Origin of the sequence: Selenomonas sp. GACV-9 (assembly GCA_900116485.1) — a bacterium.
GTDB lineage: Bacteria > Bacillota > Negativicutes > Selenomonadales > Selenomonadaceae > Selenomonas_A > Selenomonas_A ruminantium_G.
In genome coordinates this window covers 1-55719 of record FPAX01000014.1, presented here as the reverse complement: position 1 = coordinate 55719, position 55719 = coordinate 1, and the positions used below count along the sequence as shown (strand labels likewise).

48 protein-coding genes and 1 tRNA gene are annotated in these 55719 nt (G+C 54.7%); 42 read left to right on the top strand and 7 right to left on the bottom strand.

Annotated features, from left to right (window positions below; genetic code table 11):
• Positions 1–468 precede the first annotated feature (468 nt).
• On the top strand, positions 469–870 hold the full coding sequence (locus tag BM322_RS10600; protein WP_075430297.1) for a hypothetical protein: 402 nt from the start codon (positions 469–471) through the stop codon (positions 868–870).
• A gap of 66 nt (positions 871–936) precedes the next feature.
• On the opposite strand, the gene BM322_RS10595 is transcribed toward BM322_RS10600, so the two are convergent.
• The 3 genes from BM322_RS10595 to BM322_RS10585 are packed head-to-tail and all read right to left on the bottom strand — an operon-like array spanning position 937 to position 5613.
• Positions 937–3459 (bottom strand): ATP-binding protein, encoded by a 2523-nt coding sequence (locus BM322_RS10595; protein ID WP_075430296.1) that lies wholly within the window; start codon positions 3457–3459, stop codon positions 937–939.
• Complete coding sequence (locus BM322_RS10590; RefSeq protein WP_075430295.1) at positions 3452–4570, bottom strand: BMP family ABC transporter substrate-binding protein; 1119 nt, start codon at positions 4568–4570, stop codon at positions 3452–3454. The genes BM322_RS10595 and BM322_RS10590 overlap by 8 nt, the downstream gene beginning before the upstream one ends.
• On the bottom strand, positions 4567–5613 hold the full coding sequence (locus BM322_RS10585; RefSeq protein WP_075430294.1) for an HD-GYP domain-containing protein: 1047 nt from the start codon (positions 5611–5613) through the stop codon (positions 4567–4569). Before BM322_RS10585 ends, BM322_RS10590 begins: the two co-directional genes overlap by 4 nt.
• A 183-nt stretch (positions 5614–5796) precedes the next feature.
• Here BM322_RS10585 and BM322_RS10580 point away from each other — a divergent pair, with 183 nt between their 5' ends.
• A complete protein-coding gene (locus BM322_RS10580; RefSeq protein ID WP_075430293.1) occupies positions 5797–6525 on the top strand; it encodes a LytTR family DNA-binding domain-containing protein in 729 nt (242 codons plus the stop codon).
• 3 nt (positions 6526–6528) lie between these two features.
• Positions 6529–7854, top strand: coding sequence for a GHKL domain-containing protein (locus BM322_RS10575; protein ID WP_075430291.1), 1326 nt, complete (start codon positions 6529–6531; stop codon positions 7852–7854).
• 80 nt (positions 7855–7934) lie between these two features.
• Here BM322_RS10575 and BM322_RS10570 read toward each other — a convergent pair whose 3' ends face one another.
• Positions 7935–8891: an L-lactate dehydrogenase gene (locus BM322_RS10570; protein WP_075430289.1), complete on the bottom strand. Its 957-nt coding sequence runs from the start codon at positions 8889–8891 to the stop codon at positions 7935–7937.
• Positions 8892–9253: 362 nt separating this feature from the next.
• Here BM322_RS10570 and BM322_RS10565 point away from each other — a divergent pair, with 362 nt between their 5' ends.
• The 21 genes from BM322_RS10565 to BM322_RS10465 all read left to right on the top strand — a co-directional run bounded on the left by BM322_RS10565 (position 9254) and on the right by BM322_RS10465 (position 33109).
• Entirely contained in the window at positions 9254–10276 is a 1023-nt protein-coding gene (locus BM322_RS10565; protein WP_075430288.1) for a rod shape-determining protein, read from the top strand.
• A gap of 116 nt (positions 10277–10392) precedes the next feature.
• The gene (locus BM322_RS10560; protein ID WP_075430286.1) at positions 10393–11193 is read left to right on the top strand and encodes a flagellar hook-basal body protein; all 801 of its coding nucleotides are present in this window, start codon (positions 10393–10395) and stop codon (positions 11191–11193) included.
• Between the two features lie 93 nt (positions 11194–11286).
• Positions 11287–12078 (top strand): flagellar basal-body rod protein FlgG, encoded by a 792-nt coding sequence (gene flgG / locus BM322_RS10555; RefSeq protein ID WP_075430285.1) that lies wholly within the window; start codon positions 11287–11289, stop codon positions 12076–12078.
• A 5-nt stretch (positions 12079–12083) separates the two neighbouring features.
• Positions 12084–12842: a flagellar basal body P-ring formation chaperone FlgA gene (gene flgA / locus BM322_RS10550; protein WP_075430283.1), complete on the top strand. Its 759-nt coding sequence runs from the start codon at positions 12084–12086 to the stop codon at positions 12840–12842.
• Positions 12843–12865: 23 nt separating this feature from the next.
• Positions 12866–13459 (top strand): flagellar basal body L-ring protein FlgH, encoded by a 594-nt coding sequence (locus tag BM322_RS10545; protein ID WP_075430301.1) that lies wholly within the window; start codon positions 12866–12868, stop codon positions 13457–13459.
• A gap of 26 nt (positions 13460–13485) precedes the next feature.
• Positions 13486–14598 (top strand): flagellar basal body P-ring protein FlgI, encoded by a 1113-nt coding sequence (locus BM322_RS10540; RefSeq protein ID WP_075430281.1) that lies wholly within the window; start codon positions 13486–13488, stop codon positions 14596–14598.
• 24 nt (positions 14599–14622) lie between these two features.
• Positions 14623–15063, top strand: a complete 441-nt coding sequence (locus tag BM322_RS10535; RefSeq protein ID WP_075430279.1) for a rod-binding protein — start codon at positions 14623–14625, stop codon at positions 15061–15063.
• Between the two features lie 69 nt (positions 15064–15132).
• Positions 15133–16611: a phosphodiester glycosidase family protein gene (locus tag BM322_RS10530; RefSeq protein ID WP_075430278.1), complete on the top strand. Its 1479-nt coding sequence runs from the start codon at positions 15133–15135 to the stop codon at positions 16609–16611.
• Positions 16612–16692: 81 nt separating this feature from the next.
• Positions 16693–18720 (top strand): SpoIVB peptidase S55 domain-containing protein, encoded by a 2028-nt coding sequence (locus BM322_RS10525; protein ID WP_075430276.1) that lies wholly within the window; start codon positions 16693–16695, stop codon positions 18718–18720.
• Between the two features lie 89 nt (positions 18721–18809).
• On the top strand, positions 18810–20075 hold the full coding sequence (murA, locus tag BM322_RS10520; protein WP_075430274.1) for a UDP-N-acetylglucosamine 1-carboxyvinyltransferase: 1266 nt from the start codon (positions 18810–18812) through the stop codon (positions 20073–20075).
• Between the two features lie 111 nt (positions 20076–20186).
• The gene (locus BM322_RS10515) at positions 20187–21293 is read left to right on the top strand and encodes an NADH:flavin oxidoreductase (RefSeq protein ID WP_075430272.1); all 1107 of its coding nucleotides are present in this window, start codon (positions 20187–20189) and stop codon (positions 21291–21293) included.
• Positions 21294–21521: 228 nt separating this feature from the next.
• On the top strand, positions 21522–23201 hold the full coding sequence (locus BM322_RS10510; RefSeq protein WP_075430270.1) for a carbon starvation protein A: 1680 nt from the start codon (positions 21522–21524) through the stop codon (positions 23199–23201).
• Between the two features lie 193 nt (positions 23202–23394).
• Positions 23395–24627 carry a ProQ/FINO family protein gene (locus BM322_RS10505; protein ID WP_082334463.1) on the top strand — a complete coding sequence of 411 codons (1233 nt, stop codon included), beginning with the start codon at positions 23395–23397 and terminating at the stop codon, positions 24625–24627.
• Positions 24628–24683: 56 nt separating this feature from the next.
• Positions 24684–24760: transfer RNA gene (locus BM322_RS10500), tRNA-Arg, on the top strand.
• 235 nt (positions 24761–24995) lie between these two features.
• Positions 24996–27038: a proton-conducting transporter membrane subunit gene (locus BM322_RS10495; protein ID WP_075430266.1), complete on the top strand. Its 2043-nt coding sequence runs from the start codon at positions 24996–24998 to the stop codon at positions 27036–27038.
• Between the two features lies 1 nt (position 27039).
• A complete protein-coding gene (locus tag BM322_RS10490; protein WP_318254595.1) occupies positions 27040–27945 on the top strand; it encodes a respiratory chain complex I subunit 1 family protein in 906 nt (301 codons plus the stop codon).
• 14 nt (positions 27946–27959) lie between these two features.
• Positions 27960–28589, top strand: a complete 630-nt coding sequence (locus BM322_RS10485) for a hydrogenase (RefSeq protein WP_075430264.1) — start codon at positions 27960–27962, stop codon at positions 28587–28589.
• Positions 28590–28598: 9 nt separating this feature from the next.
• Complete coding sequence (locus BM322_RS10480) at positions 28599–30107, top strand: proton-conducting transporter membrane subunit (protein WP_082334462.1); 1509 nt, start codon at positions 28599–28601, stop codon at positions 30105–30107.
• Entirely contained in the window at positions 30107–31624 is a 1518-nt protein-coding gene (locus BM322_RS10475) for an NADH-quinone oxidoreductase subunit C (protein ID WP_075430262.1), read from the top strand. Before BM322_RS10480 ends, BM322_RS10475 begins: the two co-directional genes overlap by 1 nt.
• Before the next feature lie 11 nt (positions 31625–31635).
• Entirely contained in the window at positions 31636–32376 is a 741-nt protein-coding gene (gene nuoB / locus BM322_RS10470; protein ID WP_075430260.1) for an NADH-quinone oxidoreductase subunit NuoB, read from the top strand.
• A gap of 145 nt (positions 32377–32521) precedes the next feature.
• A complete protein-coding gene (locus tag BM322_RS10465) occupies positions 32522–33109 on the top strand; it encodes a peptidoglycan-binding protein (protein WP_075430258.1) in 588 nt (195 codons plus the stop codon).
• A 53-nt stretch (positions 33110–33162) separates the two neighbouring features.
• Here the strand turns inward: BM322_RS10465 and BM322_RS10460 are convergent, their stop codons facing one another.
• Positions 33163–33822 carry a metallophosphoesterase family protein gene (locus tag BM322_RS10460; protein WP_177220869.1) on the bottom strand — a complete coding sequence of 220 codons (660 nt, stop codon included), beginning with the start codon at positions 33820–33822 and terminating at the stop codon, positions 33163–33165.
• A gap of 185 nt (positions 33823–34007) precedes the next feature.
• On the opposite strand from BM322_RS10460, the gene BM322_RS10455 reads away from it, so the two are divergent.
• The 11 genes from BM322_RS10455 (at position 34008) to BM322_RS10405 (ending at position 45162) form a co-directional block, all read left to right on the top strand.
• A complete protein-coding gene (locus BM322_RS10455; protein WP_075430256.1) occupies positions 34008–34868 on the top strand; it encodes a tetratricopeptide repeat protein in 861 nt (286 codons plus the stop codon).
• A gap of 20 nt (positions 34869–34888) precedes the next feature.
• Complete coding sequence (locus BM322_RS10450; protein ID WP_082334460.1) at positions 34889–36166, top strand: WYL domain-containing protein; 1278 nt, start codon at positions 34889–34891, stop codon at positions 36164–36166.
• A gap of 71 nt (positions 36167–36237) precedes the next feature.
• Positions 36238–37635: an SEL1-like repeat protein gene (locus BM322_RS10445; RefSeq protein ID WP_075430251.1), complete on the top strand. Its 1398-nt coding sequence runs from the start codon at positions 36238–36240 to the stop codon at positions 37633–37635.
• Between the two features lie 13 nt (positions 37636–37648).
• A complete protein-coding gene (locus tag BM322_RS10440) occupies positions 37649–37861 on the top strand; it encodes a hypothetical protein (protein ID WP_075430249.1) in 213 nt (70 codons plus the stop codon).
• Between the two features lie 139 nt (positions 37862–38000).
• Positions 38001–39347, top strand: coding sequence for an AAA family ATPase (locus tag BM322_RS10435; protein WP_075430247.1), 1347 nt, complete (start codon positions 38001–38003; stop codon positions 39345–39347).
• 26 nt (positions 39348–39373) lie between these two features.
• The gene (locus BM322_RS10430; protein ID WP_075430245.1) at positions 39374–40618 is read left to right on the top strand and encodes a hypothetical protein; all 1245 of its coding nucleotides are present in this window, start codon (positions 39374–39376) and stop codon (positions 40616–40618) included.
• Positions 40619–40635: 17 nt separating this feature from the next.
• Positions 40636–41400 (top strand): hypothetical protein, encoded by a 765-nt coding sequence (locus BM322_RS10425; protein ID WP_075430243.1) that lies wholly within the window; start codon positions 40636–40638, stop codon positions 41398–41400.
• Positions 41387–42748 (top strand): sel1 repeat family protein, encoded by a 1362-nt coding sequence (locus BM322_RS10420; protein WP_075430241.1) that lies wholly within the window; start codon positions 41387–41389, stop codon positions 42746–42748. Before BM322_RS10425 ends, BM322_RS10420 begins: the two co-directional genes overlap by 14 nt.
• A 156-nt stretch (positions 42749–42904) precedes the next feature.
• Positions 42905–44161, top strand: coding sequence for a [FeFe] hydrogenase, group A (locus BM322_RS10415; RefSeq protein ID WP_075430238.1), 1257 nt, complete (start codon positions 42905–42907; stop codon positions 44159–44161).
• A gap of 13 nt (positions 44162–44174) precedes the next feature.
• On the top strand, positions 44175–44480 hold the full coding sequence (locus BM322_RS10410) for an iron hydrogenase small subunit (RefSeq protein WP_075430236.1): 306 nt from the start codon (positions 44175–44177) through the stop codon (positions 44478–44480).
• A 16-nt stretch (positions 44481–44496) separates the two neighbouring features.
• On the top strand, positions 44497–45162 hold the full coding sequence (locus tag BM322_RS10405) for a cytochrome b/b6 domain-containing protein (RefSeq protein ID WP_075430234.1): 666 nt from the start codon (positions 44497–44499) through the stop codon (positions 45160–45162).
• A 77-nt stretch (positions 45163–45239) separates the two neighbouring features.
• Here BM322_RS10405 and hydG read toward each other — a convergent pair whose 3' ends face one another.
• Positions 45240–46655, bottom strand: coding sequence for a [FeFe] hydrogenase H-cluster radical SAM maturase HydG (hydG, locus tag BM322_RS10400; RefSeq protein WP_075430232.1), 1416 nt, complete (start codon positions 46653–46655; stop codon positions 45240–45242).
• A complete protein-coding gene (gene hydE, locus BM322_RS10395; RefSeq protein ID WP_075430230.1) occupies positions 46648–47724 on the bottom strand; it encodes a [FeFe] hydrogenase H-cluster radical SAM maturase HydE in 1077 nt (358 codons plus the stop codon). The genes hydG and hydE overlap by 8 nt, the downstream gene beginning before the upstream one ends.
• Before the next feature lie 383 nt (positions 47725–48107).
• On the opposite strand from hydE, the gene BM322_RS10390 reads away from it, so the two are divergent.
• The 7 genes from BM322_RS10390 (at position 48108) to BM322_RS10360 (ending at position 55263) form a co-directional block, all read left to right on the top strand.
• Entirely contained in the window at positions 48108–49418 is a 1311-nt protein-coding gene (locus tag BM322_RS10390) for an MATE family efflux transporter (RefSeq protein ID WP_318254598.1), read from the top strand.
• An 84-nt stretch (positions 49419–49502) separates the two neighbouring features.
• The gene (locus BM322_RS10385) at positions 49503–50444 is read left to right on the top strand and encodes an ABC transporter permease (RefSeq protein WP_075430226.1); all 942 of its coding nucleotides are present in this window, start codon (positions 49503–49505) and stop codon (positions 50442–50444) included.
• A complete protein-coding gene (gene nikC, locus BM322_RS10380) occupies positions 50441–51289 on the top strand; it encodes a nickel transporter permease (RefSeq protein WP_075430224.1) in 849 nt (282 codons plus the stop codon). Before BM322_RS10385 ends, nikC begins: the two co-directional genes overlap by 4 nt.
• Before the next feature lie 2 nt (positions 51290–51291).
• Positions 51292–52071: an ABC transporter ATP-binding protein gene (locus tag BM322_RS10375; protein ID WP_075430222.1), complete on the top strand. Its 780-nt coding sequence runs from the start codon at positions 51292–51294 to the stop codon at positions 52069–52071.
• Positions 52072–52075: 4 nt separating this feature from the next.
• Complete coding sequence (locus BM322_RS10370; RefSeq protein WP_075430220.1) at positions 52076–52834, top strand: ABC transporter ATP-binding protein; 759 nt, start codon at positions 52076–52078, stop codon at positions 52832–52834.
• 45 nt (positions 52835–52879) lie between these two features.
• Positions 52880–54433 carry an ABC transporter substrate-binding protein gene (locus tag BM322_RS10365; protein WP_143102230.1) on the top strand — a complete coding sequence of 518 codons (1554 nt, stop codon included), beginning with the start codon at positions 52880–52882 and terminating at the stop codon, positions 54431–54433.
• 80 nt (positions 54434–54513) lie between these two features.
• On the top strand, positions 54514–55263 hold the full coding sequence (locus tag BM322_RS10360) for a class I SAM-dependent methyltransferase (protein WP_075430216.1): 750 nt from the start codon (positions 54514–54516) through the stop codon (positions 55261–55263).
• Positions 55264–55719 lie beyond the last annotated feature (456 nt).

Genomic DNA, 55719 nt, shown 5'->3' with positions numbered 1-55719 from the left:
CCCCGTTCGCCCCTTTGGTAACGGAAGGTTGAATTTGTACGAACCGTTGCTCTCGTAACAAGCACATCGATGTAATTCGTGGCCTTTAGCCGAGACAGAGCAAGATTATTCAAACGTAACAGAGGGCGAGGGTGGGTACACTTTCTTCGTAGACGGAGCGATTGCCCGAACGCAGTGAGGGATGGCACGCGGTAGGTACCAGCTAGAACGTCAAGATGTATTGGCGCGCCGCCGGCCTGCCCGGCGCATGTAACTAAATACGTACTTATACACCAGCGCGGGTCATTTAGCGGAGCGGAGAAAAAGTGCACCCACCCTCACCCCAGCTGAGCTGTATCAAGCTTATTGTAATCTCGCACTAACAGACAAACTGTAATTATTCTGGACTTTTAAGGCGCATTTAAGGGTATGGTGGTTCAATACTATTGGTATGTATATTTAGCGCGATTCATCAAGGGAGGCTTTCTTATGCGCATCTTCAAGTCCACACTATTGGCGTTCCTGGCTATTTTCGTCTTGGGCAGTATGTTTTGCCTGCAGGGAGCGGAGGCACGGCCGCATATCACGTTCCATGTAGAGCATGTCAAGCTCATGGCGCCTGGTAGAGCGGCGGTCATTGGTTATTTTGACAACACTGGCGATCGGACGGCGTATGCCAAGTCAATCCAATACGACCTCACGGTTACGAGACCAAGCGGTGGCGTCATCTATCAGAATTCCAGCCTGCATAACAATACGAATGTGAAGGTAGCGCCGCATCAGAAGGTAAGACATACCTTCCAGATCAGGGACAGCCATATCCCGAAGTATACGCAGCGTTATCATTGGCATATCGGCAATGTACGCACGCATTGGCATACAAATAAATGAGTCTTGTTCAGCTAGGATAACGCAAATAGGCTGCTGCACGCGATTGTGACGTGCAGCAGCCTATTCTTATGCTTGAGCTGCAGCCAGCTCAGCGACTTGCTGATAGAGTTTCATGATGTCGGCATGATGCTGTTTAATATAGGCGGCAGCCTGTTCCTGCTGGTCGGGGGTTGCATCGTCGGCCAGGTAGTCCTTGGCGGCCTGTTCCTGGGTTTTGGCGGCTTCGTTAAGCGAACGGCAGCCAATGGTCAGGGCTGTTGACTTCAGCGCATGGATATTGATGCGGTAGTCCTGCCAGTTGGCCTCGGAAAGGTCCTGATCGAGTTGCGCGATCTTTTCCTTCGACTGCTCGCTGAACATGGCCAATACCTTGTCGTAGAGCACTTGCATGTTGTTGCAGTATTTCAGGCCCACTTCGCGGTCGATGAGTGGCTGGGATCTGGCAGCAGGTGTTGGGGCCGTTTGGCTGTCACTGGCCATCGGGACCGGCACTGGCTGCGGCTCGGCGCATGGCGGCTCCTGGAGCAGCTTTGGCGGCAGATAGCGGCGCATCATGGCCGTCAGGTCATCGCCAGTCATGGGTTTGCTCAGATAATTGTCAAAGCCTTCACTGAGGAATTTTTCCCGTGAACCCGAGATGGCCGTGGCTGTCAAGGCGATAAAGCGGGTGGTGCTTTCGCCTAACAGCTCTTTGGCTTTATGCAGGGTTTCGACGCCATCCATGCCCGGCATCATGTAGTCGAGCAATACCACATCGAAATGTTGCTGCTTGAGGGCGCTCAGGGCCTCGGCACCGCTGTGGGCGATGGTGGTCTGCACCTGCGTTTCCTGGAGCAGGCTGTTGGCGACAAAGCAGTTCATCTCGTTGTCATCGACGATGAGCACATGGGCCTCAGGGGCGATAAAGCTGACTTGGTGCATTTCGCTAGCGTCAAGGTCCTGAGGCGCAGCCAGGCTGAACGCGCCGACTGGGTCAAAGGAGTGGACGGCCTGTGGCAATTCAATCGTAAAGGTACTGCCTTCGCCGTAGATGCTGCTGACGTTTATCGTGCCCTCCATCATGGTCAGCAGGCGGTGGGTGATGGCAAGGCCGAGGCCTGTGCCTTCAATCTTGCAGTTGCGCTTGATATCGAGGCGCTCGAAGACATGGAACAAGCGGTCCTTGTCCTCCTCACGGATGCCGATGCCTGTGTCGGTTATGGCAGCCCGCAGATAGAGGGTGCTTTCGTGGCGATGCCCGCTGATATCGAGGGTGACTGAGCCTGCGGGGGTGTATTTGATAGCGTTGTTGAGGATGTTTATGAGAATCTGGCGCAGGCGGCCGCCATCTCCATAGAGACCGTTGGGTAGATAGGGATCCACATGGATCTTGAACTGCAGGTCTTTGGCCTGGGCGCGCACGCCCACCAGCGTGCAGACTTCGCGCAGCAGCTCAGTCAGTTTGTAGTCGGCAGGCACGATTTCCATATGGCCGGACTCGATTTTTGAGAAGTCGAGGATCTCGTTGATAAGGCTCAGCAGAGCTGTGGATGCCGATTTGATGTTATAGGCGTACTGCTGGATCTCGCCCGGCGGTGCCTGGCGGAGGATCATTTCGTTCATGCCGCTGATAGCGTTGAGTGGTGTGCGGATCTCGTGACTCATGTTGGCAAGGAACTGGCTTTTGGCCTGATTGGCCTCGTCAGCTGCAGCCCGGGCCTTGCGCAGCTCCTCGTTTTCGGCCACACGCGTCTGAGCCATGAGCAGATAGATGCTCAGGCAGGCGAAGAGCACGAGCATCAGCGTGAAGAGGAAGAATACGCGCTGGTAGACGCTCATGATCTGTCCGGCAACGGCTGACCAGGGCATAAAGCCGATCATCGAGAAGTCGGTCTGGGGCAGGTCGGCACCGAAGACGAAGAATTTTCCCTCAGCCCCTTCGGTGTAGACGGCAGCTGCCTTGCTGTGCAGGAGCCGCTGGTGGACTTCCTGCATGCCCTGTTGGATGGCATCGTCGGCCCAGAACCGCGCGTCCTCGGTGGTGTAGTTTTCGTAGGGAACGGCCAGGCTGCCATCGCGGTATTGGATGATGACATGGGTAAAGGCATCGTAGTCGGAGAGGGCAAACAGGCCGGTCAGAGCATCGGTGGGATATATCTGATAGAGGACATAGCGGACATTGTCGCCGTAGGATACTGGTGTGGCGAGCAGGATGCCGATGTCGGGGTTGTAGTCGATGACCGTGTTGCCATGGAAGGCCATCTGCAGGCGCGGGAATGAGTCGCTCGATACAGGGCGGCCCAGGGTGTGACGCTCAAAGTCGATAAGGCCGGCCTGGCCTTCGGGCGTCTGCAGGGACAGCATATGGAGTACGTCCTGCTTGTCTTCTTCATGGGTGCTAAGGTGCATGGCTGCAGTCTGCAGCGGGGTCAGGAAACGGCGGAAACGCTCGCCAGCTAGCAGCGAGATATCCTCGGTCTGCCGGGCTACGGAGTGTTCGGCCGCGTTGTTGAGCAAGGTGACGATCTTTTGCTGGATGAAGATGCCTGAGAGCACGAGCAGGAACAGCATCATCGCAATAGTCAAAAGCATTTTTCTGCGGTTATTCAAGGACGTCTACCCCCTTTACCAGCCAGTCCATATGTTGGAGCAGACGGTCGTCGCGGATGGATTCATCGGGACGGCAGCGCAGCTTGCCCTGCCGGTCGTAGATTTCACCCGCAAAGACGAAGTGACCGGCGAGCATCGCTTGTTTGATTTGCTCCAGCCGTTCCTTTTCGGCGGCTGTGACAGCTGCCGAGAAGTCACAGAGCTCGACGAATCCAGCCTCCATACCGACCCATTGCTTATCGACGTAGTTGAGCTCGCCTTTGAGATAGCGGCGGATAATGTCTTCGTAGTAGCGATCCCAATTGCAGATTACAGAAGTCAGTGCATGGTCAGAACGCCAGGGGTGCTTGCCTAAGTCCTCGTAATAGCCGATGTAGTCGATGCCGAGCTCCTCGGCGACGTTGGCGGCAGCTGGCTCGTCCTGATGATAGGTCAGGATGTCAGCGCCGGCCTCGGTTATCAGGCGGCGGGCTTCGGCAGCCTCTTTTTCTTCATCCTGCCAGCTGCCTGTCCACATGACGACGACACGGGCGTCAGGATTGGTCTGCTGGACACCGAGCGTAAAGGCATTGATGCCGCGGTTGACTTCGGAGTTCTGCATGGCGGCAACATAGCCGATGACATTGCTCTTGGTGCGCATGCCGGCAAGGGCCCCGGCCAGATAGCGGCCTTGATACATGCGGATGAAATAGGAGGTCATATTGCGGGCATGGCATTCTGCGGAGTTGGTGCCAAAAGCTATCTGCGGATATTCGCGCACGAATTTTTGGGCCTCCTCGGAGTAAGAATAGCTGGCCAGAAAAATCATGCCGGCACCGTCGCGGGTCAGCTCCTGGACGGCCTGGGTGCAGGCACCGGGGCCGATGATGCGTTCTTTGGTCAAGAGCTCGATGTGCATGTTGTCGCAGGCCCTGCGGATGCCTCGGTACTGTGGGGCGTTCCAGCCCTCTTCGTCAATGCCGCCGAGCAGGACAATGCCAGCCTTGGGCTTAGGCTGATCGAAGGTGCTGGTGGAAAAGATCCAGCAGGCGGCGCCGAGGACAATCAGGATAAAGCTGATGATCAGCAGTGTGCCCCATTGGGACAGACTGCGCTGTGATTCGTGATTCATTTGGCTCCCTCCCGCATTTTGTAGCTGCTGTCTTCATCGATCATCTGCAGCATGATGTCCACAAAATCGGGATCAAGCTGTGTGCCGCGGGCTTTTTCCATTTCCTGCCGGACGACAGCCTGGGGCAAGACGTCGCGGTAACTGCGCTTGGAGGCCATGGCATCATAAGTATCGGCCACGGCGATGATGCGGACCTTTTCGGGGATAGCAGTGCCGGCAAGGCCGTCGGGATAGCCAGTGCCGTCGTAGCGTTCATGATGGCTGCGGGAGGCGCCGGCCAGTTCAGGCATTTCACCTACATGGGCCAGGATGTCGCTGCCAATCACGGTATGCTGCTGGATGGCGGCGTACTCTTCATCGGTCAGCTGGCTTTTTTTGTTGATAAGGCTCGATGGGATGCCAATCTTGCCGATATCATGGAGCTGCGCCATATAGTAGACGGTGCGCTGATATTCGGCTGACTTACCTGCCCGGCGGGCGATTTCCTGCGCGTAATCCGCTACGCGGTGGGAATGACCGTTGGTGTAAGTGTCCTTGGCATCGATCGTGTCGGCTAGCGTCTCGATCATCTCGCGGAACAGCCGTTGCGTGGAGGCCAGCTGGGCCTGGGCAATCGCTGTCTGGCGGTCGATTTCCTGCTGCATGTGGTGTTGCAGGGCCTTGAGCTCGAGGGTCCTTTCGATGCGGCGCAGGATAAGCGTGGGAATGAATGGCTTATGGACAAAGTCGAAGGCGCCGGCCTGGATGCCTTTGACTTCGGTTTCCTGATCGAGGTCTCCCGTCAGCATGATTACGGGAATCTCTTGTGTCTTCTCGTCCTGTTGTAAGGCAGACAGTACGGCAAAGCCATCCATCTCGGGCATGTTGATGTCGAGCAGGATGAGGTCGGCAGCCTGGTTCGCCAGCATGGCCAGAGCCTCGGGGCCGCCTGTGGCGGCTGCAAAGTCGTAGTCGGTGCTCAGGATGGCGTCGAGCATCATGCGGTTCATGGCATCGTCATCGACAGCTAATATGCGACGGCGCTTGACCGGTGGAACATTCATGGTAAGGCCTCCTTTATTATGACAGTATTAATCCCACTTAAATTTTAGCTAAATTTTTCCTTAAATTCCACGGGCGGGTCAAAAGTGGTCGCAATATGCCAGAAGTGGTAAATCTTTCTATTTAGCAAAAATCATGTATAATGGTAATAGGAGTAATTTTCTGGATTTTAGTAGGGGAAAGTTATGAAAATCGCTATTGTCGATGATGAGGCCAAGGCCCGCGAAGAGCTGCAGCAGGCGCTGCGTTCCTGTGAGCTGGCGGCTGTGGCGCAGGCAGAGCTGCGGCTGTTTTCCAGTGGGGAGGAATTCCTGGCAGATTTCCAGCCCGATGCTATTGATTTGATATTTCTCGATATCCGCATGGGGAATCTGGATGGCATTGAGACAGCACAGGCAATCCGCAGGCAGGCGGAAAGACTGCCGATCGTTTTCCTGACGAGCAGTGCCGATTATGCGCTGGCTGGCTATCAGGTTTTTCCAGCAGGGTATCTGTTGAAGCCCATCAGCCGGGAACTGCCGCAGCTGCTGGATATCCTGCGGCGCTGTCTGCCGGGAATCGTGGCCAGGGAGCTTGCTGTGCAGGTCAATGGCCGTGAAATCAAGATACCCTATGGGAGCATTGCCTATGTGGATGTCAAGGGCAGTCATCGGACTGGCGGGCGCCGCGGCTCGGTCATCCATCTGCTGGCAGGTGAGACTTTGCCTGTCGATACGTCCTACACCGATGTCGTGACAATGTTGAGCACAGCTGATTTTGCCGAGTGTTATAACCATCTGCTCGTCAATCTGGCGGCGGTGGCAGCTTTGCAGGAAGATGGCTTTGCACTGAAGAATGGGGAGCAGCTGCCCATAAGCCGCCGGCTCTATCGCGAGACGGCCCATAGCTATATGGATTATCTGCTCAGGAAGTGAGGAATGACGATGATACTGCTCTTGGCATTGGCTTTGGTTTTGTTGCAGATTACGGGGGTATGGCTCCGCTATCTGCCCTTTGCGAAAACCGTCCTGGACGAGCAGCGGCGCAAACTGCAGCTGCTCGTCGCTGGCTGGGGAATTGTCGCATTTTTGCTCTATGCAGCGGTACTGACGGTCTATGATGGGGATGTCCTGCGGTTCAAGCTGCTCGTGGCCTTTGGTTGGATACCGTTTTTCCTGATTGCCTATTACTGCATTCCCCGCGGTTTTGTGCAGCATCTGTTTGTCCTGGGCATGCACAGCTTGTTTTCGCTGCTGATGCATACCATCAGCGGCTTTATCGTCGGCATGACGCTGCCGGCCGATTACGGCGAACTCATGCATATGCTCGTACTGATAAGCTGTTATCTCGTATTGTTCTTGCTGCTGATCCCGCTGGAACGGCGTTTGTTCAGCCGGCTGGTACCCACCCAGCGGTTTTTCCAGTACCGGCCGCTTGGCCTCTATATCGCGCTGATGCCCTTGATCGTACTGTTTGCCTATGCCCTGCCGATGCTTGATGGGCAGCTTTATCATAGCATTCCTGAGCGTGTGGGGCGATTGGCGCTGCCGATCTTCTTCTTCTTGATGTTCCGCCTGGTGCTCATGGCAGGCCATCAGATGTCTGAGCATACGGCGGAGGTCAATCGCAACAACCTGCTGGCTCAGCAGCTCTATTCCCTGCGGGAATACACACGCCTTACCGAAGAAAAACGCCAAGCACTGCGCATCATCCGCCATGACTTGCGCCACTACAACCGGCTGCTCGGAACGCTGCTTGACAGCGGGCGCATCGAGGAGGCCCGCCAACTGATCGACAAGCAGGAGGCTGAGCTTGAGCATACGGCTTTGCAGGAGTTCTGCGCCAATGACCTTATCAATGCGACGCTGTCGATATATGTCTATCATCTGGGCAACCTGGAGATTCCTCTGCAGCAGAAGATAAACTTGCCGCGGGATATGATTGGCATGGATACGGATGTGGCAATCCTGCTGTCCAATCTGCTGGAAAATGCCCTGCATGCAAGCATGCAGCAGCCAGTCACGGACCGTGCCGTCAAGGTAACGGCCCAATACGATGCCGGCCAGTTCGTGCTATCGGTAGCCAATCGCTTTGCACAGCCGTTGCTGCTCGATAGTGATGGCTGGCCTTACAGTGAGGATCCTGGGCATGGCACGGGCATGATGTCACTGCGGTCCTTCATCCATAAGTACAAGGCGCAATGCGATTTCCGGCAGCAGGATGGCTGGGTTACAGTCATGCTTTATTGGCAGGGAGAAGCGTAAAGATAAGATTGCATATGAAAAAGGAGGCTTCCAGGCGGAAGCCTCCTTTGTTTTCAGCTTTATGCTTAGCGTGCAAGCAATTATTTGATGCCAGCACCATCGAGCGCGCTGCGGACGCTCTGAGCAGCTTTGTGCATCTTCTCGAGCTCATCATCCGTGAGATGGATCTCGAAGGAACGCATGATACCATCAGCGCAGACCATACGCGGAATGGACAGAGCAACGTCTTTGAGACCATACTCGCCCTCGAGAACTGCGGAGCACGGGAGAATCGTGTGCTCATCGTACAGGACGGATTTGATGAAGCGGCAAGCAGCCATAGCGATACCCGTGTTCGTGAAGCCTTTACGGTTGATAACGTCGTAAGCAACCTGAACGAGCTCGTTCTCAACAGCCTCGTGGCTGAGTTTGTCCGTCTTGTGGAAGTACTCGTCGAGGTCATCAATCGGGAAGCCTGCGCAGCCCGTCGTGGACCAAGCAACGAATGCAGCGTTGCCGTGCTCACCGAGAACATAACCGTTGATGTTTTTCGGATCAACCTGGTACTTGTCAGCCAGGATGCGACGGAAACGATACGTCTCGAGCATCGTACCAGTACCGAGGATGAGGTTGCGCGGATAATCGAACTGGGTGGAAACAACATAGGTAGCAACATCGAGCGGGTTCGTGATCATGATGATCATAGCGGATTTCGTGCGTTTTACGATCTCGCCGAAGACAGACTGCATGATCTTGGCGTTCGTGCCAGCCAGTTTCAGGCGATCCGGCGTCTCACCCGGGCGGATGGACGGACCAGCCGTGATGACGATGATGTTAGCGTCTTTGCAGTCATCGTAGTCACCGAGGTGGAACTTGATGTTCGTGCTGTAAACGCAGGAAGTAGCATGGCTGGAGTCTTTAGCCTCGCCCCAAGCTTTGTCCTCGTTCAGGTCGATCAGAGCGACTTCCGTTGCGAGCTGGAAGTCAGCGATCTTGTTAGCAACGGCAGAGCCGACGTTGCTGGCACCGATGACGACGATTTTTCTTCTGTTGTTCATGTTGTAAAAACCCCCTGTTTTTCATGAAAGATATTAATGTGAAAAATATCCCTAAGTCAAGCTAATCGTATCATTCTGTATGGGGCTTGTCAATGCGTTGGAAAAAGAAATAAAAGCGAAAGTTTTCATAAAATTAGGCTAATTGTCGAAAATGACGTGAAAATGAATTAATTTAAGGGAAATGCTTTAGAAATGGCGCGGAGCTGTTGTATTTCACGTTTTTTTATTATATATTATAAGATGTGATTTTTGGAAGGGGTCAGAAAGGCTCTTGCTCCATAAAGTTTTCAGCGTGATTTGTATAATAGATATCAGATTCGTATGCTGATATAGCAATAGTTTGGAAGGGGACCGCGAATAACATGTTTGGCATGTCTATGGATATTGGTATTGACCTGGGTACGGCGAACGTACTCGTTTATGTGAAAGGCAAAGGTATCGTACTGCGTGAGCCGTCGGTCGTGGCTGTAGATCGTGACTCGAACCGCGTGCTGGCCATTGGCGAGGAGGCCCGTCAGATGATTGGCCGCACGCCGGGCAACATCGTGGCCATTCGCCCACTGCGCGAAGGTGTCATTGCTGACTACGACATCACGGAGAGCATGCTGCGCCATTTCATCGAGAAGGTGGTAGGCCGCAGCTTTGTCTTCCGTCCGCGTATCATGATCTGCATCCCGTCGGGTGTCACGATGGTGGAGCAGCGTGCTGTGCAGGAAGCCGCTGAACAGGCTGGTGCTCGCCATACGCAGCTTATCGAGGAACCGCTGGCAGCTGCTCTTGGCGCTGGTCTTGACATCGTTGAGCCTTGCGGCTCGATGGTTGTCGATATCGGCGGCGGCACGACGGATATCGCTGTCATCTCGTTGGGCGGTATTGTCAATAGTGCATCGCTGCGCATCGCTGGCGATAAGTTCGATGAGGACATCATCGCCTATGTGAAACGGGAGTTCAACATCATGATCGGTGAGCGCACGGCGGAGGATATCAAGATCCGTGTCGGCGCTGCCTTTGCAGATGCCCGCAATGAGGTCATGGATATCCGTGGCCGTGACATGCTCTCTGGCCTGCCGAAAAATGTGGAAATCAATACGCGTCAGGCTGCTGAGGCAATGCATCAGTCGGTTACGCGCATTGTCGACTGCGTCAAGAAGGTCCTTGAGGATACGCCGCCAGAGCTGTCGGCCGATATCATGGACCGCGGCATCGTGCTGACGGGTGGCGGTGCTATGCTGTACGGCCTCGACGAGCTCATTCGCCGTGAGACGTTCATCCCTACGGCACTGGCTGAGGATGCGCTTTCTTGCGTTGCGCTGGGCTGCGGCAAGGCGCTCGATACGTTCTCGAAGTTCGATGGCAAGGCCATGAACCTCAAGACGGGAAAATAAAATTTGTGGAAAGGCGAAACCCTAAAAGGAGTTTCGCTTTTTTTCGCGAAATAAAGACGTAAGGGATAGTATGGCCTTTCTTGGGAGAGAGGCTTGATATAAGGGAGTGAAGATACATGTGGCGTGGACTTTACACGGCGGGTGCCGGCATGATTACCGAGACGAAGCGTACGGATACGATTGCCAACAATCTGGCCAACGCCAATACGACGGGATTCAAGCGTGATGACGCTATCAGCCGCGAGTTTGAGCCGATGCTCATCAAGCGCATCAATGATGGCAAGGATCATAACAATGTGACCTCGTTCAAGGGGTTCAGTGTCGGCGACAGTGCGCCGACGGTTGGCGTCCTCGGCCTGGGCTCGCGCATCGATGAGATTGCGACTGACCATACCCAGGGCGGTTTCCAGACGACGGGCAATCCGCTCGATGTGGCCATCTCGGGCGATGGGTATTTTGCCATCCAGACTCCGCAGGGCGTGCGTTATACGCGTGATGGTAACTTCTATCGCTCCTCTCGTGGACAGCTGCAGACGGTAAGAGGGCAGGCTGTACTGGGGACAAACAATCAGCCGATAACGATCCCGGGCGATGTGTCCAGAGTGACGATTGGTGCCAAGGGCGAGATCATGGCTGATGGTCAGCGTGTCGGACAGCTGCAGCTTACGAGCTTCGGCCCAGACCGCCGTGCTGTACTCAAGCAGGGGGATAATCTCTATTATCCGCAGCAGGGGGCACAGCCCCAGGTAGCAACCGGGGAAATCTTCCAGGGCATGCTCGAGAACTCCAATACGAATGTCGTATCGGAGATGGTCAACCTCATCAACAACTACCGCATCTACGAGGCTGGTTCGAAGGCTGTGACGACACAGGATACGCTGCTCGACAAGTCGGTCAATGAGGTTGGCAGAGTTTAATTTAAGGAAAAGACGGTTTTGACCGATAAGACTATGAAGAGGAAAACAGATACGCCTCAATATCTGTGAAAGGGAAAGGGAGGAATCCTAACTATGATGAGAGCACTTTGGTCTGCTGCGTCCGGCATGAAGGGACAGCAGACGAATATGGATGTTATCTCCAACAACATCGCTAATGTCAACACGTATGGCGGCAAGAAGGTCCGGGCAGAGTTCCAGGATCTCGTCTATCAGACTATCCGCGATGCCGGTGCGCAGAGCGGTGCAGACTCGCAGTATCCGACGGGCATGCAGATCGGCCTTGGCACGCGTGTTGCAGCTACGAACCGCGTGTTCACGCAGGGTTCGCTGCAGACGACGGATAATCCGACCGATATCGGTATCCAGGGCGAGGGCTTTTTCCGCATCACGCTGCCGGACGGCACGATCGGCTATACGCGTGATGGTTCGTTCAAGCTCGATTCCCAGCGCCGCATGGTAACATCTGATGGCTATCCGCTTGCTGATGATATCACCATCGATCAGACGGCGCCGAGTGATTCCATCGTCATCGCTGGCGATGGTCAGGTTTCCTGCAAGCCGGCTGGTGGTGAGCAGACGAATGTCGGTCAGATCACGCTGGCCCGTTTTGTCAATCCGGCTGGTCTTACGGCTATCGGCAAGAACCTGTTCATTGTTTCTGAGGCTTCGGGTGAGGCCATCCAGGGCAATCCGGGTGAGGAAGGCGCAGGTACGCTGACCCAGGGAACCCTCGAGATGAGCAATGTCCAGATCGTCGAGGAAATGGTCAACATGATCATCTCGCAGCGTGCGTATGAGTCCAACTCCAAGGCAGTCACCACTTCCGACTCCATGCTGGAGATTGCCAACGGCCTCAAGCGCTGATTTAAATGAAGAAGTTTGCTTTAGCCATTCTATGCTTGTTATGGAGTGGCTTCTTCTGTCTCTTTGCGCTGCTGGTCGTGCCGCCTGCCGCACAGGCACAGGGAGCTCCAGCTTTTACCCAGGTCATCCATCCGGAGAAGTTTGCGGAAATCGCCCAGCAGAAGATCGAAAGCACGCTTTTGGCAGCTGGCGAGACGCGGCGGCATGAGCTGCAGCTCATTCGCGCGCCACAGCTTATGGAGCTGCCTCCGGGGGAAGTGGTCTGTGAGGCTGAACTGCCGCAGAAGATCCGCTATGGCGGGACAAATCCTGTGCATCTGCGCGTCTTCGTGAATGGGCAGTTCTATCGGCGTGCCATCTGCTATTATCGTGTAAGTGTCTATGATAAGGTGCTGGTGGCGGCCCATGACTTGCGCATCGATAAGGCAATAACTGCTGCGGACGTGCGGCTGGAAGAGCGCCGCGTCCTAGGCGGCGCTGGGCGTTACCTGACAAAAGTGACAGAAGTCGCGGGACGGGTCCCGGCCCGGGTCATCAAGGAAGGCACTGCAGTGGAGTCGGTCATGCTGCAGCAGCCAATCGTGATCGATGTGGGTGCACCGGTGACGCTGCGCGTGAAATATCATGGCATCGAAGTCTCAGCGAATGGCATAGCCATGCAGCGAGGACGGCTTGGTGCTAAGATCCGGGTGCGCAATGTGGCCTCGGGGAAAATCCTCCGGGGAACGGTTGTCGATGCAGCGACCGTTGAAATCGTGAATTGAAAGCAGGTGAACCTATGAAGAAAATGGGGAAACGATATAAGAAGCTGGCGGCAGTGCTCGCTCTGAGCCTGGCCGCCTCGGGACTTTCCCTGCCGGCGGCCTCGGCACAGTCGCTTTGGGCTGACTCATCCTACAATGTGTTTGCGGACCGCAAGGCGCGCAATGTCGGCGATATCCTGACCATTGTCATCAGCGAGTCGACGAGCCTGACGGCGACGAAGGGCAGCTCGAACAGCAAGAGCGGCAGCACGAGCCTGTCGGCAGGTGTCGGCATCTTCGACTTCCTGAAGGCCGCTTCGGCCAGCGGTTCGGATTCGTTCAAGGCCAACGGGCAGGCAACGTCGAAGAATACGACCACCGGCAACGTGACGGTCACGGTAGTCGACGTGCAGCCGAATGGCAATATGACGGTCGAGGGCACGCAGTCCATCTGGCAGAACCGCAATGAGCATAAGATTACCTTCCGTGGGGTCTGCCGTCAGGATGATGTGACGGCCAACAATACGATTCCCTCGACCAAGGTAGCCAATGCGACGGTCAGGTTTGACGGCAAGGGCCCGCTCAATGCGAAACAGCGCCAGGGCATACTGACGCAGATTTTCAACTTCCTGTTCTAAGGCGACGGCGGAGGAAAGGATACGATATGAAGAAATTAGTGGCTTTGTTGATGGCGGGCGTATTTGCCGTAAGCCTGCTGCCGGGAACGGTGGCGGCCGAGAGTGCGGCGACCCGCATCAAGGATATATCGAAGGTTCAGGGCGTGCGCTCGAACCAGCTCATGGGCTATGGCCTTGTCGTCGGCCTCAATGGTACGGGCGATGGCAATAAGTCGACGGAGACAATCCAGTCGATCGTCAATATGCTCAAGAGCTTTGGCGTGGCCATCGACCAGTCGACGCTCAAGACGAAGAACGTCGCAGCCGTAGTCGTGACGGCTACGCTGCCGCCGTTCGTCCGTGAGGGCGATACCATCGATATCACGACCTCGTCCATCGGCGATGCTAAGAGCATCCAAGGCGGTACATTGCTGCAGACACCGCTGCGGGCTGGCAATGGCACGGTCTATGCTGTGGCGCAGGGGCCAATCTCGACGGGCGGCTTTGCGGCTGGCAACGGCGGCAATACGGCGACGAAGAATTTCCCGACGGTGGGCACCACGCCGAACGGCGCCATCGTGGAGCGCAGTGTCGAAGATGAGATCGGCAGCTCGGGCAGGATATCGCTGTCGCTGCGTGAGCCAGACTTCACGACGGCAGCGCGCATTGCCAATGCCATCAATTCCCAGTATGGCAGCATCGCGCAGGCATCCAATCCTGGCCGTATCGATATCACGATTCCGGCCTACTTCCGCAACAATGTGGTCGGCTTTGTCTCGACCATCGAGGAATTGCCGGTCATGCCGGATAATGCAGCCAAAGTGGTCGTGAATGAGCGCACGGGCACCATCGTCATGGGCGGTGATGTATCGGTGGATGAGATTGCCATCACTCAGGGCGGCCTTTCCATCAAGGTCAAGAAGAATGAGAATGCGAACCAGCCGGATCCGTTCAGCTATGGCACGACAATCACGACCCGCAATGCCGATGTCAATGTGCAAGAGGACAAGGCCAGCACGATAGTCCTGCCGGCAACGGCCAATGTCAGTGACATCGTTGGTGCCCTCAATGCCGTGGGCGCGACGCCGCGTGACACGATCTCGATCCTGCAGGCAATCAAGGCCGCTGGTGCCTTGCATGCGGAACTGCAGATCATGTGATAACAGGATAAAGGAGGAGACAGCATGCAGATTGCTCCTTTGACAGCCATGGGGCTGAATACCTCGTTGGCGACGGATAATTCCACTTACGATTCGGCCAAGACAGCAGCTGAGTCGGCCAAGTTCTCGGAGATGCTCCGCGATGTCCAGCGCAAGGCTGAAATAGCAGCGCGTTCCGAGCATGTGGTCAATGAGGCCGCACTTTCCAAGCGCGATAAGGAACTCAAGGAGGCCTGCAAAGGCTTTGAGGCGATGTTCCTGTCGATGATGTACAAGCAGATGCGGGCGACTGTTCCCGAAAACAAGCTGTTTGGTGAGTCCAACGGTCAGAAAATTTTCATGGATATGCGCGATAATGAATTGATGAAGACGGTAGCTGATTCTGGCGGTCTTGGTCTTGCGGATCTCATGTATCGCCAGTTGTCGCCGCAGGTCAATGGACAGGCTGGCGCACAGGAAAAATAAAAACGTGAATAGGACGAAAAGCCTTCCCCTTCACGGGAAGGCTTTTCTATTGGGAGGAAGGTATCAATAATGAATCAATTACGGCGGAAAATCACAACAGCGCTGCTGGTATCGGTATTCACTTTGCAGACGGCAGCCTTTGCCTCAGCGGCTGATCTGACTTCGGTGCGCTATCATAGCGGTGGGGAGCATGACCGCGTGGTGTTTGATCTTTCGTCGGCTCCATCGTATCAGGTCAAGGCATCGGCTGATGGCCGTGATATTACCATCGATTTTGCCAATGTTTCCGAGAAGGATTTCAAGCGCAAACCATTCCATAGCAGCCGCATCGAGTCAGTGAAGTATACGTTGAGCAAGGGACATATGCTGGTTACGCTGCGGCTCAAGGCTGGGCTCACTTATCAGGCGAATACGCTGAGCAATCCGGCGCGTGTATTTGTCGACATCCTGCCCAAGACGGCCGCAGGCAGTGTGGCAAGACCTGCCCGCAAGTCCACAGCTGCGGAAACAGCCGCTGGTGAAGGCAATATCCTGCCGCTCGCATTTGACGGACTCTATACGGAAATGGCCGCTCCCGGACTGGCTAAGCGCAGCTATGTCTATTGGGACGATGCGGGCAAGGTGTCGGCTTACTTTGTCGAGGCCGATAAAGATCTCTATACGGTAAAACCGGTACTGGCCCGGGGACGTGTGCCGGGATTGCAGACGACTAGTGGCATGTCTGATGCGGAGGATGCGGTGGCGGCTGTGAACGCCACGTATTTTGCCGGCAATGGCGATATGATCGGCATGGTCAAGATCGACGGGCTTATGGCAGGCACGACGTATTATACGCGTTCGGCTATCGGGTTCTTGGCTGATGGCAGTCCTGTCTTTGGGCCGGTTTCATACTATGGACAGGTGACACTTGGCGATGTGACGCAGGATGTCTCGGGGGTTGATGCTGAGCGTGGCGCAGACAATCTGACTATCTACAATAAATGGTATGGCAGCCGCACGCGCACGAATGAATATGGACTGGAATATACGGTTCAGGATGGCCGGGTGACGAAGATCCAGACTGGTGATTCGGTGATTCCGGCCAATGGCTGCGTGATCTCTGTGCACGGCAAGGCCATGGATGCCTTTGCTGGTGTGCGCGTTGGCGATCGGGCCGTCATCAGTCAGGATTTAGGGGCCCAGTGGAACAAGGCTGTCGACATCATGGGAGCCGGCCCGCGGCTCGTACAGAATGGCCGCGTCAATGTGACGGTGGCCGCCGAGCAGTTCCCTGGCGATATCCGTTATGGCCGGGCTCCGCGCAGTGCTGTGGCAGTGCTCAAGAATGGCAATTATCTGTTTGGCGTCGTCGATGGGCGGCAGTCGAGCAGCCATGGCTTGACCCTGACTGAGTGGGCAGAGCTGCTCGTGAAGTTTGGCGCCCGCGATGCCATCAACCTCGATGGCGGTGGCTCCAGTGATTTGGTCGTTGGCGGGCAGGTACAGAACTCGCCTTCCGATGGCCAGGAACGCCGGGTTGGCAGTGCGCTTATCCTGCAGAAAAAATGATGGACACAACTGCCTTTCTGAGTATTGTATGCTATAATAGATAGACAATGGATTTTTGCGCATAAAAATGAGGTGACTGTTTTGCGTACATATATAAAGAAACTGTTGGTGTCCAGCCTGACAGCGCTATTCCTGTCGGCACAGGCGGTGCCGTCATTCGCTATGGCTCCTATCCTGACACATGATCAGGTCAAGGAAGGAATGACAGGAACGGCCTATACGGTCATTGACAGTTCGGGTGAGCTGCGGGATTTCCAGGTGGATATCATCGGACTCGTCGATAACGGCAAGGGCTCGCAGCCGATGATCATGGCGAAGGCATCGGGCCCTGTCATCGAGCAGACGGGCGGTATCCTGCAGGGAATGAGCGGCAGCCCTGTCTATGTCAATGGCTGCCTGATTGGCGCTGTGGCTGCGGGCATCAAGGAGATGACGCCGTACACGTTTTTCATCACGCCAATCGACGAGATGACGCCGCTCTGGAAGATGCCGGACTGCAAGAACAAGACGCGCATCCATACAATCGATATCAAGAAAGCAGCGGAGGATGCGGCTAAGGCTAAGGCTGAGAAAGAAAAGAAAATCAAGGAACGCGAGGCCAGCGGCGATAAGGATACGGTTTACGGTGACGAGCTTGTTGACCGTGCCAGGGCGGCGGTTGCTGCTGAGAAAGAGGCTGCAGCAGAGCCTGCGAAAGAGGAGCCTCAGGACCAGGAAGCGGCAGCCGCTGAAGCGGAGCCTGCCGTCGAAGCAGAGCCTGACGCTGAGTCCGCTGACGATACAGAGCCTGCCGCTGAGGCAGTCCAGGCAGAGCCCAAGGATGTCATGTTCTTTTCTGGCTTCAATCAGGCCGGACTGGATTTCCTGCAGAAACAGCTCGATCCTCAGGGCACGATGGAGTTCCTGCCGATGGGGGCAGCAGTGCAGGGGGATTCCAAGAAGACTGTCTACAATGCGTCGCTGGTTCCTGGCTCGGCAGTAGGCGTTGCCGTGGCCTACGGTGACTTTGCTGTCGGTGCTACGGGAACCGTCACGGCGGTTGATGGCAAGAAGATCCTGGCCTTTGGTCATCCGTTCCTGCATCGTGGCAATGTCAACTACTTCATGACGGATGCGAAGGTAGTCGGCACAATCAGCGGTCAGAGCAATGGCATGAAGATTGCCAGCATCGGCAATATCATCGGCCGTGTCAACCAGGATCGTGCGACCGGCATTGCCGGTGTGCTGGGGCAGTTCCCGGCTGTCGTGCCCATCAAGGTAAAGGTGACAGATAAGTCGCTAGGCCGTGCGGTAAACTATAGCGCCCGCATTGCCTACGATGAGGACTTCCTGGCCCAGCTCAGTGGTGGCATTGCATATGCGGCGCTGAGCAAGACGGCCGATGACCTCAGTGCAGGGACAGCCGAGGTAGGCTTCACTATCCGCACGGATGCGGTGACGAATGGCAAGGTAGAGCGCAAGAACATGTTCTATAATGCTGCAGATGTTGGGCAGGTGGCGATGGCAGAGCTCATGCAGGCCATGAACGTCATCAGTCAGAACAAGGAAAAGGAATCGGACATCATCGATGTCCAGGTCAATATTGACGTGGACAGCAGCCGCAAGACGGCTTCGCTGGTTTCGGCTATTCCCGATAAGAAAAAGGTAAAGCCGGGGGAGACGGTCAAGTTCACGACGACGATCAAGCCGTACCGCAAGGCAAAAGAGACAATCGTCATCCCTTTTACAGTGCCAGAGACGCAGCCGTCAGGTGTCATGAGCCTTGATATCCGCGGCGGCGGGCTGGTGCCAGCTACAGCGCTCATGATGCTGCAGCAGTCAGGTGTTGATGTGATAACGGAGGATGACTCCAAGCAGACCACGGAGGACAAACTCAGGAAACTGCAGGAAAGTGGCCGCAACAATGAGGTCATCATCGCACCCAGCCAGATGCAGAAACAGGTATCGCCAAGCGCGCAGCGGCGTGCTATCCGCGAGGCGCAGAACAAGGCCCACAAGGTTGACTTGCTCGGTACACAGGGGAAGGATAAGCCGGGAAAGACCAACTTTGCGACGAATTACATCATCGATAACGTCATTCATTCAACGTTGACGATTGAGCGAAACTGATGGGAAGGCTATTGTCATAAGGGGAATATGATGATAAACTATGTGTTGATGCTTTAAAACAGCACAACTATAGGAGGATAACGAACTTAATGGAAAAGTTGATTATACATGGGGGGAACCGGCTGGAGGGCCGGGTAAAGATCAGCGGTGCCAAGAACGCCGTCCTGCCGATCATTGCGGCGACACTTCTTGGTCAGGATGCCCCGAGCCTGCTGGACGAGGTGCCGGCGCTCGAAGACGTTCATACCATTACCGAAGTGTTGAAAAAGCTGGGCGTCAAGGCTGAGTTTGATGAAGCGAAACATCAGCTCAAGGTCGACAGCACAGTGATTGGCAGTTGCGAGGCACCGTATGACCTCGTGCGCAAGATGCGGGCCTCGTTCCTGATCATGGGGCCGCTGTTGGCGCGCTGCGGGCAGGCGAAGATCTCGCTGCCGGGCGGCTGTGCCATCGGCACGCGCCCGATTGACCTGCACCTCAAGGGATTCGAGGCGCTGGGCGCTGACATCAAGATTGGTCATGGCTTTATCGAGGCAACGGCTCCTGAGGGCCTCAAGGGCGCCAAGATCTATCTGGATTTCCCCAGCGTTGGTGCGACGGAAAACATCCTGATGGCGGCCTCGATGGCTGAGGGCCAGACAATCCTCGAGAATCCGGCCCAGGAGCCGGAGATCGTCGATCTGGCGAACTATCTCAATGTCATGGGTGCTAAGATCCGCGGTGCCGGCACGAATGTCATCAAGATCGATGGCGTGCCGAAACTCATGGGTCGTGACTATACGATCATCCCTGACCGCATCGAGGCTGGTACCTACATGGTAGCTGCTGCGATGACCAAGGGCGATGTCTACATCGAGAATGCCATCAGCGAGCATCTGAAACCCGTCATTGCCAAGCTCAAAGAGGCGGGCGTGACTATTGAGGAAGATGTCAATGGCATCCGTGTAGTCTGCGACAAGCGCACGAAGGCTGTCGATATCAAGACGATGCCGTATCCGGGATTCCCGACGGACATGCAGGCCCAGTTCATGGCGATGCTGGCAGTATCGGAAGGCACGGGCCTGGTGACGGAGACGGTGTTCGAGAACCGATTCATGCATGTTGACGAGCTCAAGCGCATGGGCTCGAATATCAAGATCGATGGGCGCACTTCGGTGGTCGAGGGCGTAGAGACGCTGATGGGCTGCCAGGTCAAGGCGACCGACCTGCGCGCAGGTGCAGCCATGGTATTGGCTGGCCTCGTCGCTGAGGGCGAGACCCAGGTGGGCTATATCCACCATATTGACCGCGGCTATGACAACCTCGTTGACAAGCTTGTTGGTCTCGGCGCAGACATCTGCCGTGTCGATCAATAACTTTTCCAAGAAATCCGGTGTTGGGTGCTAGTCATCCAACACTCTTTTTATATTTGCGATAAAGTTATGAAAATAACGTGTGTATTATAGGACGCTTATAGGAGGCAATGTATGAGCAACAGAATCGAAACTCCATTAGACCTTTTACATATCCAGCTCAAGAACCGCGTGATCCGTTCGGCTGTCCACAGCTTCCTGCCAAGCAAGGATGGCTATATGACTGATGCCGAGTATGCGATGTATGAACAGCTGGCCAGGAATGGCGTCGGTACGATCATCACGGGCCACTGCTGCGTGGATGAGCTCGGCCGGGCCAACCCTGAGCAGGTCAATATCTATGCGGACTGCTTTACGGAGCAGTTCCGTCGTGCGGCGTCTACCGTGCAGGCGGAAGGGGCAAAGTTCATCCCGCAGATTTCCCATGCCGGCCCCCGGGCCATCGACAATGATGATCTCGTTGATGTGGTTGCGCGTCCGCTCAAGAAAGAGCGTGAGGCCCGGGCGCTGACCGTGGCAGAGATCATCCATATCGAGCAGTGCTTTATCGACGCAGCCAAACGGCTGCAGTCGGCTGGTGTCGATGGTGTACAGCTCCATGCGGCACATTCCTACCTGCTCTCGCGGTTCATCGATCCGACATTCAACCAGCGTACCGATGAATATGGCGGCAGTGTCAGCAATCGCTTCCGCATCGTCGAGGAAATCATTGGTGGCATCAAGAAGGCTTGTGGGGATGATTTCCCGGTGCTTATCAAGATAAACATTGATACGAAGCATGAAGATGCGGCAGCATATCATGAGGATATGGTCTGGATACTCCGTCGCTGTCAGGAGCTGGGCGTTGAGCTTGTCGAGCTGTCCGGCGTCGATTTCATCAATCAGCCCAAGACGGCGACTCTCTATTATCTGGAAGAGGCCGCAAGGCTCAAGGCGCTGGTGCCTGAGCTGCCGATAAGCCTGGTGGGCGGCGTGCGTTCCTTGGCAGATATGGAGGCCATACTGGCGGCAGGCATCGATGCCGTGTCATTGGGACGGGCCTTGATTGCCGAGCCGGATTTTGTCACCAAGTCCTTGGCTGGCGCTGAAAAATCCATCTGTGTGTCGTGCAGCCGCTGTTTCGTGCTGCCCAATCTGCATCCTGGCATCCGCTGTGTTTGGGCCTGGAAGGCAGAAAAAGCCCGCCAGAAAGTACAAAAGATGCAAAAGTCTGCTGAATAAAAACAAAAGTTAATAGTATTCTGAAGATTACTTCTTAAAGTTTACAAGTTGACACATGATATTTACGGTGTTAAGATACATTCCATAAGAAATGTCCAATCGCAACGGCGCGATGTACCCGATTTGTGGATTTGTATCACATAGAAGATACAAATGTATCCCGCCTGCATCCTGCGATGTGGACGGGATTTATTTTTTGTGTATTCATTAGGGAAAGAAGGACTTATGATGAATGGTTTGACACTGGTAGGACTGGCCATCGTCGTATTTGCCGCAGCGTATGCCGGCTATGGACGATGGCTCGTCAAGACCTGGGGGATCGATCCGCGGGCCAAGACGCCGGCGGTGGAGTTTGAGGATGGGCAGGACTATGCACCGGCTTCGCGTTTCACGGTGTTCTCCCATCAGTTTTCGTCGATTACGGGTGCTGGCCCTGTCACTGGCCCGATCATCGCTGCGATGTTCGGCTGGGCACCGGCGCTTTTATGGCTCTTGATTGGCGGTGTCTTCTTTGGTGCTGTGCAGGACTTCACGGCACTTTACGCATCGGTCAAGAACAAGGGCAAGTCGATGGGCATGCTGATTGAGCAGTATGTCGGCAAGACGGGCCGCCGCTTGTTCTTGTTGTTCTGCTGGTTGTTCACGCTGCTCGTGCTGGCCGCATTTGCCGATATCCTTGCCAACACGTTCAGCGGGATGACGAAGGCCGGCACGCCGAACGTTCCGGGGGCACAGGCCGCCTCGATCTCGATGCTCTATATCTTCGTTGCCATGGGGTTTGGCTGGTATATCCGCCGGTTCAATCCGACAGGCGTAGTCAAATTCCTAGTGGCTGTGGTGCTGGTTATCGCCATGTTTGCCGTCGGCATGCAGTTCCCGCTTTACTTCGATGCACAGACCTGGCGTTATGTGACCTTTGGCTACTGTTTCATCGCTTCGGTGCTGCCGATGTGGCTGCTCATGGAGCCGCGGGATTATCTCTCGTCGTTCCTGCTGCTCGGCATGGTAGCCGGCGGCGTCATCGGCGTCGTCGTCGCCAACCCGTCCATCAATATGCCGGCCTTTGTCGGCTTTGAGGTCAACGGCCAGTCGCTGTTCCCAATCCTGTTCATTACGATTGCCTGTGGCGCAGTTTCCGGTTTCCACAGCCTCGTTTCTTCAGGTACGTCCTCAAAGGCTGTGGCCAATGAGACGGATATGCTGCCGGTTGGCTATGGCTCGATGCTTGTGGAGTCGCTGCTCGGCGTAGTCGCTCTTGTCATCGCCTGTGCTGCTGCCAGCAATGGCGTGCTGCCGAAAGGCACGCCGTTCCAGATCTTTGCAGGCTCCATCAGCAACTTCTTCCAGATGTTCGGCCTGCCGGCAGGCGTTTCGGCTTGTGTCATCACCATGTGCGTCTCGGCACTGGCCATGACGACCATCGATTCGGTGGCTCGCATTGGCCGCATGTCCTTCCAGGAACTCTTCACGCCGAGTGAGGGCGAAGAGGCTGGTGCTGTAGCAAGACTCTGCATGGATAAGTATTTCTCGACCATCATCACGCTGGTCCTGGCCTTCATCCTGTGCCTGGCTGGCTACATGAATATCTGGCCGCTGTTCGGCGCTGCCAATCAGCTCTTGTCAGCTCTGGTGCTGATCTCGCTGGCTGTGTTCCTGCGCACGACGGGCCGTCAGGGATGGATGCTCTACGTGCCGATGACGTTCATGTTCATCGTTACGATGACGGCGCTGGTCATGAGTGTGGTTGGTATCGTGACGAAACTCCAGGCTGGCAGCTTCGTCTTCATGGTCGACGGGCTGCAGCTCGTGCTGGCTTTGGCTCTCATGACGCTGGCGCTGCTGGTCGTCAAGCACTGTGGCAAGGAACTTGTCACGGGCAAGGTCGAGGTCGCAGAGACCGAGGCTTGAGATATTTTCCTGTTGTAATCACTCCCTAAGTCGCTATATTTTCCCCGCAGCATTTGCGAGATGCTGCGGGGATTTTTTTGATTTGAAGGCGAAAACAATCAAAGTGAGAATTTACAAAATATTATTGCATCGAATTGGGCTGGATGATAGAATAAACCTAAACAGAGTCGTGCATGCTTTTAAGGAGGGGAGCATGATGGGGAAGCATGGGATGGAGGAACAAGAGGCAAGAGTATCACTGCCGCGGCATCCTTATACCCAGGAGGATGCCATGCGGATTGCGGCGGTGCACAATGGGCGTCTGCTGACTGAGCGTGTGGAATTCGTGAAGCAGCCGCGCTGGCAGTGCAGCAAGGGGCATCGGTTCAGTCTGGAAATCAGCAAGATCATAGACAAGGGCCGCTGGTGTCCCATTTGTGCCCTGCATGAGAATCTCGTCACGATGAAGGCGGCGCAGGATAAGGCCGATGAGGCTCAGATCGAAGGAGCAATGGCGGTCTTGTATCGGGAGTTTCCGCAGGTATTCCGGCCAGGGGGCGGTTTTGCTGTTCCGTTTGGGGCGAATCTCTTTGCGGAGATCTACGCAGTCCTGGATGAGAAATATCCGGAGCTGTCCAAGGCCCCGTTCCGCAAGGCAGTCTATCATTGGTGCAGCCTGGATCCGTATCGGAAGGCCTGTCATACGCTGGGGATGAAGCGGTATGATGTCTGGGGGAATATAGTCGGGGAGGTCACGGAACAGCAGCTGCAGGGAAAGAACCTGCCGCCGTTTGAGAAGGTCATCAATGAGCGGCTGGCAGAACAGCAGCGCATCGCTATCTATACGGATGGCAGCTGCCGCGGCGATGGGCGTAACACCTGGGCCTTTGCGGCCTATCAGCAGGGAGAGGAGATCCATACGGCCAGCGGCGAGTGCTGGGTGCCACCGACACTGCCTGCCCATGGCGGCGTGGTCATCGTGGAGATGCTGGCAGTGATCCAGGCGGTCTGCTGGCTGCAGGCAAGCGGCTACGAGCGGGCCCAGATCTATCATGACAATATCTATGTAGGCGACTTGCAGGGGAAACTCAGTGCACGGCCGGAGATAAGCCAGGCCACCCAGAACTATCGGGCCTGTGTGCTGCCACTGGTCAAGGCGGGCAGACTCGGCTTTACCCATGTCACGGCCCATAGCGGCAAGTGGGAAAATGAGCGGGTGGATGGCCTGTGTACCCTGCGGTATGACCACCTGTACGTCAAGGGTTGGAATGCGCGGCGGGCGGAAATCAGCCGCGCTGCAGCTTTCCGGCGCCGTCATTGGCTGATCCGCCAGTGGCGTGGCAGCTGTCTGCGGGTGAAGCGCTGGAAGCGCATCTTGTGGGAACGGCCGCTGCGGCGCATGGCTTTGCGGCTGGGCAATAAGCTCGTGAACTATGGCCAGCGGTAGTGCTTTAGGTATTATTCCTTGCTTATAAGAGGTGGATTTGCTATAATTATACTGTTGCGGTTGTAGCTCAGATGGATAGAGCGTCCGCCTCCTAAGCGGCAGGTCGTGAGTTCGACTCTCACCAATCGCACCATGACGGATATGACAGCCTTGCAGTTTGCTCGCAAGGCTGTTTTTTTTTGCATTTTGCGGGCTTTTTTTCTCAGACGCTTTTAATCGCCGGCAAAATGTAGTATAATACTGAAATCGCGCGAATTTTTGCGTGCATAGACTCGTTGACAGCAGACAAAGATATCTTTGTCTGTTTTCTTTTTACAATATCTAATTTTTATTTTATCGTGTTTGGGACTTATTCTTAGGAGGCGTGTATGGATTTCTTATTCCTGGCCCTGGCGCTCTATGCGCTGGGCGCCATGACAATGCTCTGGCCGAAACGGCTGGAGATGGCGGCCCATGCCGCAGGCATGCTGCTGGCCGCAGCTGCCAGCGGTCTTGTCTTTGCGGCAGCGGCTGCCTATCTCGGCAGCATGAGCGGCTTTTGCCTGCCCGCGGGACTGGTGCTTTCGCACTTCGGCCTGCTCATGGATGCTGGCTGGGGCGGCTACAATCTGACCGCTGATGGCTGGAGCGCGGCGTTCCTCGTCATCACAGGGCTTGCCGGTGCAATCATCAGCCTGTATGGCATCGACTATGGCAAGTCGTATCGCGGCATGGGCATCCGGGCCCTTGCAGGGCTTTGGAACCTGTTCCTGCTCTCGATGGTACTGGTGCTGATGGCTGGCGATGCATTTACCTTCATCCTGGCCTGGGAGGTCATGGCGTTGGTGTCCTTCCTGCTCGTCAATCATGAGAGCAAGAAGAAGGATACTGTCCATGCTGCCTACCAGTACATGGTCATGACCCATCTGGGCACGGCGGCCATCCTCGTGGCCTTCTATCTCGTCGGCAGCTATTCGGAGAGCCTGCTGTTTGCAGATCTGGCCCACAACACCCTTGAGGGGCCGCTGCGGCATGTGGCCTTCGGCGCTGCCTTTATCGGCTTTGCCTTGAAATCCGGCCTGATGCCGCTGCATGTCTGGCTGCCGAATGCTCATCCGGCGGCGCCGAGCCATGTCTCGGCCCTGATGAGTGGTGTCATGCTCAAGGTGGCCGTCTATGGTTTTGGCCGTTTTGTCTTCTACTTCCTCGGCATGGAGGTCTTTGCTTATGGCCTCATCGTCATGCTGGTGGGCCTCTTCTCGGCCTTCCTCGGTGTGCTCTACGCATCGATGGAGAAGGATATGAAACGCATCCTAGCCTATTCGTCGGTGGAGAATATGGGCATCATCTTTGCGACCTTTGGCTGCGGCATGCTGCTCGTGCAGACGGGCCATGGCACGATGGCTATGGTCGCGTTTACGGCCGTCCTCGTGCATTCTTTCAGCCACAGCATCATGAAGGGGCTGCTGTTCATGAGTTCCGGTGCAGTCATGCATGCCGTGGGCAGCAAGAATGTCGAGCTCATGGGCGCTTTGGCCAAGAAGATGCCCTATACGGCACTGTTTACCCTTATCGGTGCCATGTCGCTGTCCTCGCTGCCGTTTACGACCGGCCTTGTCGGCGAATGGATGGCTCTGCAAAGCTTTGTCACGCTGGGCTGGCAGACGGGAACCCAGGAGATGCGCCTGTTGGTCATTGCGGCCTTCGTGCTGCTGGGCCTTACGGGGGCCCTGGCACTGGGATGCTTTGTGCGCCTCTATGGCGTCGTATTCCTGGGCCGCCGCCGTTCGTCCCTTGTCCTGAAGGCTCATGAGATGCCCTTCTTCATGCTGCTAGGCATGGGGCTTGAGGCGCTGCTCATCGTGGTGCTGGGCATTTTCCCGATGCCGATGGTGGAGCTCATGGAGTCGGCGCTCACGGGCGGTATGCTGGCCTTGCCGATGGTCAGTGCTGATGCCATCGTCTGGAACGGTCTGGGCATTCTGGCTGATGGCACGAAATACTCGGCCTACAGCCCGTTCATGCTGCTGATGCTCGCGCTTATCGTCACGGCAGTGCTGGCCCTTGTCCTCGAGGGTAAGGGGCTTTATGTGCAGAAGGATGTGACCTGGAACTGCGGCACGGTGCCGACGCGCCGGCAGCAGTATACGGCAACGGGCTTCTCGAAGCCGCTGCGCCGCGCCTTTGACTATATCTTGAAACCGCGCAAGGAGCGCACCTTCATCAAGAAGGAGCATGCGTATTTCGGCCGCACGGTTCACTACAATCTGTTTATTCCGGACCAGTTCACGGAGCGGCTTTACGTGCCGGTCCAGCATCTGATGGTCCGCTTGTCCGCTTTCTTGCATCTCGTGCAGCAGGGCAGCGTACGTCTTTATATCGGTTACACGATGCTGGCGATGGTCGCCGTATTGATCTGGGGGGTGATGTAAGATGAGTCATATGGTACAGAGCTTAGGCGTTGGCCTGGCGCAGGCATTCCTGCTGCTCATCTTTGCGCCGCTCATCGTCGGTATCATCAACAAGACGAAGGCCATCCTGCAGAAACGGCAGGGGGCCAGCGTCCTGCAGGAGTATTTCAATCTCTGGAAGTGGTGGCGCAAGCCCGTCATCGTGACTCCCTATACGAGCCGTATCTTCATCCTCGCGCCGGCCGTTTACTTCGGCACGACCCTGATGGCTGCGGCGATGGTGCCGGGACTGCTGGTCAGCATCCTGCAGTCGGGCAGTGCCGGCCTCAGCATGGGGGATGCCTTCGTGTTCGTCTATCTGCTGGCGTTAGGACGTTTCTTCATGACGCTGGGGGCGATGGATTCGGCTACGGCTTTTGGCGGCATGGGGGCATCGCGCGAGATCTATATCTCCGTGCTGGTTGAGCCGGCGGTCATGCTGGCCATCCTCGTCAATGCGATGCGCTATCAGTCGACGACGCTTACGCGCATGGTCATCGATTTCGACACCTTCTATTTCACGGTACCGGCAGTACTGACCTGCGTGGCGTTCTTCCTCGTCATGCTGGCTGAGAACAGCCGCCTGCCGGTGGACAATCCCGATACCCATCTGGAGCTCACGATGATCCATGAGTGCATGACGCTGGAGTATTCGGGACGTCTGCTCGCACTTATCCATCTGGGCAGCATGCTGAAAATCCTGATTTTCCTGGTACTGTTCAGTACGCTTTACCTGCCGCTGGCGATTCCTGTGGCCCTCAAGGTTTTCTTCGGGGCCCTCGTGATCGGTGTGGTGGAGACGCTCAATAACAAGATGCGTCTGTTCAAGGTCCGTGTCTATCTGTCAGCAGCGCTTATCCTGCTGATTGTTTCGTTGATTGCTGAGTAAGGAGGGGGACAAGAATGGAATATTTAGTTGTGCTCTTGATTTTTGTCGTCTTCCTGCAGACGCGGATCATGGAGCTTAAACGCTCGGTTTACTGCCTGGCAGCCCAGTCGGGCATCATTGCTGGTGCTTGCCTGGCCATTGGGCTTGGTTCTGGTTCTGGCCTGCATGCCTGGCTGCCAGGGCTGTTGACAATCTTCGTCAAGGTCCTGTTCATCCCGGGAGCCATCCTGCGCCTAGCGGGCCGCATTACCGATGAGCGCGAGATCGTCTCGGATATCAATGTCAACTATTCGACCATGGCTGCAGCGGCCTTCCTGGTCATGGGGTACCTGCTGGTCGATCATCTGCTGCCGGGCACGCCGGGCCGCAGCATCATCGCAGCAGCAATCCTCATGATCATGACGGGGCTCTCTCTCATGGTCATGCGCAAGCGCGCCATCTTGCAGATGGTGGGGCTTATCACGCTGGAGAACGGCATCTATCTCCTGGGCCTGCTGATAACGGAAGGCCTGCCGCTTGTCGTCGAGCTTGGCGTCTTCCTCGACGTCCTCATTGCCGTTGTCGTACTGGTCATCCTGACGAACCGCATGAGCCTTTCGTTTATGACTACCGATACGACTGTCATGAAGAAACTGAAAGGATAAGACAGCAATATGGATTTCAACTATGCTATCCCGCAGCTTGTCTATACGCTGCTGGCGCTGCCGCCGGTATTCAGTATCATCGCGGCAGTCAATGTTCTTGGCAAGGGCCTGCTGCACTGGCTCAACCGTCTGACCTCGGTGGCGGCCGGTGCCATCGTCGTCCGGCTGGTCATGCAGTTTGACCCAGCGGCGCCGCAGTCCTTTGGCTATCTCTACCTCGATGCGCTGGGCCTCTGGATGCTCGTCATCGTCACGATGCTCTATCTGGCCTTTGCTTGGACGAGCAAGGCGTATCTGGATCGCGATACGAATATCCGCTACGGCTATCTGCGCCGTTTCGGTCATCTTGAGGGCCGCTTCTATGCGCTTTCCCATCTCTTTGTCTGGACGATGATGCTGGTGGTGCTCGTCAATAATCTCGGCCTTATGTGGGTAGCCATTGAGGCGACGACGCTGGTTTCGGCACTGCTCGTTGCCTTCAAATTCACCCGCACGTCCCTTGAGGCTGCTTGGAAATACGTCATGGTCTGCACGGTGGGCATCTGCCTGGCGCTGCTGGGCACGATCCTTGTCTACTATGCGCAGATCCTGGCTATGGGCGGCGCACAGGCCTTGGACTGGCAGTATCTGGCTGCACATGGCAGTGAGCTCAATCCGGCACTGGCCAAGGTGGCCTTCTGCTTCCTGTTTGTCGGCTACGGTACGAAGGTCGGCTTGGCGCCGATGCATGCCTGGCTGCCGGATGCCCATTCTGAGGCACCGGCGCTCACGAGCGGCCTGCTCTCGGGCGCGCTCTGCATCTGCGCAATCTACGTGCTCTTGCGCAACGTCATCGTGATCATGCCAGCTGTCGGCATGGGCTTTATCAGCGGCCTGTTCCTGTTCTATGGCCTGCTGACGATTGCGCTGGCCATTCCCTTTGTCGTGGTCCAGCGTGACATCAAGCGCATGCTGGCCTACTCCTCGATGGAAAATTTCGGCCTGATGGCCGCTGGCTTCGGCCTGTTCCTGCCGCTGGCAGTGGAGGCATCCCTGCTGCATATGATGAACCATGCCCTCGTCAAATACGCACTGTTCTATACGGCTGGTACGATTATGGAGGCCTATGGCACGAAGAACATGATGCGCATGCATGGCATGCTGCAGCAGTCGCCGCGCACGGCCCTGTTCTGGCTGTTGGGCATTGTCGGTATCCTCGGCATGCCGCCGATGGGTATCTTCTTCAGCAAGTTCTATATCATCGACAGCTTCTTTGTGGCTGAGCGTCCGTGGCTCGGAATCTTGGCGCTCATGCTGCTGGCTGGCATGCTTATCGGTATCCTCTACCATGCTATGCGCATGCTGGGCGGCAAGCCGTCGCGCAAGTGCGCCGGGGAGCTTATGGGTCGTCTTGATACGGCGGTGCTGCTGGTGCTGCTGCTCACCAGCGGTATCATCAGCGGAACGCTGTCAGAACTGCCGTATCTCAGTGACCTCATCGTGGCTGCTGGGCAGATTGTCTTAGGAGGTATGTCGTGATGGAAAACGTAAAAGAAATCAAGCTGGCAGACCTCCGGGAGGAGGCCAAGGCCTTATCGGCTGACGGCCGTCATCCGCTCACGGCTATGTTTGGCCGTGATGAGACAGCTATGGGCCGCGGCTATGCGCTGTATGTCATGTTCGAGATTCCCGAGGAAAAGCGCCTGGCGGTCTTGAAGGCGGAAATGCCAGCTGATGGCGACCTGCGCTATGATTCGCTGACGCCAATCCTGCCGGCTGCTGCCTGGTATGAGCGCGAGATCCAGGATATGTTCGGCCTGGTGCCCGTCGGTCATCCGGACCCGCGGCCGCTGGTGCTGCATGAGTCCTTCCCAAAAGATTATCATCCGCTGCGCAAGCAGGTCTCGGCTACGGCCAGCCCGCGGGCCCAGGAGGGTGCGGGCAGTGAGATCAAGATGAGCGTCGCCCATGGCGAAGGCATCTATGAGGTGCCCGTTGGCCCGATTCATGCGGGCATCATCGAGCCGGGCCATTTCCGGTTCAGCCAGGCGGGCGAGTCGATGCTGCAGCTTGATGCCAAGCTGTTCTTCACTCACCGCGGCCTCGAGAAGGTCATGGAGGGCAAGACGCCACATGAGGTGCTGCCAATCGTCGAGCGCATCTGTGGTGCCTGCAGCATTGCCAATACCTGGAGCTTCTGCCAGGCGGTGGAAAAGATTGCCAAAGTTGCGGTTCCTAAGCGTGCAGAGCTTATCCGCACGCTGCTCATGGAAATCGAGCGCATCACCAATCATGTCGGCGATTGCGGCAACATCCCTGCTGGTGTCGGCTTTGCACCGGCCATCAGCTTGGGCGGCCGCACGAAGGAAATGCTGATGCGCCTGCAGGAACGTCTGGCAGGCAACCGCTTCCTACGCGGCTTCATCGTGCCGGGCGGCGTGTCCATGGATATCACGGATAAGCTCCGGCAGGATATCCGCACGACGCTGGCTGTTGTAGCTGAAAACGTCGAAGCCCTCGACAAGATGTTTGCGGAGCAGGAGAATTTCCAGAACCGCATCTGCACGACGGGTATTGTCCGCCATCAGACGGCAGTCGACCTGGCGCTGGTTGGTGTTGGTGCCCGTGCCAGCAGCTTTGCCCATGACAGCCGTCAGGATTTCGATTACGGCTCGTATCCGGAGCTCGATTTCTCTGTGGTCACGCAGAAGAGCGGTGATGTGGCGGCACGCCTGGCTGTGCGCATCGAGGAACTGCGCCAGAGCTTCTTCATGGTGAGCCAGCTCTTGGAGCGCTTGGATGCTGACCATACGGAACTCAGCGTTGCGGTTCCCGCAGCTGCTGGCGAGGACTTCGGCATCAGTGAATCGGCGCGGGGCAGCAATCTGCACTTTGTCGCCCTCGATGAAGCGGGGCGCATTGACCGCATCTTTGTGCGCAGTGCCTCGTATCCGAACTGGCCGGCGCTGCCGATTGCCGTGCAGGGGGATATCATTCCTGATTTCCCCCTGATCAACAAGAGCTTTGAGCTCTGCTATGCCTGCCTGGACCGTTAAAGGAGGAAACGATGTTTAAAGTATTGGAGCGTCTGCTTCACGATAAGATAGCGACGGAAAACATCTCGCTTTCCGGCAGCGCCCGCTTCCGCGGCCAGCTCGCAGGAAAGTGTCCGGCGACGGCCCTTGATGCCTGCGCCAAGGCCTGCCCTGTCGGCGCCTTTTCCCGCAAAGGCGATAGCTATGCCATCGACTATCGCCGCTGCCTGTTTTGTGGCCGTTGCGTTGCGGCCTGTGCACAGGCGGCAGGGGCCCCTGATGCCTTGCTGGCACATACGGCGGTCGATGCGATGCCATATCTCGTCGAGAAGGCACAGCAGGTCACAGCCGATGTCATCCGGCAGAAACTCGGCCGCAGCCTGCACGTGCGTCATCTCGATGCTGGCTCGTGCAATGCTTGCGACTTTGAGATGGGGGCCCTGTCGAATCCTGTCTATGATCTGCACCGCTACGGCGTGCATTTTGATGCATCGCCGCGCCATGCCGATATGCTGATGGTTACGGGTACTGTTACGCGCAACCTTGAGCAGGCCCTGCGCATGTCCTATGAGGCATTGCCAGATCCCAAGCTTGTCATGGCCTGCGGGGCCTGTGCGGCTGGCGGCGAGACGTATGGTGCTTCGTATGCGATTGTCGGCGCGGCCGACAAGGTAGTGCCTGTCGATATCTATGTGCCAGGCTGTCCGCCGCGTCCGTCGGCGATGATTGCCGGTCTCCTGGCCGCTGCTGACATGCTGGCAGAAAAATTGTAAGCTGTCGGAGGAATTCTCCTTCGTTTGACGAGAAATAATAGATTATGATAGAGTATAAGAGGTGCAGGTTATGACTGCGCCTCTTATTCATATCTAGGCAGTTTAAGGCAGTTGCTTTCGAGAGGTGATCTTATTGAAAAAACGAATGCTCCTTTCCCTAGTGGTTACACTTATGCTAGTATGTTTCTGCTCGGCGGCACTGGCTGCGTCCATCCTGGTCAAGGATGGTTCGCGCGGCCATGCAGTCAAGCATGTCCAGACTCTGCTCATCGAGCAGGGATATCTTTCCGGGGAGGCCGATGGCGTCTGCGGGCCGCAGACCGTCGCAGCCATCAAGGAATTCCAGGAAGCCAAAGGCCTCGAGGTCGATGGTATCTGCGGTGACGGTACGTATAGTGTCCTTTCAGGTGGCAGGACATATGAACCGCCGGCTGCAGAGTCGCAGGTGGGCCATTCCGGCACAGTGCTCTATGTGACGGCAACGGCGTACAGCTCTCAGGATCCTGGCAACTCGCCTCATACGTCGATGGGCACGCAGGTGCGCCGTGGTGTGATCGCCGTCGATCCGGTCGTCATTCCGCTCGGTACGCGGGTGTTCATCCCTGGCTATGGCGAGGCAGTGGCCGAGGACACCGGCGGCTTCCATGGCAACCATATCGATGTGGCCTTTGACACGCACGGTGAAGCCTTGGCCTTTGGCCGTCAGAATCTTGAAATCTATATCTTGGATTGACAAAGGGGTTCGCTGACTCATCAGAGTCGGCGAACCTCTTTTTGTATGTATGGTCAGCAATCCTGCCATATCCTGCCGCTCAATACATCTACGCAGGAAATATGACCGTAGTGCATATAGGAACCAGTATCCACTAGAATCATATTCCTGCGGATGATCGGCAGCGGTGTCAGTGGCTCTATATAGGCGGTATTGGTATGTCCTGCCACTACGATGGTTTCTCCCGTATAATGGTCGAAGAACCTCTCCCGGATCCATAGCAGGGTTTCTGGGGCCTGCTCATCTAGCGGGACAGCGGGGTCAACACCAGCGTGGCAGAAGAAATAATCCCGGTTATTGGCCCGCAGGTGGTGTGCCAAGGGCAGGCTGCGGACAAAGTCGAGGTACAGGCGCTGGGTACCTCCGTCCAGAGATGCCAGGGCATCTGCCGTGATATCCCCTCCGTTCTGCAGCCAGATATCATCCTGGCCATTCGTATCATAGTAGTCGAGCATCATCTGCTCATGGTTTCCCCGGAGCATGATGATGGCCTTTTCCTGGCGATGTTCATACATCCAGATAAGTGCATCCATTGATCTGGCGCCTCTGTCGATGTAATCGCCCAGGAAGACCAGCAGGTCTTTCTCCGGATTGAAGTCGAGCTGCCGGTAAAGGGAAAGGAATTTGTCCCACTCCCCGTGGATATCACCTACAGCTAGGATCCGTTCATACATGATGTGTCCCTCCATTCGATGCTTGCTTCCTTTGCCAACCAGTATAACAGGAAAAGCAGGGAGAGCGGTCAGGCAATCTGCGCACTTCTGTCAGATTTGACTGAGTGGGGCAAATCGATTCCCTATCTATGTAACCTAGCTACTATAATATCCTCAGACGACACGCAGAGAGGGAGGTACATGAAATGATCGAGGAATCGTATGCTTGGGAGATGAAGGTGAGGACGGATGCTGCAGGGCCGGAACACAGGGCATACCTGCTGTCATTATTGGCGGACGTTCAAGGAAGTTTCGTGAACATCTATGATGATCACCCTCTTCGCCGCATCGTTGCCTTTGACAGCCGACGGGATGATGAGTATATGCCTGCATATGAGGAGGCCCTGGAAAGGCGGCGCCTCCTGAATCTCGTGGTATGGACACTGCGGGAGCAGTATGACTTGACGCCGATGGTAAAGCAGCCGGCGCCTTCGATATTGCAGGGGGAGTTCTTGCTGGCAACGAAGGCCGAAGCCCAGTCGGGGGATAGCAAGGCCCTGTATCAGATGGGGCTGCACTACGCCTGTGGTACACAGGAGGACCCCCCTGATCTGGAAAAATCCCGGAAATGTTTCCAACGGGCGGCGGCAGCGGGCTATGTGCCTGCGCTGTCCCGGATGGGGGATCTCTATTACGTTGGCGACGGTGTGCCACAGGATGATAAACAGGCCCTGCAATGGTATGAGAAGGCAGCTGAGCATGGTTTCCATATGGCCATGATGCAGGCAGGCCGCATGTACTATCTGGGGCGGGGCACGCAACAGGACTTTACAAGGGCCAGAGAATATTTTTATAATGTTGCTATGACACTGGAAAATTTCTTTATGGTGCAGCGCTATAATAGTCTGGCACGACAATATATGGGACAGATGTACGAGCGGGGGGAAGGTGTACCCCAAAATATTAATGAAGCCCGGCATTGGTATAGGCTGGCAGCAGATGATACGCGCAACAAAGGGATTGAGTCCCGGCTGGAAAGGCTGGATCCCTTTCCATTGCGAATTTAGTCGTTGCCAGATTGGCTGAAATGGAAAATATTATTGGTGTAAAGAATTTAGAGAATGAAGGAAATGATATGTCTGAAAAAAATATCCAGTTTTTGCTTTTGATTGAGGCACTGAAGAATACTAATCGTATGAATACAAAAACTGCTGGGGAGTTAGCGGAATATATTGCGGAGGAATGGGAAGCGTTATATCCGGATGAGCCAATGAAGCCTATATCGCCATCCACGATTGGGCGCCATGTTAAGGATATGAATGCTACCGGACTGTACAATATTGTAACTTCCAATAATATGCGGAATGGGTATTATAATGACAAGTTCCTCTTTGATGCGGCCGAGTTCGTTATTATAGCACAGGCATTATATCGTTCCACGACTTTATCTGTAGCTGAAACCAAAGATATCTTGAATAAATTGTTGAACCAGACAGATGATGTCGGGGAGGGTTATTTTGATGTAATACATCATCAGCTATATAAAACAAATAGAGCGCCAAAACGTAAGATATCTGGACGTTCATTGCCTGTTATAGAGAAGATCATAAAGGCTATTGGATCCAAAAAGCAAATCAGCTTCAGTTATTATAATTGGAGCGACAAGGACAGACAAAGACCAGGGTTGATGGAGGATGATGAAAGCAACAAAATAAAGAATTTTATGGTATCGCCCTATTTTGTGGTGTGGGAATCGGATGAATGTTATCTGATAGGGCATATGGAGAATGAAGGAGGAGCGGAAGAAGATAAATACTTAAGCCATTTCAAGGTTTCACAAATAGGGGAAAATATCCGTATTACGAATAGAGAGTGTACCTCTATAACGTGTATGAAAGAATTTGAAAGATACCATCTAATGACCACAATATACCCTTCCGTAACAGGTATCAGAAAGAAAAACGGAAAGATGGAAATCGGAGGAAAACGTAGTGCCCATGAATTAGCTGCATTTGCCTTGGATAGATATATGCGCGAAAATCCGTATATGATTCACGATAATCAGGATGTAATTGGTGTGCAGCTGATTTTCAAGAATGGATTCATAGGAGAATTGCTGACCAGATTCAATCTTGATTCGAAGAGAATAAAGGCGTATCCAATCGGACGCTTTGCTGCTGAAGGGGAAGAACTATATTCTGCCCAGATAACTGTGCAACCTAATGAGGGTTTCTATACCTGGCTGATGGGGCATGCCAATGATGTGATGGTATCTGAACCAGTGGAAATACGACAGGAAGTTGAAAGAAGGTTGCAGAAGGCATTGAAGGCAATAAAGGAATATGATGATGAGAAGATGCTGTGATATGATGAGTCCAGTGATGCATGTGTGATAAGAGAATATAACAGAAAAATAGAGATCAGGAGTGTGCGGAGATGAAATTATATGAACATCCAGATGTTCTGGAATACCTGGCTGAGGCTGAGGCAGGAGACGCAGAGGCTCAGTATGAGCTTGGGGAGCGTATCAGGAGTGGTGTATCAGGAGTAGAGATTCCTGGACAGAGCGAAGCGAGCAAGAGGCCTTTCAGTGGGAAAGCATGGCAGTATTTCAATAGGGAGACAATCAAATGGCTTACGAAGGCGGCAGAGCAAGACCATCTGCTGGCGCAATATAATCTTGCGGAGGTGTATGCCAGAGGTGGTGGTGATATAGAAAATGCCTCATTCTGGTATGCAAGATTTGCACATAAAATCAATGATTTGGCAAAACAAGGTGACGGAGACCGATTGCTGGAAATTGCAGGTGAGTTTTCCACGGCAGAATGGGAAGAGGAGTTTTTTGCAACAGCCAGAGCTGCCAAGACAGGCAACTTGAGAGCATTGTCTGATTTGGGTGATATGTATTGTTCAGATTACGATGAATCTCTTAGAGAGAATCTCGATTATGGATATCGGGTGAAGCGACGAGCCTTGAAACTGGGAGAGGAAAACGTATGGCAGGAGTTCAGTTACTATTTCCGTGATAACAAATTTGCAAAAAATGAGTGGGAATTCTTTGATATGTGTGGAAGTGCCTATTCTCTGCTTGTACTGAAGCATAGTGAAGATGAAAATATCCGTGTGAAAGCAAAAGAGGTTATTGAAGCACTTCCTGAGGTGGGACAGCAGAAGCTCTATCGTTTTTGGAAGGAATTCAAGAAATGTACCAAAGATGGCAACTTGTTCCATGGCAATGAAATCACGATATACCTGGTAAGGAGACCGAATGATTGCGAAAAATATGAAGACTTCTCAGATGTGGAGAAATTGATCTATACAGACAAGGGGTATAGAGGTTTTGTTGAGTATGAAGCGTATGAGAATGATGTTCGAAAATTAATGGAGAACACCTACTGGAAAACAAAAGCGCAGGGAGAAGATAGCCCTCTGTGGGCAAAAATGCCTGCACAGGATGGGGATGTGGCATTCCAGTGCCTTTTAGGGAATTATTATAATCCTATATTTTATGGTGAGGATAGAGAGTGGCATGATCTGTCGAAGGCCGAATATTGGCTTAACAAGGCTGCAGAACAGGGTCATCCGCAAGCGATGATAGATCTCAGCAAACTATACATTGGCAGCTTCCAAGTGGAGGGGCATGCACAGAAAGCTCTTGAATGGTGCCAAAAGGCAGCAGAGGCGTATGGAAAAAATCCCGATGGATTACGATGTCGTTATAGTTCTAATCCAGGATATTCTGGGTTAGAACAATGCTATAGACTTGGGATTGGTGTTCCTAAAGACGAAAGCAAAGCTGATCATTATAGAAGGTTAAGTAAAGGGGAAAAGTAAGGAGGAGTTTATTATGAGCAGCTATTTTTCCAACGGTTCCACTACCTGTACTACGGATGCACCCAATTGTGGGGCTTGCATCTACTGGAGTGGTCGAAAGAATGTCATGAGTGGCCTAGTCGAGTATGATGCCTATGAGAAGGCACGTTGCAACAATCAGAAGTCTCCGGCCTATCAGCAGGATGTTCCGGCTAATCATGCCTGTACGATGAAAGAGGCTTACTGAGAGCGATATAGGGCATGAAAAGAGGAGCTCTGTCATTTTTGACAGAGCTCCTCTTTTTGCGTGTTTATGGGGCTTTTCCCTGTGTTATGCTTACAGCAAGAAGGAAACACAGGGCTATTACATGAGGAGGCACAAGCATATGGATTTGAAATATGAAGATCTAGAGAAGGCGAACAGGGAATGGCATCAGCTGCAGGATTCCTTTGTACAGGAGTTCGGTGAATCCTCCAAGATGCTGAAGGAGGCTTGTGACGATCTGCAGAGCTATATGATCTGCTTGGTGGGGGGGGAAGATGAGATTACAGGAACACATGTGGAGTTCCTGAACCGTTGCCTGGACATGCGATTGTCGCTGGATATCGTGCAGCAGCTGGCACCGAACACGAGACTTTTCGAGATTGAGAAGACAATCCCGAAAATCATGGTCTCGTTGAAAGCAGCTGGCAAATTCCAAGCAATGATGGGCTATATAAGGCTTGCCCAGATCATGGGCTGCGCATACTTCAGCTGTTTCCCAGAGGCGGCGGAACTGGTACATAAGCGTTTCCAAGGGTATGTGGTCATGCTGAACAATTATGAGAAGAACTGTACGGGCAAGATTTCCTGCTCTATCGATGCAATCCCGTACAAGCGGCTGCAAGCAGCGGGGGATCATGCAGGGGAGGAAAGCCTGGAGATGCTGATGGGGCAGTTGAATGAATTGGTGGGGCTGCAATCGGTAAAGACGGAAGTCGGTTCACTGATCAACTTCATCCGGGTACAGAACAAGCGCAAGGAAAACGGCATGGTCTTGTCACCGGTGTCCCTGCATCTGGTCTTTTCGGGCAATCCCGGTACAGGCAAGACGACGGTGGCCCGGCTCCTGTCCAAGATCTACTGCAAGCTGGGCGTGATTTCCAAGGGCCATCTGGTGGAGGTTGACCGTACGGCGCTGGTCGGGGCCTATGTGGGGCAGACAGCGCCCAAGGTACAGGCAGTCATTGAGAAGGCATTGGGCGGAATCTTGTTTATCGATGAGGCATACAGCCTGGTGGTCAACAAAGGGGACAATGATTATGGCCTGGAAGCTGTAGAAGTCCTGTTGAAGGCCATGGAGGATCATCGTGATGATCTGGTGGTTATCGTGGCGGGGTATCCGGATCTGATGGAGCAGTTCCTGGAGTCCAATCCTGGTCTGCGTTCGCGATTCAACCGGTTTGTCAATTTCGAGGACTACAAGCCGGATGAGATGGCGGAAATCTTTGCCAGCATGTGCAGGAAACAGGGATACACATGTAATGATGCAGTCCATGAGCATGTATATAGATTCTTCCTGGATAGGTATACGGCCAGGGATAAGTCTTTTGCCAATGCCAGGGATGTGCGCAACTTCTTTGAATTGGCATTGAGCAATCAGGCAAACCGCCTGGCATCAGACGATGATTTGACCAAGGAAGAGCTTGAGATGCTGGATATCACAGATGTGGCAGATATCCAGTTAGGTTGATAGTTGATACGAATGGAGGAAAGATCATGAGTGACGATATGAATGTACCAGTAGTAGAGAATGGCGATGTCTCGCAGTATAAGGAACGTAATGACGAGGAAGCGGATCAGATCAGTTCCTTTATGGATGTACTGCGTTCCGTTCCTACGAAAGAGGACTTTGATGCGCTTTATGAGAAAAAGGCGAAGATGGATCGTGTGGCGGATCTGGTCAATGAGGCTGATGCTGCCCTGAAGGCTGAGAACTGGGATGAGGCGTTGGCGAAACTGGATGAGGCGCTGGGATATGGCCTTCCCAGCCTTGTTGTTCCGGCATTGAAGATGAAATGTTTTGTGTATATCAAAAAAGGCTGCGGTTACCGGGTAGGTGAAGAAGTCAAGAAAGCGTCGGAACTTTTTTCGGAGGAAGGATTCGCTGGCCTGGAAGAGGAAATCTATACGGTTATCTATGATAATGTGTTGAAGTTCTGTTGGGAAAACTTCAACAAGATACCGGAGGTAAAGTTGTGTGGTATGGCTGAACAGCTAGTCCCATTGGAAAATGCCATCACTTTCATCGTGGATTTCGCTGAGAAGTTGAGCCCGGTATTCCAAGATGAGTGGCTGAGTGCCCGCTTCACAGAATGTGCCCGGAGGAAAGGGTGGGATATACGCTGGGATTCACTGGTCGATGTGATCTCGCAGACGTGCTTCGATTATACCGAGGCGGCGCAGAAGCGCAAAGCTTATGCGGACCTGCTCATGCCAGGTGCGATAGCAGAGCAGGGGTTCCGCGAGGGATTAGACGATATAGGCAAGAAAATGTTGAAACGGATGCTGGATATCGCTATCGATAAGGAGCAGAAAGCAGGCATATGTGAGAAGCTGGCTATGGCAAATTTCCGATCGACGGATAAGACCGAGTTGTGCAAAGTGAAGGATCGGGTTCCTGGGGTGAGGGAGTATTTCGTCATGATGCAGGATCTGAGTCCTGCCTATAAGCAGCGATATGAGACGCTCGCGACACAATGGAAGATCATCGAGAAGAAGGTAAAGGCGGTAAATGCTGAGAAGCAGAAGATAAACGATGAGATCCTTGAGCTTAGACGCGAGGCTGCTGGTATCGATAGGGAAATCGATCAGCTGGAGAACGGTATCTTCTATTGGATCAATCTTTTCGCGCGGTCAGATGTGAGCGGTCTCAAGGATAAGAAGCGGATAGTGGAAAAATGTATAGCGATGAGGAAACGGCGGCTTGACGAACTGGATACAATCTTGGCGGAGACGGCGTGAACTTGGAGGTGTTTGTGGTGGATGGAGTCAAACAGATCGTTTTTGCGAAACCATTCTTTTATGGTGATGGGATTGAGGAAAGGCTGGGGCATTATCTGATCCTGCAGAGATACAACTATCCATCCGTTCAGCGGATGCCTGCCATAGGCTTTTTCAGCCAATGGATACGTCAGGAGCGGTCGGACGGATATTTTTGCGAGGTTTTCCTGTGCTTGCTCAAGAACTGGGCTTTTTGGGGCGAGGAGTTCCTATTATGCCTGTTCAATAATTTCCATATCCTGACCGCCGGATTCCGGCAGCGGATCCTACAGGGGCCAATCTGTGAGGAATTATTTGAGGAACTGTTGGTCGAGGTGGAACGAGGCAAGGCAATATACTGCCGATTCGATTATCCATCGGAGGCATTGGCCTATGAGTCCATGGTGGATGGCCTTGAATTCCGGCTGCTGCGCAATAGTGATGAATATCTGCCAGTGATCTATACCTGTCGAGGACATGTCAATCTCACTGCCCCGGTATTGGGCGGGGATGGTGCCCTGCATTTTGGGATATTCAGGGGGAACGAAGTGTTGGCTTGCCTGGAGCTGCACAGTGTGTTCGAAATCTGCTATAGCCGGCCGGGGGCCCTGGTAACGCCAGAGATGCAGTTGGACAATGCACTGGTGCGTAAAGCTGTGTTGCGGTGGTTGAAGGCGAATGGCCTGGCGCAGATTTACGGACCATATTTTCCTGGTGATTATGAATACGTGCTTGAAAGGGATGAAGACAATGGCAGGCAGTAAAGATACGTTTTTCCGCTATGACCATGAGCATCATGCTTGGCGGGAAACAGATAAACCGGATCTTAGTCATGGAGATATCAAGAAGATACCATTTATCATCATCGTGCAATTCTATCATGAATGTCATGGAACACGTTGGGAGAAGGTATGGTGTCCTGAGCATCAAGCTTATGAGGCTATTGCTGGTTACACGGCAGAGGGGGTCAGGACAGAGACGGGGTGTGAGCTGCATGGCTGGCAGGTGCTCGTCAGTCATACGGTCTATCAGGTCTACTCGAATGAGCGGGAATTCGCTAGAGGAATCTTTGGCTGGCGGGTACAAGGATATCCGGATGGCGAATGCTGGGCGACAGAGTATATGGTGGAGATTGCCTTTCCGTTTGTCCGTTTCCATATGGAAGAGAAAGCTCCACAGCCGCCGCAGATCATACAGGCGCAAAAGATTCGCTTGCGTATCGATGGACCGGATAAGAATCCTTTGCCTGTATCCTTGCGGAAATGGCTGTTCCCAGAGTATGAAGCACCTCCCCAGCGGCAGCGCTGGACTTTCTCGCAGGAATGGCTGGAAAAGGAATTGGATGAAGAAGCGAGTTATTACCATGATCGCGCGGCAGATAAAGCAGGCTGGGAATGCTGCATAAATGGCTATAATTTCCGGCAGATAGGCGATAAGCGGGCTTTCGTGAACATCCGCAAGCATTATGAGGTGGGATATCTGCAGCCAGAGGACCTGCAGGCGAAGACCTATTTCTGCATCGAGCGCAATGGACGTACGCTGTGTACTATGGTGATCGATGGCAATCGCATCACAAGGATGGAGGATGTATGCCGTCGGGATGAGATCCTTCGAGTCAAGGTGCGGATCGTGATGCGCAAATGGCAGGAAATGTTCGGTCTGGAATATAATGGTGGTTTTACGCGGGAGGACCCTCGCCTGCTGGCAGGCCGGCAGTTTCATATAGGGCCCGTGCAGGATGTCGGCTGTTGGGAGGATACCAGTCTGCGCCGAATGCTGGCAGTGCCCGAAACAGAGCAGTCGGTGGGGTATTTCCTGCAGTTGTACCGCAAAACCTACGCCACTGATATCCTGCTTCGGGGAACAGTACCGCCAGAGGAGGCCGATGAATTGAGATACTTGCAGCATCAGTGGCCTTTTGCTGCAAAAATCTTCCAGGCGGCAGAGGCTGGGGAGCCGGAGGCGCAGTATGTCATGCATCTGCTGTATGCAGATGGCAATTTCGGCGGCTTTCCCCAGCCTTATTATCGGCAGAGTGCGGCGTGGTATCAAAAGGCATTGGATAATGGCTGGCGACTGACAGCGCCTTTTGTGGACGATGTAATCCTTTGATGCTGTTGCGGTTCATGGTGGGTTCATAGATTTTTTTGCATGAATATCCCCTGGGGGAGCTTGTTGCCCTAATCACATAAAATTATAATTTATTATAGGGAATATAGTTAATGATAATAATTGAGAACTGTTTGCAGGATAGGGAGGACGAAAGCTATGCCAAAAACTTATCAGGCGAATGAGCTCACCGGTATCATTAAGATCGATGCGGGGAAATGCAAGGGATGTGACACGTGCAAATCCTTCTGCCCGGCCGACGCCATTGATGGCGCCTACGGTGCAACCCATCAGATCGATAATGAGCGCTGTCTGCAGTGCGGACAGTGTCTGGTGAATTGCCCATTTGGAGCAATCGAGGATACCGTCGACGTAGTCGATGAGGTCATCGCAAAATTGAAGGACAGCAACACGACGGTTGTCGCAACCGTAGCACCGGCTGTCCGTGTCGCACTGGGTGAGGAGTTCGGGATGGAACCGGGCAAGCTCATCACGGAGCAGATGTATGGAGCACTGAAAAAAGCAGGCTTCAAAATCATGGATGTCAACTTTGCCGCTGACAACACGATCCTGGAAGAGGGAACGGAGCTCATCCACAAAATCCAGAAATACGTACTCAACCAGTCGGTGGAAGGGGAACTTGGACCTTTGCCCCAGTTTACTTCTTGCTGCCCGGCTTGGGTTCGCTATATGGAGCTCTATCATCCGAATCTGCGCCAGCATCTGTCGTCGGCGAAATCCCCGCAGGGCATGGCTGGCCCCGTAGCTAAGATTTACGGTGCGGAGGAAATCTGGCATGTGCAGCCGGAGCAGATTTTCTGCGTTGGCGTTTATCCCTGCACGGCAAAGAAACTCGAGGCATCCCGTCCGGAATTCACGGCGGCTGCTGATTACTGGAAGAAGAAGGGCCACACGGCAACCTATCAGGATACCGATGTGGTGCTGACGACCCGTGACCTGGCACGGCTGCTGAAGAAGCTCAATATCGATGTCCGCAATGTGGAGCCGGCTGAGGAGAAAGACAATCCGCTGGCCGAATACACAGGGGCAGGTACGATCTTCGGCGCCACGGGCGGCGTCATGGAGGCTGCTTTGCGCACGGCTTACTTTGTCCTGACTGGGGAGGAACTCGGCGAGCTTCACTATGAGCCTGTCCGCGGTCTCAAGGAGGTCAAGACAGCGGATGTTCCGCTGAAGCTCAAGGAAAATGGCCAGGAAATCACGCTGAAGATTGCGGTTGTCCATGGAACGAAGAATGTCGAGCCACTGCTGGCAGAGGTCGAGGCAGGCAGCAGCCCATATCATTTCATCGAAGTCATGAACTGCCCTGGCGGCTGCGTAAACGGCGGCGGGCAGCCAATCAATCCGATGGGCACGTCCTGGACGGGCAAGTTCAAGGCAATCTTGCCATGGTGATAGGAGGTACATCATGAACTATTCCTATAAAGAAAAAGAAGTGAAGATAAACCGCCGTGAGTTCCTCGGATTCGCTGGCGTAATCGCGGCAGTCCTTTGGACCGGCGCCTACACGGTGACGGATCTGATTGTCGATCGTAACAAATACATCAAGATGCGTACGGCGGGGCTGTATCAGGATGATGAGAAGCAGGCAAAACGCCAGAGCCATAATAACCAGAGCCTGCTCAACATGTACAAGAAGATGAACTTCCAGCCCCTTAGTCCGATGGCGGAAGAGCTTTTCCATACGCATTATGTAGACCGCAGTGTCCTGTAAGAAAGGTGGGATTGCGATGGATAACAACTTTAAAGGAAATGAACGGATCCTTCATCATAGCTTGCCAGTCCGCCTGTTCCATTGGTGCCTGGTCTTGGGCTTCCTGCCGGCAGGAGTAACTGGTGTCATCCTGTTTTTCCGCCCGTTTGGCGAGGCGGCAATGCATCTTTCCATGCAAGTTCATATCGTAGGCGCATGGATCCTCATGATTGCCTGCACGCTATTCTTCCTGCTCTGCCCCGGCCGTGTGGCAGCGTTCTGGCGCGAGGCCTTCCACTGGACGAAGCAGGATATTGAGTGGATGAAAGTCGGTGGCGGCTATCCGCAGAAAATGATTTTCCTGCAGGAAATTGATGTACCGCCGATGGGAAAGATCAACTCGGGACAGAAAATGATGGGTATCATGGTATTTTTCGGTACGATTCTCATCATCCTTACGGGCGCAGTGCTTTACTTCGCGCTGCCGCTGGTACCGAAAGAGATTGCCTACTATGCGGACCGCATCCATCTGATTGTGGGCCTTGGCCTGTTCCTTTGTATCTGCGGCGGTCATATCCCGCTGGGCATCTACAACTGGCCGGAGTTCTGCAGCATGTTCGGTGATGGCACCATCAACGCCAAGCATGCCGCACATCATCATCCGCTCTGGACCCAGAATGAGATTGAAAAAGTCAAAGACTGACAGATAATACGAAAGCCCCTATAACTGAGCGCTTAGCGCTCAGTTATAGGGGCTTTTTCATGAATCAATGCATGGCGTTAGAATCTGAAGTCGCGTTCGCCCTGCTCGATTTTCTGCAGGCGTTCGGCCAGGGTCTTGCGGGCGGCGGGATTGGTTACATCGGGGATGTTTTTCGCAATCAGTTTCTCGCCGGCAGCTTTGGTGGCTGGCGATGCGTAGTCTTCAAGATATTCTTTTAGGGTCATCAGGGCATTGGGCAGGCAGCAGTTCTGGATCTGCTTGGCTTTGCAGAGGGCCATGAACCGGTCACCGGTGCGGCCTTCACGGTAGCAGGCCGTGCAGAAGGAGGGCACGTAGTCCATATCGATGAGCCATTTCATGACATCGTCGAGACTGCGGGTATCCGAGACGTCGAACTGTGCCGTTTCGTCAGGGCGTTCTTCCTGGGTGTAGCCGCCGACGGAGGTGCGGGAACCGCCAGAAATCTGGGAGATGCCCAGGTGCAGGACGCGTTCACGGGATTTCTGGGATTCGCGGGTCGAGACAATCATGCCCGTGTAAGGGACGGCAATCCTGATGCAGGCAACAATCTTGGCGAAGGTATCGTCGTCGATGGCGTTGCTGAAGGTATTCACGTCGATATCGTCAGCCGGGCAGATGCGCGGTACGGAAATCGTGTGGGGGCCAACGCCAAAGGTTGCTTCGAGATGTTCTGCATGCATCAAAAGGCCAGCGTATTCGTAGCGGTATTTGTCGAGGCCGAAGAGTACGCCTAGGCCAACATCGTCGATGCCGCCTTCCATGGCGCGGTCCATGGCTTCCGTGTGGTAGGCGTAGTCGTGTTTTGGCCCCGTGGGATGGAGTTTTTCATAGGAATCCTTGTGGTAGGTTTCCTGGAACAAGATGTAGGTGCCGATGCCAGCTTCGTGGAGTTTGCGATAATTCTCCACTGTGGTGGCGGCGATATTGACATTGACGCGGCGGATAGCGCCGTTCTTGTGCTTGACGGAGTAAATCGTATGGATGGATTCGAGGATATACTCGATCGGGTTGTTGACGGGGTCTTCGCCGGCTTCGATGGCCAGGCGTTTGTGGCCCATATCCTGCAGGGCGATGACTTCGTCGCGAATCTGTTCCTGGGTGAGTTTTACGCGGGGAATGGTTTTGTTGACCCCGTGATACGGGCAGTAGACGCAGCCGTTGATGCAGTAGTTGGAAAGGTAGAGTGGTGCGAACAGCACAATGCGGTTGCCGTAGAACTGCTTTTTGATATCCTCGGCGAGTTTGAAGATTTCCTCATTTTTCTCGGGAATCTCACAGGCCAGCAGCACCGATGCCTCGCGATGGTTCAGGCCTTTGCATTCCTTGGCCTTGGCGATGATGGCGTCGATGAGCTCGGCGTTGTTTTTGTTCTGGTCAGCGTATTCAAGGGAGGCGAGGATTTCCTCGTGGTCGATGAATTCTGCGGCTTTGCTTGATTTCGGGTTATACACAGTAATGATCCTCCTTCATTTTGACATAGCGGACATTGTCGCCGCGGTCGACGGCCAGCTCACGGCCGACAGATTCAATTCGCTTGGTTAGGCAGACAATGCATTCGGCAGCTTCCTCCCCCGTACAGATCTTGTTATCGTAGAGCTGATATTTTTTCCTGACGCTCTTGGGGGATAGGTTGGGCATGACTACATTGGCCCCGGCAAGGATTCCCTTTTCCCGGCCGCGTGGGTCGATAGTACCTAAGGCAGTCGTAGCTGGCAGCAGTACATCGGGCAGCAGCAGCCGGATGAGACTCAGCAGGAACAGAGTCTCATTCAGGGTGCCTGCTGGCTCCTGGGCAAAGGGCGTTCCCGCTGCAGGGATAAAGGGGCCGATGCCCACCATCTCGGGCTGGAGCTTATGGAGGAAGAGGAGGTCTCGGGCCAAATCCTCCGGCGTCTGCCCTGGCGAGCCGACCATAAAGCCTGCCCCGGTCTGGAAACCGAGTTCCTTTAAGGTATGAAGGCACGCGTAGCGGTTTTCGGCACTCAGCGAAGGCGGGTGGAGCCTGTGGTAGTGCGCTGGTGTTGCGGTTTCATGCCGCAGCAGGTAGCGCTCGGCACCTGCCTGCCGGAATCGTTCATAGCTTTCTCGGCTCTTTTCGCCGATGGACAAGGTGATGGCACAGTCGGGATGATTATGTTTGAGCTGCTGCACCAAACGGCAGATCTTGTCATCGGTGTAGTAGGGATCTTCGCCGCCTTGCAGGACAAAGGTGCGGAATCCCAGCTGGTAGCCGGTGGCGGCACATTGCAGGATCTGCTCATCGGTCAGCCGGTAGCGCTGGACATTTTCGTTGCCCGCGCGGATGCCGCAGTAATAGCAGTTGTTCTGGCAGATATTCGTGAATTCGATAAGGCCGCGGCTGAAAACCTTATTGCCATAATATTGCTGGGTCGTTTCGACAGCCAGGCTGGCAGCATGGGCTTGCAATCCTTCGTCTGGATGGGCAAGCAGCTCGACGAACCCATCGAAGGGGAGGGTATGGTCTTTGGCCAGCTGGTCAAGCAAGTTCTTTCTGTTCATGATCTAGCCTCGGTTGATTGCTGAAGTTGGAGTTTTTTTCATTATAACATGGAAGATATGGAAATAGGACGCCGTACACATACTTATGCACGGCGTCCATATATCAGAGCAGACAAACGGGAAGTTATTCTCTGCCTATACATTCCAGCTAAAACAGTTGAGCCTCTGAATTAGTGAATGGAACATATCTTACGATTAGCTTCATTATAAAAAATATTAATGGACCTGTGCAAGCTCCCCGGGGGGATAAAATATGTATAAATTTTACATGATTAGGGAAATATCCCCCAGGGGGGCTTACGGCAGAGACTGATTACCAGTATGCTAAGGGTATTATGATAAAGAAATATTTATGGACACAAGCAGATAAGAAATATTTGCAGATGGCAATGCCCGCTGCCTGGGAAGGCGTCTTCATGATCCTGCTGAGTTCAGTCGACCTCATCATGGTCGGCGTGCTCGGTACGGCAGCGATTGCGGCTGTCAGCATCTTTACCCAGCCGCGCATGATGCTGCTGACGGTGGCGCGTTCGCTGGCCTCGGCAGTTACTGTGCTTACCGCTGAGCATTTCGGCGGCGGGCGCCGCGAGCAGGCCGCAAGAGTCCTGCGGCAGTCGCTGGGGTTGGGGGCGGCAGTCCTGTTGGTACTGCATCTGCTCTTTGGTGCATATCTGCCGTCGCTGCTGCTCTGGATGGGAGCAGCGCCTGAGTATCTGGCACTGGCTCTTGACTATGGCGGGATTGCGCTGGCGGCGGTCTATGTGACTTCTTTGACGGCCATCCTGCAGGCCATACAGCTGGGCTTTGGGCAGACGGGCACGGTGCTGCGGACGAATCTGCAGGGCAATGTCTTGAATCTCGTGGTCAATGCTCTGCTGATTTTCGGCCTGGGGCCATTTCCTGCACTCGGTGTGCGCGGTGCGGCCATCGGCACGCTTACCGGCACGCTCTACACGCTGGCAGTCGTGGGGTACAGCCTGTGGCGGCAGGGGATCCTGCGCGGCAGTTTCCTGCCGGATGCTGCCTATTTCCGCGAGCTGCTGCCTGTATTTGGCAGCATATTCTCGGAGCAGGGCTTTGAGCGTGCGGGCATGGTAATCTATACGCGCATGGTGGCGGAACTCGGCACGATTCCGTATGCGGTCCATGCAATCTGCATGAATTTCTGTGACTTCTATTACTGCTTTGCCGGTGGCCTTGGCAAGGCCAGTACGGTTATGGCTGGGCATGCCAAGGGGCGGCAGGATTGGGCCGCCTGGCGTGCCAGCCTGCGCACGGGAATCAAGTGGAGCTTGACGTTCTCGCTGGCGGCCTGCCTGCTCACGGTGGTACTCCGTGAGCAGATCTTTGGCCTGTATTCTCAAGAGGCAGCCATGCTGCCCCTTGGCTCGATGGTGCTGGTATTTGTTGCTGTGCTGAGCTTTCCCGAGGCACAGCAGATGGTCTGTGCCGGTATCCTGCGCGGCAGCGGCCGTTCCGCCCAGGTGGCGGTCTATTCCTTTGTCAGCATCGCTGTCCTGCGGCCACTGATTACGGCGTTCCTGCTGTATTCGCTTGGTATGGGCCTGGCAGGTGCTTGGTTGGCTGTGTTCATCGACCAGAGCCTGCGCGCTGCCTGCGCCTCCTTCCTGACCTGGAAATTGGCGCAATATCCCCCCGGGGGGCTTACGCAGCAGTTGGAAAATCGTATATAATGTGAAAAGACAGATTATTACAGGGCAGTACAGCAGAAGTTGTACTGCTTTCTTCTTGTATGTGGTTAGGAGGCAATAGCAGGGATGGATTATGCCCTTAAACGGTTTTTGCAGCTGATTCCCATCTTGCTGGGGATTACCTTTTTGTCGTTTCTGCTCATGTATATGGCTGGCAGTGATGCTGTGACGGAACTCTATACGAACCGTGGCATCGAGGTGGCCCAGGAAGTCATCGATGCGCGGCGCGCAGAGCTCGGCCTTGACCGGCCCTTCTTTGAGCAGTATGTGCACTGGCTCTGGGCACTGCTCCATGGTGATATGGGGGTCAGCTATGTCACTGGCGAAGCGGTGTTTGCGGCCTTCCTGAGCAAATTGCCGGCCACTCTGCTATTGACGCTCTTATCCGTGGTCCTGACGGTGGTCATATCGATTCCCTGCGGGATTGCGGCGGCCGTCCACCGCGATAAGGGGATGGATCTCTTGCTGCGCTTTGGCAGCTTTATCGGCAATGCGATGCCGAATTTCTTCGTGGCGATGCTGCTCATGCAGTTTCTGGGCATCCAGCTCGGCGTGCTGCCGGTCATCTCGAGCGGCATGGATGTGAAGAGTGCCGTGATGCCGACGCTGACACTGGCCATTGCCATGTCAGCAAAATACCTGCGGCAGGTACGCGGAACCGTGCTGGATGAACTCAACAAGGAGTATGTACAGGGGGCTATGGCCCGTGGCATCAGTGACCGCGTCATATTATGGAAGAATGTCATGAAGGCCTCCATGCTGACGATAATGACGCTGCTTGCTCTGTCCATCGGCAGCCTGCTCGGCGGTACGGCTATCATCGAAAGCATATTCATGTGGGATGGGGTCGGCAAGCTGGCTGTCGATGCCATCAATATGCGTGATTACCCAGTGATACAGATGTATGTCATGTGGATGGCTATCATCTATGTCATGATCAATCTGATGACGGATCTCTTGTACCATCGGCTCGATCCGCGCATCCGCATGGGGGGGAGCAGACGATGAGCGATATTACGATACGCGTGCAGGCTGTGCGGCGTGACCATCTCCAGCGCAAACTGCTGGTCTTCGGCGTGCTGGCAGGTTTGCTGATCGTTGCTGCCTTTTTCAGCAGCTCCCTTTGTCCCTATGATCCTTATGAGCAGAACCTGGCCATCGCCAAGGCGGCACCGTCAGCGGAGCATTGGCTCGGGACGGATCGTTATGGCCGCGATATGTTCTCGCGCGTCATTGCGGGGAGTTATACGAGTATCTTCTCGACACTTCTGCTCGTCGGTTTCATCTCAGTGTTTGGCAGTCTGGTGGGCATTCTCTGTGCCTGGTCAGGCCGGTGGATCGATACCATGGTGATGCGTGTGTCCGATATGTTCCTGGCCTTTCCGGGGCTCGTATTTGCCTTGGCCGTGGCGGCTGTGCTGGGCGGTGGTGTCCAGAATGCCATCGTCGCCCTGGCGGCCATCAGCTGGCCGAAGTATGCGCGGCTTGCACGCAGCCAGACGCTGGCCCAGCAGGAGCGTCCCTACATGCAGGCGGCAAAGATGGCTGGCTGCGGGACGCTGCGCATGATCCGCCGTCATCTGGTGCCCAATATTGCCGGACCGATACTGGTGACGGCAATGCTCGACATCGGCACGATGATGATGGAGTTGGCGGGCCTGTCCTTTTTGGGGCTCGGTGCCAAGCCGCCTATCCCTGAGTGGGGCAGCATGATGAGCGATACGCGCAACCTGCTGGCGACACAGCCGTGGGTGACGCTGGCGCCGGGCTTTGCGATATTCTTTTCGGTCATGATCTTCAATCTGCTCGGGGATACGGTCCGTGACTGGCTCGATCCGAAGAACAGGAGGTAATCATGGACGAGATCATTCGCTACGACCATGTAGATGTCAGCTATAATGGCAGCTGCGTGGTTCACGATATAAGCTTTGGCGTGCAGCCGGGGGAGATTCTCGGCATTGCCGGCGAGAGCGGCAGCGGCAAATCGACGTTGCTGCGGGCGGCCATGGGGCTGCTGGGCAGAGACGGTCTCGTCACGCGCGGCGACATCTGGTATCAGGGAAAATCCCTGCCGGATCTGTCGCCGCGGGAGATGCGCGTTGTCTGTGGCGCAGGCATCGGCATGATCTTCCAGTCGGCTGGCAGTTCGTTCTGTGGAATCCGCACCGTGCGGGCGCAGCTCTGGGAGATGATGCAGGCCCATGGCATGACCGATGCGAAACTCTTTGAGGAGCAGGCCTGTGACTTGTTTGCTCGCTTTGGGTTCCAGGAGCCGGAACGGATCCTGGCAAGCTATCCCTTTGAACTGTCGGGAGGCATGCAGCAGCGCGTGGGCGTTGCTGCGGCAATGCTGCTGCGGCCTAAGGTGCTGCTGGCTGACGAGCCGACGTCAGCGCTGGATGTCTCGGTGCAGAAACAGGTCATCGAGGAGATGCTGCTGGCCCGTGAGCTTTTTGGGACGGCCATCCTGCTGGTCACGCACAACCTCGGCGTCATCCGCGTCATGGCGGACAAGATGCTCGTGATGCGTGAGGGGCAGGCTGTGGAGTATGGCAGCACAGACGAGGTCATGGCACGGCCGCAGGCAGAGTATACCCAGAGATTGCTGGCGGCTGTGCCAAGGCTCAGGAGGTGAGAGTTTGGTTCCGGTATTAGAGGTGGAACACCTCAAGAAAGTCTTTGCTGCGGATAATGCGCGGGATCTGCTGGCTGTTGATGATGTGAGCTTTGCTGTCCATGGGGGCGAGAAGGTCGCCATCATCGGCGAGAGCGGTAGTGGCAAGACCACCGTGGCGCGCATGATTGCACGGCTCACCGATGTGACGGCTGGCAGGGTACTGCTTCAAGGCGAGGACATCACGCAGCTGACGGGCCGCAAACTGCGGGAGCAGTACCGTAAGATGCAGCTCGTGTTCCAGTCGCCTGTGGATAGCTTCGACCCGCGCTGCACCCTGGGGGATGGGATTGCCGAGGCGCTGCAGAACTTCGGCTGGCAGCGGCGCGAGGCCTGGCAGGAGACAGAACGCCTGCTGGTATTATGCGGCCTTACGGCGGAGATAGCCGCGCGTTATCCCCATGAGGTCAGCGGCGGTCAATGCCAGCGGGCGGCCATTGCGCGAGCGCTGGCCGTGCAGCCGCAGCTATTGATCCTCGACGAGGCGACATCAGCACTCGATGTGACCGTGCAGGCCGATATCCTGGCCTTGCTCGCACAGCTGCAGCGGGAACTGTCCCTGGCGTATCTGTTCATTTGCCATGATATCGCCCTGGTGCAGGATTTCTGTGACCGCGTGCTGGTCATGCACGCGGGGCGTATCGTCGAGGAGGGCACGCCGGATGCGGTAATTGGCAATCCGCAGCAGGCTTATACGCAAAGGCTTATCGACAGCGTGTTATGATGGCCATTCCCTTTTGAGGAAGGTAGATATAGGAGGATGATGACTATGAAATGGAAAAAACTGGCGGCTTTGGCCGTAAGTGTCAGTCTTTGCATCGGCGCATTTGCCGGCTGTGGCGGCAATCAGGCAGCTAAAGATGCAGGGGGCAAGACGCTGACCATCGGCGATACGACGTTCAACAGCTCGAACGAAGAGCCCGATGTCAATCCGCACAATGCCTATGCTGGCTGGGCCTGCATCCGCTACGGTATTGGTGAGACGCTCATCAAGTATTCGGATAACATGGAAATCCAGCCCTGGCTCGCCACGAAGTGGGAGAATGTCGATCCGCTGACCTGGAAGATCACGCTGCGGGATGATGTGACCTACTCGAGTGGCCGCAAGCTGGATGCTGCCTCGGTCAAGCAGTGCCTTGAGCATCTGGTGGCTGAGAACAAGCGCGCCAAGCAGGATCTCAAGCTTGCTTCAATCGAGGCAAATGGGCAGGAGCTCATCATCAAGACGACTGAGCCCAAACCGGCCCTGCTGAACCATCTGGGTGATCCGTATGCCTGCATCATTGATGTCGAGGCTGGCTTTGACAATGGCATCGTTGCCGGCACGGGCCCGTACATCGTGACTGATATGAAACCGGATGACCATCTGACCCTCAAGAAGAATGAGCATTACTGGGGCGGTACGCCGAAACTCGACAAGCTGACGATCCGCACGATCACGGATGGCAACACGCTGGCCAACGCCCTGCAGTCGGGTGAGGTGCAGGCCGCCTATGGCATGGCGTACGAGAGCTATCCGCTGTTCCGCAATGATAAATACACGATTTCCCAGATCTCGACGTCGCGTTGTTTCTTCGGCAAGATGAACTTCAATCCGGACTCGGTCTGCGCTGATCCTGCGGTCCGCAAGGCAATCTCGATGGGCATCGACAAGGAAAACTTCGTCGCAACGCTATTGGAGGGCAATGGCTTCCCGGCTAATGGCGTGTTCCCCGCAGGGGCTGTCTTTGGTGGCGACAAGGTCAAGGCCGAGAAATACGACCCTGAGGGTGCTAAGGCCGTCCTCGAACAGGCTGGCTGGGTGGACACGGATGGCGATGGCATCCGTGAAAAGAATGGCCGCAAGCTCGTGGTCAAATGGCTGACGTATCCGAGCCGCCAGGAGCTGCCGCTGCTGGCTGAGTCGGCACAGTCCACGCTCAAAGCCATCGGCATTGAGGTCGATGTCAACAATACGGCCGATCACAACCAGCTGCTGAAAGACCCGAAGAACTGGGATGTCTATGCCATGGCCAATGTCCAGGCACCGACTGGTGATCCAGAATATTGGTTCACGGTATTTGCCGTATCGTCGGCCACGAAGAATCAGGGCAAATACCAGAATGCAAGACTCGATGCTCTTGAGACGCAGCTCAGCCGCGAGTTCGATCCGGCCAAGCGCGCAGAACTGGCCCTGCAGATGCAGCAGGTAGTGCTCGATGACCATGCCTTCGTGTTCTGCTCCTTCCTCAAGATGAGCATGATCGCAAAGGCCAATGTCAAGAACTATACCTCACATGCCTGCGATTACTATCAGGTCACGGCTGATCTCGATGTAGAGTGACATCCCCCTAGGGGGCTTACGCTGCCGCTGGTTATCCGCTACAATGATAGCAAAGGGATGATACAGAGGAGGGACACGCCATGCAGGATGCTTTGCAGAACGTGATAGAGAATGAGGACCGGGAGCTCTCGCGAGAAATCGAGGGCTATTGGGATGCGCGCAGCCATGCTTTCAGCCAGACGCGCCTGAAGGAACTGGCCGGGCCGAGTGCTGCTGCCTGGACACAGGTGCTGCAGGCACGACTGCCCCAGGGGCGGCCGTTGCGCATCCTCGATATCGGCACAGGAGCCGGCTTTTTTGCCATCCTGCTTGCGCGGCTCGGGCACCAGGTGACCGGCATCGATATGTCGGCTGATATGCTGCACGAGGCAAAGTGCAACGCACTGGCCGCAGGCATATCGGCAAGATTCCTCAAGATGAACGCGCAGGAGCTCGACTTTGCTGAGGACAGCTTCGATGTGGTGGTGAGCCGCAACCTGACTTGGACACTGCCCGATGCTATGGAGGCCTATCGTCAGTGGCAGCGGGTCTTGAAACCGGGGGGCCTGTTGATGAATTTCGACTCGGATTATGGCCAGGAACGGTTTTCACGCAAGGAAGATCAGGAAAATGTTCACGCCAACATCAGCCAGGATCTGGTGGATGCCTGCAACAAGATCAAGGACGCCGTGCGCATCAGCACCCATCGCCGTCCAGCCTGGGATGTCGGGTTCTTGCAGGAGCTCGGCATGCAGGTAGAGTGGACGGCCGATATCGCACCACAGGTCCATAACGATCCGTCCATGCACTATGACAATGTTCCGTTGTTTGCGATTTACGCGTACAAATAAAAGATAGTATTGATTGCCCCATAAGTCAGAGGTTGCAGCTGGCTTGTGGGGCTTTTTGCTAAATAAATTGCAGTTTGTTTGTTAGTGCGAGATTACAATAAGCTTGCTACAGCTCAGCTTGGGCGAGGGTGGGTGCACTTTTTCTCCGCTCCGCTAAATGACCCGCGCTGGTGTTTAAGTACGTATTTAGTTACATGCGCCGGGCAGGCCGGCGGCGCGCCAATACATCTTAGCGTTCTTGTTTATACCTACCGCGTGCCATCCCTCACTGCGTTCGGGCAATCGCTCCGTCTACGAAGAAAGTGTACCCACCCTCGCCCTCCGTTATGTTGGGATAATCCTGCTCTGTTCCGGCGATAGGCTACGGATTACATCGATGTGCTTGTTACGGGAGAAACGATTCGTACAATCTCAGATTTCCGTTACCAAAGGGGCGAACGGGGTAGTGCTTCTTTC

Bases quoted from the DNA above. Each gene is read 5' to 3' on its own strand.
- BM322_RS10600 (WP_075430297.1), top strand. From the start codon at position 469: ATGCGCATCTTCAAGTCCACACTATTGGCGTTCCTGGCTATTTTCGTC.
- BM322_RS10590 (WP_075430295.1), bottom strand. From the start codon at position 4,570: ATGAATCACGAATCACAGCGCAGTCTGTCCCAATGGGGCACACTGCTG.
- BM322_RS10585 (WP_075430294.1), bottom strand. From the start codon at position 5,613: ATGAATGTTCCACCGGTCAAGCGCCGTCGCATATTAGCTGTCGATGAC.
- BM322_RS10580 (WP_075430293.1), top strand. From the start codon at position 5,797: ATGAAAATCGCTATTGTCGATGATGAGGCCAAGGCCCGCGAAGAGCTG.
- BM322_RS10575 (WP_075430291.1), top strand. From the start codon at position 6,529: ATGACGATGATACTGCTCTTGGCATTGGCTTTGGTTTTGTTGCAGATT.
- BM322_RS10570 (WP_075430289.1), bottom strand. From the start codon at position 8,891: ATGAACAACAGAAGAAAAATCGTCGTCATCGGTGCCAGCAACGTCGGC.
- BM322_RS10565 (WP_075430288.1), top strand. From the start codon at position 9,254: ATGTTTGGCATGTCTATGGATATTGGTATTGACCTGGGTACGGCGAAC.
- BM322_RS10560 (WP_075430286.1), top strand. From the start codon at position 10,393: ATGTGGCGTGGACTTTACACGGCGGGTGCCGGCATGATTACCGAGACG.
- flgG (WP_075430285.1), top strand. From the start codon at position 11,287: ATGATGAGAGCACTTTGGTCTGCTGCGTCCGGCATGAAGGGACAGCAG.
- flgA (WP_075430283.1), top strand. From the start codon at position 12,084: ATGAAGAAGTTTGCTTTAGCCATTCTATGCTTGTTATGGAGTGGCTTC.
- BM322_RS10545 (WP_075430301.1), top strand. From the start codon at position 12,866: ATGGGGAAACGATATAAGAAGCTGGCGGCAGTGCTCGCTCTGAGCCTG.
- BM322_RS10540 (WP_075430281.1), top strand. From the start codon at position 13,486: ATGAAGAAATTAGTGGCTTTGTTGATGGCGGGCGTATTTGCCGTAAGC.
- BM322_RS10535 (WP_075430279.1), top strand. From the start codon at position 14,623: ATGCAGATTGCTCCTTTGACAGCCATGGGGCTGAATACCTCGTTGGCG.
- BM322_RS10530 (WP_075430278.1), top strand. From the start codon at position 15,133: ATGAATCAATTACGGCGGAAAATCACAACAGCGCTGCTGGTATCGGTA.
- murA (WP_075430274.1), top strand. From the start codon at position 18,810: ATGGAAAAGTTGATTATACATGGGGGGAACCGGCTGGAGGGCCGGGTA.
- BM322_RS10515 (WP_075430272.1), top strand. From the start codon at position 20,187: ATGAGCAACAGAATCGAAACTCCATTAGACCTTTTACATATCCAGCTC.
- BM322_RS10510 (WP_075430270.1), top strand. From the start codon at position 21,522: ATGAATGGTTTGACACTGGTAGGACTGGCCATCGTCGTATTTGCCGCA.
- BM322_RS10505 (WP_082334463.1), top strand. From the start codon at position 23,395: ATGATGGGGAAGCATGGGATGGAGGAACAAGAGGCAAGAGTATCACTG.
- BM322_RS10495 (WP_075430266.1), top strand. From the start codon at position 24,996: ATGGATTTCTTATTCCTGGCCCTGGCGCTCTATGCGCTGGGCGCCATG.
- BM322_RS10490 (WP_318254595.1), top strand. From the start codon at position 27,040: ATGAGTCATATGGTACAGAGCTTAGGCGTTGGCCTGGCGCAGGCATTC.
- BM322_RS10485 (WP_075430264.1), top strand. From the start codon at position 27,960: ATGGAATATTTAGTTGTGCTCTTGATTTTTGTCGTCTTCCTGCAGACG.
- BM322_RS10480 (WP_082334462.1), top strand. From the start codon at position 28,599: ATGGATTTCAACTATGCTATCCCGCAGCTTGTCTATACGCTGCTGGCG.
- BM322_RS10475 (WP_075430262.1), top strand. From the start codon at position 30,107: ATGGAAAACGTAAAAGAAATCAAGCTGGCAGACCTCCGGGAGGAGGCC.
- nuoB (WP_075430260.1), top strand. From the start codon at position 31,636: ATGTTTAAAGTATTGGAGCGTCTGCTTCACGATAAGATAGCGACGGAA.
- BM322_RS10465 (WP_075430258.1), top strand. From the start codon at position 32,522: ATGCTCCTTTCCCTAGTGGTTACACTTATGCTAGTATGTTTCTGCTCG.
- BM322_RS10460 (WP_177220869.1), bottom strand. From the start codon at position 33,822: ATGTATGAACGGATCCTAGCTGTAGGTGATATCCACGGGGAGTGGGAC.
- BM322_RS10455 (WP_075430256.1), top strand. From the start codon at position 34,008: ATGATCGAGGAATCGTATGCTTGGGAGATGAAGGTGAGGACGGATGCT.
- BM322_RS10450 (WP_082334460.1), top strand. From the start codon at position 34,889: ATGGAAAATATTATTGGTGTAAAGAATTTAGAGAATGAAGGAAATGAT.
- BM322_RS10445 (WP_075430251.1), top strand. From the start codon at position 36,238: ATGAAATTATATGAACATCCAGATGTTCTGGAATACCTGGCTGAGGCT.
- BM322_RS10440 (WP_075430249.1), top strand. From the start codon at position 37,649: ATGAGCAGCTATTTTTCCAACGGTTCCACTACCTGTACTACGGATGCA.
- BM322_RS10435 (WP_075430247.1), top strand. From the start codon at position 38,001: ATGGATTTGAAATATGAAGATCTAGAGAAGGCGAACAGGGAATGGCAT.
- BM322_RS10430 (WP_075430245.1), top strand. From the start codon at position 39,374: ATGAGTGACGATATGAATGTACCAGTAGTAGAGAATGGCGATGTCTCG.
- BM322_RS10420 (WP_075430241.1), top strand. From the start codon at position 41,387: ATGGCAGGCAGTAAAGATACGTTTTTCCGCTATGACCATGAGCATCAT.
- BM322_RS10415 (WP_075430238.1), top strand. From the start codon at position 42,905: ATGCCAAAAACTTATCAGGCGAATGAGCTCACCGGTATCATTAAGATC.
- BM322_RS10410 (WP_075430236.1), top strand. From the start codon at position 44,175: ATGAACTATTCCTATAAAGAAAAAGAAGTGAAGATAAACCGCCGTGAG.
- BM322_RS10405 (WP_075430234.1), top strand. From the start codon at position 44,497: ATGGATAACAACTTTAAAGGAAATGAACGGATCCTTCATCATAGCTTG.
- hydE (WP_075430230.1), bottom strand. From the start codon at position 47,724: ATGAACAGAAAGAACTTGCTTGACCAGCTGGCCAAAGACCATACCCTC.
- BM322_RS10390 (WP_318254598.1), top strand. From the start codon at position 48,108: ATGGCAATGCCCGCTGCCTGGGAAGGCGTCTTCATGATCCTGCTGAGT.
- BM322_RS10385 (WP_075430226.1), top strand. From the start codon at position 49,503: ATGGATTATGCCCTTAAACGGTTTTTGCAGCTGATTCCCATCTTGCTG.
- nikC (WP_075430224.1), top strand. From the start codon at position 50,441: ATGAGCGATATTACGATACGCGTGCAGGCTGTGCGGCGTGACCATCTC.
- BM322_RS10375 (WP_075430222.1), top strand. From the start codon at position 51,292: ATGGACGAGATCATTCGCTACGACCATGTAGATGTCAGCTATAATGGC.
- BM322_RS10365 (WP_143102230.1), top strand. From the start codon at position 52,880: ATGAAATGGAAAAAACTGGCGGCTTTGGCCGTAAGTGTCAGTCTTTGC.
- BM322_RS10360 (WP_075430216.1), top strand. From the start codon at position 54,514: ATGCAGGATGCTTTGCAGAACGTGATAGAGAATGAGGACCGGGAGCTC.